Raw genomic sequence first — 57,671 nt, forward strand, 5'->3', positions numbered from 1 at the left:
GCACCATCGTCGTGCCAAGACTGCTCGTCACCCCTTTTGCGTCCTTCCCGTTTGCTGCCGTCACTTGCGGCTAACATCGCGGTAGTCGACCTGCCGATGGAATTCGTAGGTGTAGCCCTCGATCGACGGAGCCATGACCGCGTCCTGGTTCGGTTGCCACAGCGGAATCTGCGGCATCTCGCTGAAGTGGATCGCGTTGAGCTTGCGGCCGTCCTCCTCGTATTTCGCCTTATCCGGCTCGAAGCGGGCTTCCTGCGCGATCGCGGCCAGCTCGGGATTGTTGATCGAGCTGTAGTTCCAGCGCTGATTGCCGGTATAGAAATTGCGATAGAAATAGTCCGTCGAGGGCAGCCAGGCGACGATGCCTTCGGTGAACAAGGGCAGCTTCTTCTCGTTGATCTGCGTCGACATCTGCGCGTCCGGCAGCTTCTGGATGTCGACCTTGATCCCGATCTTGGCAAGCGATTCCTTGACGAGGGCCGCCATCGGCTCCGCGGTCGAGGCCTGACCGACGTTAAAACTGAAGGTGGTCGAGAAGCCCTCAGGCAAGCCCGCGGCCTTGAGGTATTCACGGGCCTTGTCGAGATCGACCTTCACCGGCGCCTGGAACGGATAGATGCCGTTCAGCGGCTTGCCATCTGGCCAATTCGCGCCGAACAGCGGCGCGCCACGGCCGAACAAGGCGGCCTTGAACATATCGTCATAGGGCAGCGCGAAAGCGATGGCGCGGCGGACGTTGACATTGTCGAACGGCGGGATCTGGTTGTTCATGGAGACGAAGGTGATCGCATTGTATTGCGGCGTCGAGACCACCTTGAGCTTGCCCTTGGCCTCGAGCGACTGCACGTCGCTGGCCTGGAGATCGACGACGATATCGGCATCGCCGCGCTCGACCAGATTGGCACGGGTCGCCGGCTCCGGCACCGACTGCACGATCACGCGCTTGAAGAAGGCCGGCTTGTCTGGCGAGCCGCGGTTCCAGGTCTCGTCGCGCTTGAGGATGACCTGCTCACCCGGCTTGAACGTCTCGACCACATAGGCGCCGCTGCCGGCGGTGTGCTCCTTCAGCCAGGCCGTGGCCCAGGGATCGTCCGCCGTCGCATGCTCTTTCGCGACCTTGGAGTTGATGATCAAGGGATAGACGGTGGCGAGATTGGGCAACGCCAGCTTGTCGGGTTTTGGCAGCGTCACCTCGATGGTGAGCGGATCGATCACCTTGAACTGGTCGGCCGACGTCAACGAACCCGTCAGCAATTGCGCCTTGCCGAGGATCGGCGCGGTGACACAGCGGTCGAGCGACCATTTCACATCCTCGGCCGTGACCGGCGAGCCATCCTGGAACTTGGCATCCTTGCGCAGGCGGAAGGTGAGCTTCAACCCGTCTGGACTGACGTCGTAGGATTCGGCGAGCTCGCCCGTGATCTTGTCGAGATCGAACACCCATTTGCCGTTGAGCTGCTTGCGGCCGAACGCCACCAGCCGGTCGTAGGTGCTCATGCTCAGCGCGAAGGACTCGCGGGTCGAGCCAGGGATGTTGGGATCGAGCGTATTGACCGATGCACCGGTGACGTAGCGCAATGTCTCCGCCCTGGTTTGCGCCTGCGAAGGTGCGGTAGCGATGAGCAACAGCGCAGTGGTGGCGAGCACGCAGATCGCAGGCCTGAAAGACACAAAACGCATTCGTTTTCCCCAAGATTTCGACAAGAAACGCCAGCGAGGCAGATTAATAAACAAGCAAGTTGCGCGCCAGTCCTGGAAGGACGCTTCGTCGCGGCGGCGCATGGACAATCATGTGGGGTCTCCCACCTTTTGCGCTGGCCGCGTGACAACGGCCTGCGGCACATCATAGGCGCTGAGTGAAGCCCAGTGGTGAGCGATATCGGCGCGGAACAGGCCGCGCGTCAGGCCATCGACCAGCTTCGGCACCGCAGTCGTCATCGCATTGATCGACGATCCCGACGGACCGAAGCTCATGGTGGAGGCGATGGCGAAAAGATGAATGTCGGAGATCCACGGCGTCTCGCCCGGCACACGCTCGGTGAAGGCATAATCGTCGGCGAGATAGGGAAAGCGGCCAAGCCGCGCGTTGCGTTCGCTCGCAGGCGGTTGGTAGCGATCGGCCCAGGTTGCGATGTTGCCGGCAAATGCGCGCAGCTCGCCGCGCCCGGCAAAGTTCATGTCGATGCCGGTGCCGCAGATGACGAAGTCCGCCGTGATGGCGCCGCGCGGCGTCTGCAATTCAACGCCGCCATCGGTCTGTCGTACACGTTCGACCGGTGCACCTTCGTGCAGTGTGAAATTGGCATGACGCGCACAGCGGTCGTAAGTCGGCTGCGGAAACCCTTCCCGCATTTCCAGGATCTTGCGCATGAAGCGCCAACGCCAGGCATCATCGAGATCGCTGAGATGGCGCAGGAAGCCGCGGAAGGTCAGCCAGCGATAGGGCTGGATCAATTGAATCTGCGCGCGGCGGCACAGCATATGCACTTCGGCAGCACCTGCTTCCAGCGCTGTTGCCGCATTGTCGAAGGCGGACGCGCCTGCACCGATCACGGCAACACGCTTGCCACGAAGGCTTTCGAAATCGATATGGTCGGCGACGGTCGCGATCGAACCTGATGGCAGATCGCGCAGCGGCTCCGGGATCATCCAGCTGCCCATCCCCTCCTGCCCGGTCGCCAGCACGATCTTGCGCGCATAGAGCGTCTCGGTGCCGTCGGCACGTTTCACGTGTGCGGCGAGCAGGCCGTTCGCGGCCCGAGCGATCTCCAGGAGCTCGCAGCCGTTGCGCACCGGCAATCCAACCGTGCGCCGCAGCCACAGCAGATATTCCGCCCAATGCCCGCGCGGGATCAGGTCGAGCGTCTGCCAGTTCTCCTGGCCGAAACGCGCTTCGTGCCATGACTGGTAAGTCAGGCTCGGAATATCGAGGTCCGGACCGGTGTAATCCTTCGGGCTGCGCAGTGTCGGCATCCGGGCATAGGTGAGCCACGGCCCCTCCATCCCTTCCTCGGCCTTGTCGAGCAGCAGGATGTTGCTGACGCGCGAGCGCATCAGGCCAAAGCCGATGGCGATGCCGGATTGGCCGGCGCCGATGACGAGCACGTCAAGCGCCGGCTTGCCGTCCGGTCCCGGCTTTGGAGGGAGCCACGCGGCGCCGGGATGCGCGATCTTCGCAAGATCGGCGCGAACATCGGCTTCGAGGTTGGTCAGTGCCTCACTCATGCGGCCAGCCATCCTCCGTCGACCACCATCACGGTGCCGGTCGTGAAGGACGATGCATCGCTGGCGAGATGCAGCGCGGCTTGCGCGATTTCCTCCGCCTCCCCGAACCGCTTCATGGCGTGGCGGTTGCGGGAGGCTTCGCGCACCTCGTCCGAATTGGCATGACGGGCAAAGCTGCGGCGAAGCATCGGTGTGTCGATCGCGCCCGGCGCGATCGCGTTGACGCGAATGCCGTCGGTTGCGAAATCCACCGCCATCGTCCGTGTCAGGCTGACGATAGCGCCCTTGGCGGCGATATAAGCGCTGTTGGCCTTGCCCCCGGCGATGGCGAGCTGCGACGCCAGTGTGATGATCGAACCGCTCCTCTGTCGCTGCATCTGAGGCACGGCGGCCCGCGCCCACAGCCAGGTGCCGCCGACATTGGCGCGGAACACCGCGTCCCAGTCGTCCGGGCTCGTCGTCAGCACTGTGCCGCCGCAGGAAAAGCCCGCCGCCGTCATCAGGATATCGAGGCGGCCGTGGCGCGCGACGACGTCGCCAACAATGGTCTTCGCGAAACCGGCATCGCCGACGTCTCCGACATGCGTCGTTGCCCCGCTCACCAGGCTGAGCGATTCCTGAAGGCCGGCGGCATCGCGATCGACCAGAGCGAGACGTGCCCCCTCCTCCGCGAACAGCTTTGCGCTGGCCCGGCCAATGCCCGAGCCTGCGCCGGTGATGATAGCCGTGCGCCCCTGCAGCCGCATCTCAGATCCACTCCTTGTGCCGCGCCAACCACGCGCTCATCGCCGCGGCGGACTCGGCGCAGCCGAACCGCGCGCGCCAGCCAAACTCATCCGCCATCCGCGTCACGGATAGCGGCGCGCGATAGGATCCATGCAGCTTGATGGCAGTCTTCTCGCCGGGCGCCGCGAGCCGACACTCCAGGCCGGGATGCAACGCTGCGAAGGCCTCGCCCCATTGCAGCGCCGGCCATAGCCCGCCGCGGGAGATGTTGTAGAGCCGATGGCGCGGCCGCTCAGCTTCGATCAGCAACGCGACGGCTTCCGCGGCATCCGGAGCATAGATCCAGTCCCTCATGCCAGCTTCAGGCATGATGGCCGGCTCGCCGCGGGCGAACGCGGTCAGGATCTGGTACTGAAGGCTCGGCGTATCGCGCACCGAACCGGGCCGCTCCCATGGACCAAACACGGCGCTCAGGCGCACGCTCAGGAAATCGCCGCCAAAGAGCTCAGCGTGGCGCGCCACCGATCGCTCAGAGGTGAACTTGCTGATGGCGTAGAACGAGACCGGATCGCACGGCGAGTCCTCGTCCAGACTCTCGACCCGCGCGCCCGCCGCGCCATAGGCCGATGCCGACGAGAGATTGACGACCCGGCGAACGCCATGACGAATGGCGGAGAGCAGGATGGGGATCTGCGCCATCACGTTGATCTCGAGAACGCGCGCGGTCGACGCCCGCTCGAGATCGTCGCCGGCGGTGACAGCGGCACCAAGCACGATCGCATCAACGCCTTCGGCGATGAGGGCGTCGATGGCTTCTGCGTCCGTAATATCGCCCTGCACGGCTTTGAGCCGTTCGCCATCGTCAGCAAGAGATCGTCGCGCGGATGGCGGCAACTCTGCGCGGTCATACAGCGTCACGTCGTGGCCGCGCGCCAGCAGCACCTCCGCGAGATTGAGGCCGACAAAGCCTGTGCCGCCGAAGATGACGATCCTCATATGCTGGGGTCCATCGTCACAGCAGCTTTGCCCCAAAATTCCGTTCCGGATCCATGTCGGCCACGAGCCGGCCGGTGGGTTTTGCCGCCTCGCCGCCGCTGCGCGCGAGGAACTTGCCGCTGCCGGGGCTCGCCGGGCACTTGTTGCCATCGATGATGACGCGGCCGCGCGACAGCACCGACACCGGCCAGCCCTTCAGCTTGCGGCCCGCAAACGGCGTGTAGCCGGCAAGGTCGTGCATCATCTCATCGGCGATCGTTGTCTCGCGGTTGGGGTCCCAGATTGCGATGTCGGCATCGGCCCCGACCGCGATCGAGCCCTTGCGTGGATGCAGATTGTAGATCTTCGCGGGCGCCGTCGACGTCAGCTCGACGAATTTTTCGAGACCAAGCCGCCCCTTCGAGACCATCGCGTCGAACAGCAGCGGCAGCCGCAGCTCCAGTCCCGGCAGGCCGTTCGCGACCTGCTTGAAGTTGGGATTGGGGCCGGCGCGCAGCTTGCCGGTCTCATCGAAACGATACGGCGCATGATCCGACGAGATGGTCTGGAGATCGCCGAGCGACAGCGCCTGCCACAGCGCCTCCTGGTCCGAATGCGTGCGCGGCGGCGGGCTGCACATCCATTTGGCGCCGTCGGCGCCGGGCTTGTCGAGATCGGCGGCGGTGAGGAACAAATATTGCGGGCAGGTCTCGGCAAAAACCTTGAGTCCCTGCCCACGCGATTCGCGAATGACCTTGGCGCCTTCGGCGGTCGAGACATGGAAGATCATGATCGGCTGGTCGATCAGCGCCGCCATGCCGATCAGCCGGGTGAAGGCTTCGGCCTCCGACACGCGGGCGTGGCTGACGGCGTGGTATTTCGGCAGCGTGTAGCCGCGCGCGAGCAGGCGCTTCACCATCCAGGCGATGATGCCGTGGTTTTCAGCGTGGGCACACAGCATCGCGCCGGATTGCCGCGCGGCGAGGAGGATGTCGAGCAGCGGCTCGTCATCGACCTTGAGCCGGTCGTAGGTCATGAAGATCTTGATCGACGCATGGCCCTGCTTCACCAGCGCGGGAATGTGCTCCTCGACCGTCTCCTTGGTCGCGTCGGCAATGATCATGTGGAAGGCGTAGTCGATCACGGCGCCCTTCTTCGCCAACGCGTGATAGTCCTCCACCACCTGCGGCAGCTTCATGCCGACATGCTGGGCGGCGAACGGGATCACCGTGGTGGTGCCGCCGAAGGCGGCAGAGACGGTCGCGCTCTCGAAAGTGTCGGCGTTCATGATGCCGGCTGCAGACAATTGCTCGATATGGGCGTGGCTGTCGACGCCCCCGGGCAGCACCAGCTTGCCGCGTGCGTCGATCTCGCGCTTGGCCGGCGCAAGTCCGCGGCCGACCGCCACGATCGTTTCGCCGGAGATGGCGACGTCGGCCTCGAAAACGTCGGTCGTGGTGGCGACGCGTCCGCCGCGGATGATCAGGTCGTAGGTGGGTTCAGTCATGAGGCACTCCATGATATGCCTGAAACACGTGATCGCCATTTCAAGGGAAGACCAACATGCCCCGGCCGCGCATTCTCGTCATCAATCCGAACTCCAACCCCGCAGTCACGCAAGGGCTGGAGGACGCGCTGAAGCCGCTTGGCTTCGAAGGCGGGCCGGAACTGGTCTGCCAGACGCTGACCGAGGGCCCGTTCGGCATTGAAAGCCAGGCCGATGTCGATGGCGTCGCGATGCCGCTCCGAAAGCTGGTCGAAGGCGATAACAGTTCGGCCGCCTTCGTCATCGCCTGCTACAGCGATCCCGGGCTTCAGGTCTGCCGTGAGGGCACCGACCGCCCCGTATTTGGCATCGCCGAGTGCGGCGTGCTGACGGCGCTGGCGCGCGCCGAGACATTTGGCGTCATTGCGATTGCCCAGCGCTCGATCCCGCGGCACATGCGTTATCTCAGGCAGATGGGACTGACCGAACGACTCGCCGGCGAGCGGCCGCTCAACATGAGCGTTGCGGAGACGGCTTCCGGCGAAGGCACGCTCGCCAAAATGATCGACATCGGCCGCGCGCTGCGGGACGAGGACGGCGCCCGCGCCATCGTGATGGGCTGCGCTGGCATGGCGCGCCACCGCCGTCCGCTGGAAGACGCGCTCGGTATTGCCGTGATCGACCCGACACAGGCGGCCGTCACCATGGCGCTGGGAACGGTGCAGTTCTCGCGTCACTAGGCGTCCTTCAGCACTTGAGCGTCCCGGCGCGCGAGCCATTGCGCATGGCTCTCGCGCGCCAGCGCGAACGTGTCCCGCTGCGTCGTGTAGAGATTGCCGAACATGCGTCCGATCGGCCGGTAGGCTTCGAGATCGACATACATGTTCGCTTCGTCGACCAGGCCGTCGCGAGCGTGAATCCTGATGACTTCGCCGACCAGAAGCTCGCGATCGGGCGAAAAGTTGAGCACAGTGTGGCGCCGGCATTCGAGCGCGAACGGCGCTGCAGCCAGGCGCGGCACATTCACGTCGATGCAGGCAAGCGTCGCAAGCCCGGTCGCGGCGACCTCGCTGTCGCCGGAGGGAAAATCGACCGCGCAATCGTTCATCGCCGCTGACAGCGCCTCGTCAACCATATGAACCACGAACTCGCCGTCGCGATGGATGTTGCGGGTCGTGTCCTTCGGACTGTGATCGGGCTTGTGCTGGAGCCCGAGCACGATCAGCGCGGGACTCTCGGAGAAGACGTTGAAGAAGCTGAACGGCGCGGCGTTGACCGCACCGTTCTCGTCAAGCGTCGTCACCAGCGCGATCGGCCGCGGCACCACCACGCCGCAGAGCAGCTTGTAGCGATCGCGCGGATCGAGCTCGCGCAGGGAAATGCCTGATGTGCCCTTGTTCACCATCGGCGTCACTTCTCCGGCGGCGGAACCGCGCCGGTTTGGCTGGTGATCAGGCCGTAATGCTCGATGCGGCGATGCTGGGCAAAATTGAAGATCGTGGTCTTGCCGAAGATGGTGGCATCGAGGTCGCAGGGATGCACCAGCAGTTCGTCCTCTTCCGTCTTGGCCTCGGCAACAATCTCGCCATTGGGATCGACGATCAAGCTGCCGCCAAAAAGCGGGTGGCCATCCTCATTGCCGGCCTTGGCGACGGCGACCACCCATGTCGCATTCTGATAGGCGCCGGCCTGCACCGAGAGGCGGTTGTGGAACAGGCGCTTCTCGACGCCCTCCTCGCTATTCTCCGCATTCACGGACGGCGTGTTGTAGCCGATCAGCACCATCTCGACGCCCTGCAAGCCCATGACGCGATAGGTCTCGGGCCAGCGCCGGTCGTTGCAGATGGCCATGCCGATGATGCCGCCCAGCTCGCGCCAGACCATGAAGCCGAGATCGCCCGGCTCGAAATAGCGCTTCTCCAGATGCTGGTGCGAGCGCCTGGTGTCGTACTCCACATGACCCGGCAGATGGACCTTGCGATATTTGCCGACGATCTTGCCGGATTTGTCGGTCAGGATCGCGGTGTTGAAGTGATGACCGTCGGGCGTCAGCTCCGCATAACCAAAGTTCATCGCCATCTGGTGCTGCGCCGCGCGCTCGAACAGCGGCTTCGTCGCAGCGCTCGGCATCTCGCGCTCGAACCAGATGTCGGCCTCGGCACGGTCCTCCATGTACCAGCGCGGAAAGAACGTCGTCAGCGCGAGTTCCGGATAGACGATCAGATCGGCGCCTTTGGCCTTGGCCTCGTCCATCAGCGCGATCATGCGCTTGACCACGGCCTCGCGGCTGTCGGTTTTCTGGATCGGACCCATCTGGGCGGCGGCAACAGTGACGATACGCATCAGCAAGTTCCTGATCTATTGAATTTCTTGGCGAGGCTGGGGATCGCAGCTTCAGGGGCGTGTCGGCGCGCGCAGCATAGCGCGGTCTTGCGCCGGTTTTCCAGCCAAGCAGCTTTCATGCCGTCCGCCCCCATTCGGCGTCCTGCAAAAGCCGCCAGTTGATCTTGTTGCTCGCGGTGCGGGGCAGCTGGTCGACGAAGACGACGGCGCGCGGCGCCTTGTAGCTGGCCATCGCACCGCGCGCCCAGCCGATGATGTCGTCCGGCAAGGTCGTCGCCCGTGCGGCCTCGTCGAGCACGACCAGCGCCTTGACGGTCTCGCCGCGGTAATTGTCTGGTGTCGAGATAATGCAGCATTCCCGGATGGCCCGGTTCTGGTACATCGCGGCCTCAACCTCGGCGGGCCACACCTTGAAGCCACTGACATTGATCATCCGCTTCAGGCGATCGACGGCAAAGAAATAACCGTCAGCATCGCGATAACCGAGATCTCCGGTGCGCAGGAACCGCTTGCCGTCGAGTTCGATGAAGGACTCTGCGTCGGCCTCCGGCCTGTTCCAATAGCCTTGCAGCACCTGCGGCCCGTGCACGACGATCTCGCCGACGACATTGTCGTCGAGTTCAATCAGGCTTTCTGCGTCGATGATTCTTGCATCGGTCTCCTGCACGGCGATTCCGAGACACTCCCGCTTCGGCGCCGCCATCGGATTGAGGTGGCTCGGCGACATCGTCTCGGTCATGCCGTAGCCCTCGACGAAATCGAGGCCGAATCGTCCTTTCAGCCGCTCGGCCACTGCGGTCGGCATCGCCGCACCGCCTCCAGTCAGGACCTTGAGCTTCGCAAAGCACCGGTCGCGGAACCGGGCGCTGGCAAGCACGTCGACGATCATGGTCGGCGCCGCGTTCCAGAACGTCACGCCATAGGTCTCGAACAGATCCGGCAGCAAATCCTTGTCCCAGCGCGCCATCAACAGCAGCGTGGCGCCCGTGACAACAGCGGCATTCATCGAACCCTGCATGCCCGCAACGTGGAACAGCGGCATGAAGCCGGTCATCACGTCATTGCCATCGAGCCCATACCAGCGGGCCTGCAGGACCGCGGTGAACAGCGCGCTGCGATGGGTATGCATGCAGGCCTTGGGCTTGCCCGTCGTGCCCGACGTGTAGGGCAGGATCATGAGATCGTCCGGCCCCGCTCTCATCGCATCAGGCTGCAAGCCTTTCGCGATCGCAGACGACCAGGAATGCCAGCCGGGCGACGGCGGCACTTCCGACGGCCCCTCGGTGACGCACGACGGCAGCGTATAAGGCGTGGCGCTAGGCACCTCGTCGCGATATTGCGCGACGATCGCATGCGCGATGGCCTCGCCCAGCAGCGGCGCAAATATTTCGGTAAGATCGCTGCCGATGAGCGCGACTCTGGCGCCGCTGTCTTCGGCGAGATACGCAATTTCGGCCGTCTTGTTCATGGGGTTGACGGGCACGATCACGGCGTCCGCCCGCATCACCGCGTAGTAAGCGATGACGTATTGCGGCGAGTTCTGAAGCGCGATCATGACGCGGTCGCCGCGCGTCACGCCGCAAACGCATTGCAGGAATCCGGCCATGGCATCGACGCGGTCGCGCAACTCGGCGTAGCTCAGGCTCGAGCCATAAAACACCGTCGCCGGATGCGACGGCCGGTCGTGCGCAGCGCGCACCAGCGCGTCGTAAAGCGTTCCCTCCGGCATCGCGAGATGCCAGGGCTCGTCCGCCGGCCAGGCCGGCGATCGACGGGGCGATGCGGGATCTGCGTTCACCCGTGCTCCTCGTCGGCGATGTCCAGACCGTGGTCGAGCGCATCCAGCAGCAGCGTCGCTTCACGCTCGGATATCACGAGTGGCGGCGCCAGGAACAGCGAGGTCTGCTCACCGCTGGTTCCGATCACTGCGCCGGCCTCCAATGCCCGCTCGGCGACGCGTGAGGCGATCGGGACCTCGGTGGTGTCGGCATGCCAGTTGCGCCAATCCGGGCCGTGCAGCTCCACCGTCCAATGCAGCCCCTGCCCCGCTACACGCTTCACGCTCGGATGCTTTTGCGCGATGGCGAGCAGGCGGCGGGTGAACAGCTTTTCGAGATTTTGCACGCGCTCCAGGATCTTGTCTTCGGTCACGACCTTCAGATAGGCGCTGACGGCAGCCATGCTGATCGGATGGCCGCGCAGGGTGCCGTAATTCTGCCAGCTCGTGCCCTTGAGCCGCTCGACGATGTCCTTCGACACTACGACGGCAGCGACAGCGGCTGCGCCGCCGCCAAGCGACTTACCGAGAGTCACGATGTCTGGGCGGCTTTGAGCACCCTGGAACGCGAACCAGCGTCCGGCGCGTCCTGCGCCGGTGACGACCTCGTCCGCGATCCAGTAAGAGCCTGCCTGCCGCGCGCAGCGTGCGACCTCGTCCTGATACGCGCCTTCGTAATAGATGCCGCCCTGGGTGTAATCGATGATCGTCGCTGCGGTATCCGAAAGCAGGCGTGTCGCATCCGCCAGATATTCGCTCGGAGGCGCATTGTTGGCTGGCGCGCCATAGATCGCGCCATCCGGAGCCGGCAGGATTCGCACCGGCGCCATCGGCGCCGGTAGCTTCGAGCCGCCGGCATGCACCGCGAGACCGCCGTGCCATTGCGGCTGCACCGTCATGCTGCGCGACAGGCCGGTGATGCCGTGATAAGCGCGCTCACGCGTTGCGAGTGCTGAGCGCTGCGTCAGCGCCTGGCACAGCGACAACGCCATGTCGTTGGCCTCGCTGCCGCTGATGCAGAAACGGACGGCGCCGACCCAATCCTCTTCGCCTTGGAACGCGGTGGCCATCAGATCGTCCGCTGCCTGCTCGCGGCCGACCCAGGTCCAGCCTTCGTTCACGACGGGTGTATCGGCCGCGCGGCGGATCGCCTCTACCATCACGGGGTGGCGATGCCCGAGACCGCCGCCGGTGTTGCTGCCGTCGATCAGCTTGCGCCCGTCCGCGAGATGAAAGTAGACGCCCTCGCCGCCGACCACGGCCATGGGCGCGCTCTCGCCAGCATTCAGTCCGGTTCGCAACAATCTGCTCATCGCCGTTCCTTTACTCTGCCGCAGCGGTGCCGTAGCCACCGCCACCGCACATCTCGATCGTGACGCGATCGCCTTGCTGCAACACGAGGTTCGATTTGCCGTCGATCGCGACGTTTGCGCCTTGCCTGATCAGCGAGATGCGACAAGGCTTGCCGGACTCGCCGCCCTGCATACCGTACGGCGCAATCACCATGCGCTCGATGCAGGTGGTCAGATGCATCGAGGGCGCGAGGATGCGATAGGTACGGACGGAGCCGTCACCGCCGCGATGTGCGCCGGCGCCGCCGGAATGCCAGCGAATGGCCTGCTGCTCGACGCGGATCGCGTAGCTTGCCTCGATCACCTCGACCGGCGTGTTCGAGGTGTTGGACAGATGCACGCGCGTCGCCGACATGCCGGCCCGATCGTGGCGCGCGCCTTCGCCGCCGCCGTGAACCTCGTAGAGCATCTTCCACGAACCGTTTTGCCGCGGCTCGGCAAAGAACAGCACGCCAGCGGTGGTCGCCCCGCCGGCCGACAAACGTTCTGGAATGGTGAGCTGCATGGCGCGGAAGATGGCATCGACGATGCGCATCGAGGTCTCGTGGTTGCCGGCGGCGACGGACGCGTTCCAGCCGGGCTCCAGGATAGAGCCCGGGCGCGTGATGATGGTCAGAGGCCGCAGCGCGCCCGCATTCTGGTGCATGTCGCGGCCGCTCATGATGCGCGCGGCATAGGCGACGGCCGAGCGGGCCATGAACGGCGTCGTGTTGCAGAAATTGGAGACGCGGTCGCAGCTGCCGGACAGGTCGAAGATCGCCTCATCCCCAGCGATGGTGATCTTGACGTGGATGCGTGCCGGCGCATTGTTCACGCCGCCGTCGTCGAGATGATCCTCGCCCTCATAGACGCCATCCGGCAGCGCGCGGATCGCTTCCCGCATCTCGATTTCCGAGAGATCGTGCAGGCGCGACTGCGTTGCCGTGAAGACCGACTTGCCGTGTTCGCGGCAAAGCTCAACGATGCGCCGCTCGCCGGCTTTCGTGGCGGCGATCTGGGCGAGCAGATCGCCCTCGCAGGATTCGGGATCGCGGACGTTGGCCTTGAGCAGCTGCACGACCGGCGCGCTGACGCCCGCCGCGGTCGCGATCAGCACCGGCGGAATTCGCATCGCCTCCTGGAACGTGTCGATGGCCTTGGCAAAATAGCTGCCGGGCCAGGTGCCGCCGATGTCAGGCCAGTGCGCGAGGCTGACCGCGAACGCCACGATGTCGCCGTCGACGAAGACGGGCCGCACGACCTTGACGTCGTTGAGGTGATTGCCGCCGAGGGCGCCGACATTGTAGATCAGCACGTCGCCGTCGTTCAGGCTCTCGACCGGCACCACCTTCAGCAGCTCAGGAATCGTGTAGGCCATCGCGCCGAGATGGATCGGGATGTCGCGGCCCTGCCCGACCAGACCCCCGCGGCCGTCCGTGATCGCGGACGACAGGTCACCGGCCTCGCGCAGCAATGGCGAACGCGCCGAGCGCGTCATCACCAGGCTCATCTCCTCGGCGGCGGCGGAAAGCCCGTGCCGGATGACTTCGACGACGAAGGGATCGAGCTTCATGCCGTCCTCCGCGTCAGGAACAGATTGCCTGTTACATCAGGCTTCGCCTGCCAGCCGGGCGGCACTACCACCGTCGACCACGCGTCTTCAATGATGGCCGGGCCGTTGACGACGTCAGTCAACGCGGCGCGGTTGATGATCCCTGTTGCGATCTCATGGAACCCGTCGAACGAGCAGATGCGCGTGCCAGTGGACACCGCCCTCACCGCAGTTGCCGGCCGGCTCACGACGGTCGTCGACGGACGGCGCGCCTGCACCCTTACGGACTCGATGACGCAGGGCTCGCTCGTCGCGTAGCCGAAGAGCTCGTGATGCCGCGCCAGAAAGTCCTTCTTGAGCCTGATAACATCGAGCGGCAGCGTGAAAGACACCGGAATGGCGTCGTTCTGCGCCGCGTAGCGCATCAAGGCCACCAGCTCGACCTGGATCTGTGCTTTCGCGACGTCGTTCGCGATCAGCGGCGCCGAAGCATCGGCAATCAACGTCCCGATCCGTTCCGATACGCGCGCGAGGTCAATGCCGTCGAGCGCCGCGCGCAAGGTCTGTTGCTGGAGGAAGCTGAAGTCCGCGGTGAGACAACCCAGCGCAGAAAACGCGCTCGACGCGCTGGGCACGACAACCTCTGCAATCCCGTAGAGATCGGCGAGACCCGCGGCGTGCATCGGGCCGCCGCCGCCGAAGGCGAGCAGCGTGCAGTCGCGTCCATCGATGCCGCGCTCGACAGTGACGCGGCGAAGCGCACGCGCCATCGTCGCGTTCGCGACCTTGACGATGCCGAGCGCGGTTTCGGTCAGGCTCAGCCCTAAAGCAAGCGCGATCGGCTCGATGACATCAGCAGCGGCCTTGATGTCGATCCCGATCCGGTCGCCGAGTTTTGTTTCGGGATTGAGATAGCCGAGCACGGCATTGGCGTCGGTGATGGTGGGTTCGGTGCCGCCGCGCCCGTAGCAGGCCGGCCCCGGCTCGGAGCCCGCACTCTCCGGCCCAACCGTCAAGCCGCCGGGGCCGTTGCGCACGATCGATCCGCCACCGGCGCCGATCGAATGAACCGCGAGCATCGGCTGGCGCAGCGGCTTGTCGCCGAGCATGCGGCCGTCGGTCATCTCGGCCTGGCCGTCGACGATCAGGCAGACGTCGGTCGTGGTGCCGCCCATATCAAACGTCACCATGCGCGAGGTGCCAAGCTGGCGCGCGATGCCGACGGAGGCCGAGACGCCGGCCGCCGGCCCCGACATCGCCATCACCAGCGGCCGCCGCTTCACTGCGGAGATCGGGATCATGGCGCCGGCGGAATGAAACACCTGCAAGCCCGGCCCGATCGGCAGCCGCTGCTCGAGCTCGCTCAGATATTCAACCGCGATCGGCATCGCGGCCGCGTTGAACACGGTCGCCGACGTCCGTTCATATTCGCGCGCCTCGGGATTGACCTCGTGCGACAGCGAGACATGGGCGACGACGTCCTTGAGACGCTCGCCCAGCATTTTTTCATGGACCGGGTTGGCATAGGCGTGAAGAAGAGCAACCGCGACGCTCTGCACGCCGGTTGCTTTCAGCCATACCACCAGACGCTCGATCTCCGCGTCCTCCAGCGCCTTCAACACCCGGCCCTCGTGATCGAGGCGCTCGGCGAGCCCGAAGCAGCGTTCAGGCGGCACCAACGGAGGCGATTTCGGAGGAATGTCGAGACGATAGAGATCACGGCGGCGATAGCGCGCGATCTCGAGCACATCGGAAAACCCTTCGGTGGCGACCAGCGCTACCTTCGGCAGCCGGCCCTCAACGATGGCGTTGGTCACCCGAGTGGTGCCGTGGACGAAACGCTTGACCTCGCTCTTGCGCAGGCCCACCGCCTCGATCGCCTCGAGCATCGCCTGGACGGGCGCCTGCGGCCGCGACGGCACCTTCGCGATCCGCGCCTCCGCGGAACCGCGCCGGATCGCAATGATGTCGGTGAAGGTGCCACCGATATCGGTGCCGACCTCCCAATGCCCTTCGGAATTGCTCATGTGCAGGATCAGCTACGCATGACGTCCGAACCGGACGCCGGGTTCTGCCCTTCCACCGCGACGTCCAATGCCCAATCGAGACCGCTCATCATGCATCCCTTGTCATGCCACCGTCTGAGAGCGTGCGACAGAGCGACCGGGTCGGGATAGGGCCAGAGTTGTCTCAATCCACTAGACCAGCACGCGACCGGTGCGACGCGCCGCAGCATCGGCTGCACGTTTTGGTGCAGCGGTGCCCGCGCAGACAGCACACGGACGTCGGCTATTCCAGGTGAGCGACGTGCAGCGCACCACGGTATTTTCGGCGCAAATCGGGAAGGTCGCTGCACTGCAATCCGAGCTCCCCAAATCGTCTGTCTAATTTACAGGCGATCGACCGGCGCGGCGGGATGTTGGGGTGCCTGCGAGCTATGCAAGGCGGTCGGCTCAGCCTCCCTTTATTGTACGAACAGTAAGCGACGATATTGCCGGACCGGATGGTGCGCCGCGGGAGCCGCTGCCGATGCGAGCCGCGATTCTCGCGAGCAGCGGAGACGCATCCTCGACGCGCAACCGCCCATAGCCGAACACCAGGCCCTGCCGTGTCGGCTGTTCCAGAAAGTTCTGCGACAATGGCTGCACGTGGATGCCGGCCTGCTTCAGGACTGCCACCGCCTCGCGATCGCTCATCCGAGCCTTCATCGCGTCGGTGAACAGCGCCACCAAATGCAGCCCGGTAACGGCGGAGGACACCGTCAGATCGTCCGGCATCAGCGCTGCGATCGCATCGATCAGCGCCTTGCGCCTGATAGCATAGACCCGCCGCATCCCGCGTAGATGACGCAGCAGGTGCCCCTCGCGCATGAACTCGGCCAGCGCGAGTTGTCCGATGCCCGAGGTATGCACGTCGATCCGCGCGCGGCCCTTCGAGAATCCCTCGATGAAATACCTGTTGGCGACGATGTAGCCGAGCCGCAGGTTCGGCATCATGATCTTCGAGAAGGTACCGAAATAGATCACCCGCCCGTCGCGATCGAGCGAGCGTAGCGAGGCGATCATGCTGTCCTGATGCCTGAACTCCGAATTGTAGTCGTCCTCGATCACCCAGACGTCGTTCCTGTTCGCCCAGTCCAGCAGTTCGAGGCGCCGTTCCAGGCCCATGCTGATCCCGAGCGGATATTGATGTGACGGCGTCACCACGATCAGCCGCGCGCGTGGCGCACGCCGGACTCCCTCGGAGACGACGAGGCCCTTGTCATCGACCGGAATCGGAACGAGCTTTGCGCCGGCAGCCGTGAGCGCCCAGCGGGCCTCGACGAAGCCTGGCTCCTCAATCCACACCTCGTCGCCGGGATCGAGGATCATCCGGCTGCAGACATCCAGCGCGCCCGATGTGCCGGAGGTGACCACAACCTCCTCGGGCGCGCAAACGAGCCCGCGCACCGCGCCAAGGAAGTTCGCGATCTCGCTGCGCAGCGGTGGATGGCCCTCAGGCGGAAGATCGAGGCACTCCTGCTCTTTCGGATTTTGCCAGGTCTGGCGCAGCAGGCGCGACCATTCCTTGAATGGGAATGTTGAGATGTCCGGCGCGCCGGGACTGAACTCGGACGGCCAGTTGGTTTCGTAGCTGGAGGCAAGCAGCGATCGCCAGCGCTCTGACATGTGGGCGGCCGTGCCGGCCGGCGACGAAGCCGAAGGCGGCGCCGCATGCGGTGTTGCGACGGACGCCACCATGACGCTGCCGCGTGGAGTCGATACAAGATAGCCCTCGGCGTAGAGCAGGTCCCACGCGGTCAGCACCACCGTGCGCGAACAGCCCAGTTCCCGCGCGATCTCGCGCGAGCCCAGAAATTGCGTTCCGGCCGGAAAGATGCCGCGCAGAATGCCGTCCCGGATGTGCGCCGCAATCTGCAAATGCAGCGGCACGGCCGACGTCCGGTCGATGTGAATCCCGGCAAGGGATACACGCTTGCTTGATTGGCGGTCTCTGTCCATCGTGGGGAAGCGGGTTTTGGGAGGTTTGTTCGGCCACCGGATTTGCATCAGATTGAAGCAAGAAGCGATCGAGGTATAGCCTTGTCATACCTGGATTTGCGCTCGCCGGGGTCACGATCTTGGTGTTGAGGCCGCTCTCGATCGAGCCGATGTAACGGTCACACCAGGCTCGACTTGCCGCGGCTCAGCACCTCGCCCGCGCCCTTGTCGCCGACGATCTTGCCCTGCTCGTACACCACGCGGCCGCGCGCGACCGTCGTGACGGGCCAGCCGGTGACGTCGAACCCCTCCCAGGGCGTATAATCGGCGCCGTGATGCAGATCGGCCTGCTGAATCTTCTTCTTCAGCTTGGGGTCCCACAGCACGATATCCGCATCGAAGCCGACGCCGATCGAACCCTTGCGCGGATACAGGCCGTAGATGCGGGCATGATTGGTCGCGGTCAGCTCAACGAATTTTTGCAAGCTGATGCGCCCCTTCGACACCCCCTCGGAGAACAGGATCGGCAGCCGCGTCTCGACGCCGGGAATGCCATTCGGCACCCAGCGAAACGAGGTGCGTGCATTCGGCGTCAGCTTGCCCTTGGGATCATCGTAGCGGAACGGGCAGTGGTCCGACGAGAAGGTCTGGAACACGCCGGTGGTGATGCCCTCCCAGATCGCCTGCTGGCTTTCGGCATCGCGCGGCGGCGGCGAGCAGACGTACTTCGCGCCCGTGATGTCCATGTTCAGGCCCTTCATGTCGTCGGCCGTGAGCGTGATGTATTGCGGGCAGGTTTCCGCATGCACGGGCAATCCGCGTTGCTGGGCCCAGCGCACCTGCTCCATAGCCTCGCGCCCGGAGACGTGGACGATCATGATGGGGACGCCGATCACCTCGGCATGGCTGATGGCGCGATGCGTGGCCTCGCGCTCGACGGCCTGGGGACGCGACGTGCCGTGATAATAAGGCGCGATGTGGCCCTCGCGTTCGAGTTTGGTGGTGAGGAAGCGGATGGCGTCGTAGCCCTCGCAATGGACCATTACCAGCGCCTCCTCGCGGCGCGCCACCTCGAACACTTCGAGCAACTGCTTGTCGCTCAAGACAAGGTCGTCATAGGTCATGAACACCTTGAACGAGGTGTAGCCATCCTTGACCAGCGCGGGCAGCTCCTGACCCAGCACGACCGCGGTCGGATCGGAGATGATGAGGTGGAACGCGGTGTCGATGTAGCACTCGCCCTCGGCGAGCTTGCGGTAGTTCTCGACACAGGTTCGGAGCGACGTGCCCTTCTCCTGAAGCGCAAAGGGTAGCACCATGGTGTTGCCGCCGGCCGCCGCGGCACGCGTCGCCGAGGCAAAGTCGTCGGCCATGACAATTTCGGGGCCTTGGGGTTGAGAGATGTGAACGTGGCTGTCGATTCCGCCCGGCAACGCCAGTAGCCCCGTCGCATCGATTTCGCGGGCCGCGCCCTCGATGCTGTCAGCGATGCTGACGATACGGCCGTCGCGAATGCCGATGTCGGCACGAAACTCGTCGCTGGCCGTCACGATGGTGCCGCCGCGGATGGCGAGATCGAGCTGCGTCACAGGAGTCTCCGTCACTTGACCACTGACACTGTCTGGAAGATCCGGCCCCACTCCGCAAGAGCCGTAATGTCGCCGCCGGCAAGATCGAGGGTTCGCCACAGCGTGACCGCGACCGAGTCGAGTACGGCGATATCCAATTCCCGTTCGAGCGACGCCGCCAGTGCGGCACCGTCGAGATTGGTGCAGAGGATGACGATAGCGTCGGCGCCTTCCGCTGCCACGGCGCGGATCATGTCCGCGATTGTCGCAGGCGCGACCTCGCCGAAGGAGAAATTGTCGCGCAGGCCGAGATGGCGCTCGGCATGCGGTGCTATCCCCTCCTCGGCCCAGACGTCCGCGATCCGCCGCTGGACATCGTCCGTATAGGGCGAGACCAGACCGACGCGCCTCGCGCCGAGCGCGCGGGCGGCATCGATGCAGGCCAGCGTCGACGTCGTCGCGGGCACGTTCGTGCGCGCCATGATCGCCTCGCACAGGCTCCTGTCGCGGCTGATGCCGAGCCAGCTCGCCGAGGTACCGTTCCAGGCGATGGCGTCGACTTTTGCATCGGCCAGCAGATCCGCCGCCGGCAGCATCACCGATGCGTCGAACTGGTTCAGCGCGGCGGCATCGAGCGCGATTTCAGTGACGCGGAAGCGTGAGAAATGCGCGGTGACATCGGTCACACCATGCAGCATGGCACTGGTGACGGGCTCGAGCACCGAATTCGAGGACGGCGTGATCATGCCGAGACGCTTGCGCAGAATTGACATCGATCGCGTTCGCTCCATTGCGGCGAAGCGCATTTGCGCTCCTCGCTAAGGATCATCCGCATCCCTCACGTGCGCGCAACCCGCAATCTGCACACTGCATACAATTTGTTCGATATGCTTTTGTTTTGAGCCACATACGTTACCTCCCGTCTGGCCGGCGGGCGTCACGGAGGACGCCATCATGCCGCTTCAGCACGCGGCCTCGCGGCGCTCTATGGCGAGACCTTTCGCAAGGACCCAACCGTCTTCGACCCTGATATCGCCAGGCAGATCGAACGTGGGCTTGCCTGGTCGGGCGTGGACGTCGCCGGTGCGCTGGTCGCAAGCACCGCGATTGCCAATGCGTTCGCGGCCTTCTTTGCCGAAGTCGACTTGCTGCTGACCCCGACAGTCCCCTGCGTCGCCTGGCCATTCACTCAACTTGGGCCCGACATGATCGGCGGCAACGCGGCGAGCCCACGTGCGCACGCCGTGTTCACGCCCTTCGTCAATCACGCCCGGCTGCCGGCGATCTCGCTCCCCTGCGGGACCGATGCGGCCGGACTCCCCTTCGGCCTCCAGCTGATCGCCCGGCGCGGACAGGACCGCACGCTGCTGCGTGCCGCGCGGCAGATCGAGACGCTCCTACGGGCGTAACTCAGACTGCAAAAGTAGAGCGCAACCGGCGCCAGCCGATGACGGTTCCGGTGATGGAGAACACCAGCCCGAGCGCGCAGAGCCCGACGATCAGGACATCGCGGACACGCGGATGCGCCATGAGGACCGGAAAATCGAGCGTGTGCACGGCGCTGTAGGCCCAGCGATAGGCCCGCCGCGACGGATCGAGCCTCTGCAACACGTTTCCATCGGCGCCGTCGATATCGAACCAGAGGTCGCCGCATTTCGAGCGGTAGACCGGTGCACCGGGGACGGCGGACTGGGATGGGTAATCGTCGTTATCGGCAAGAACGACCGGCGCGTCGCATCGAGGGGCAAGCCGCGCGATCAAGCTCCGAACCTCCGGCGCACGCAGGAACCGGGCTTGGCCGTCTCGGCGCATCTCTCCCGCTCCTGTCAAGACCTGGCTGCCGAGGCCGACCCGATCACGGCGATAGATATTGCCGTTGAACGCGAACCATTCGATCTCGCGAGCCGGAGACAGAGCCGACTCCCGATCGAGCGATGAAACCGTCCTCCAATTCGGCGCAGCATTGATCTCGCCAACTTCACCCGTGGTCAACTGCCCCCGCGAGAACAGCAATCCGTGATCCATCGAGAGCCAGCCGCTGAAGATCCAGGTCAGCAGGAAAAATGTCACCACAAGGCCGATCAGGTGATGCAGGGCGTGCCAGCCTCGGTAAGGCGAGCCCAAGATCCCTCCTCGACGTTTGATCCGCGCGACCCCCAGCACCGCACCGAGCAAGGCTGCGATCGAGGCCGCCAGCGACAATGTCCAGACAACGAGATCCCACAGTGCCCAATCGCGTCTCAGGACCGTCGGATAGATCCAGTGCAGAACGCTCCCGGCGAGATTCCATCCACGCTCGCTGCGTGTCGTATCTAGGACGACTTCGCCAGTGAGCGACGAGACATAGACCTCCGTGCCGGCGGCATCGCCAAGCGCCACGCGGAACAGAGGCCGATGGCGATCGAAGCCGTTCGGCACGCTCCATTGATCATAGTTCCTGCGCCCAACGATCTTGGCCTGTGCAGCATCGATCCCGCGGCCGCGGGCATGATCCCGCGCGATGTCGAGCGCCACATCGGCAGAAATGACCGTCGCGTCCCGTCCATCGGAGGCGCGAACCGCGCGCACGAGTAGGATTCCGGACACGACGTAGACCGGCCCGTCGCTCCGCTGGACCAGGCGAACACGCGTTGCCTCGGTAATGCCGCTGGCAGCCACCGCATCGGCGACTCCGATGACCACCTGAGCACGATCAACCGGGATGAGGCCGGCGAAGCGCTCCGCTTCCGTCAGCGACGGAAACGGAACGAAGTGCATCACGATCCCGGTCGCGAACCACATTGCGAACAGCAGGCAGAACGCGACCCCGAGCCAGCGGTGCAGCAAGACGATCGCGCCCATCATGCGTTCAGTGCCTTACCATTTGAACGCCGCCGAGATCTCGTAGGTGCGCGGCGCGCCCAGCAATATCTGGTCAGGATAGAACGGATCGCCCCAGATCGCATAGCGCTTGTCGGTGAAGTTGCGCACCCGGAAGGTCAGGCGGGCCTTGTCCACCGCAGCGAAGACTGTCCTGGGGATGTCGACGAAGGCGTAGACGTCTCCCACCGTGTAGGCCTTCAGCGTCACGGTGTTGGCATCGGTGTTGTAGCGGTCACCGACATGGCGGCCGACGATGCCGAGCTCCACGGGCCACGACGTCAAGAAGCGGTATGACGCGCCAACGTTCGCAACGATACGCGGAACGTTCGGCGGCGTATTGCCGGAGAATGAGCCGCCGACGAAATTGTAATCGGCATAGCGCGCATCGACATAGGCGATATTGCCCCATAGCCGCAGCGGCTCGATCGGACGCACCGATGCGGCGAGCTCGACGCCCTTCGATTCCTGCCGCCCCGCAATGTTGAGCGCCATCCCGCCGGCGGCCGCATAAACGTTCTTGCGCAGGATATCGTAGGCCGAGAACCACCACTCCGCCCTGTTGTCCCATAGCACGTGCTTGACGCCAGTCTCGTAGGTGCGTGCGGTCGTGAGATCCAGCGGCTGCGTCGGCCCAAGCAGAAAGATGTTATTGGCCGAGATATCGGCACCAGTGGCGTACTGGCTGAAGAAGGTCAGGCCGGGAACGGCATCCCAGGTGTAGCCGATACGCCCCGTCACCGGTGCCCAGTCTTTTGTGAATGGGAAACTCGCGTTCTCCAGGCCGTTGACGTCGGTCGAATTGCGGTCGAGCCCAATATGTTCGACGCGCAGGCCGGCGACCAGCGCGAAGGTGCGCGTGAGCTTCAGCCGGTCCTCGAACGACAGCGCCTCGTTGTCGATGCGCGCGGTCTGCTGCTTGGTCGTGAGGAGGCCGTAGAAGCCGCGGTCGGGATCGACCGGCGGGACTTCATCATTCGGAAAGTTTGCAGCGCCCGGCCTGACGAAGTCGAGGTAGCTCGACGACAGCGTCGTGACCAAGCGATTGTCAAAACCTGCGACATTAGCATCCCAAACCAGGTACGGTGATGTTTCCGACAAGGCGCTGGCTATGCGCGACATAGAAGCGCTCGCGATACACCTTGTTCGTGGTAGAATCGAACGCCTCGATCTCGTTGTTGAACCACGTGCGCTCCGCGCCATAACCATAGGCCTGGCTTTTCAGCGTCAGGTCAGGCGCGAGCTTCAACTCGAAACCGCCGCGGAGCCACACCTCTTGCGCCACGTTTCGGTTATCGAGGACGTTGTAGTTGGTGTTGAAGGTGCGGTCGTCGATCGTGACGGCCCCGAGGTCTGTCCTGTTGAAGTAGGTACCCGAGACGATACCCGCCGTGGCATGTGAGCCACTGAAGGCAACCGGCACCAGCGGTGCGCCCCAATAAGCCTTTCCGCGGTCTTCGCGGTACTCGATCGCGCCCCAGACCTTGAGACTGTCCGAGATGCGATAATTGAACTGCCCGGAGACATCGAGCGTCTTGGTGTTGGTGTCGTCGGCAAAGCCGTTGAGCGAGGAACGGCTGACGTCGAAGCGGTAGTCCAGCCCCTGGACGTTGGTGCTGCCGCCGGAGCCGTAATGCGCGCGGAACGAGTTCAGGGAGTCATAGGAAAAGTCAGCCTCGTTTCGGATCGCCCCGGTGTGCGGCTGTTTGGTGACGAGATTGATCGCACCACCTGCGGCTCCTTCACCCGACATCAGCGAGGCCGGACCTTTCAGAATCTCCACAGCCTCCAGATTGGCCGTGTCCATGATGCGCGAAGTCATGTTCTGCGGGCCGATCTTGATGCCGTTGTAGAGCGTGTTGATCTCGCTGTTGGTGAAGCCGCGCATCGAGAACGCCGACGGCTCGGCCGGATTGTCGCCGGCGGTGACGCCGACCGCGCCTTGGGCCACATCGGAGACGGTGCGATAGCCCTGCTCGCGCATCGTTTCGGCGGAGATCACCTCGACGGTCGCGGGCGTCTCACGCACAGTCAGGCCGAGACCCGAGGCGCTTGTCGCCACCACGTTGGTGTTCAGCGGCGTCTGCGCCGTTGCGGTCGGCACGACCGGCTTTGGCGCGGCCAGCGCGGTAGCAGCCCTATGCGCCGCGGCGCGGCGCGCGCCTTGCCCCGCACGTGCCGCTGGTTTGGCCGGCTTGCGCGACTGTTCGGGCGCCGTCACTTCGACCGGCGGCAGCGGGTTGCGGGCCTGCTGCGCCAGCGTGGCGGGCATATCGACAACGGCAAATGATATGAGGGCGGCGGACGCGAGCAAAAAGCAGCGCGGTCGCGCAATACGGACGGAAGACACGGTCTTGGACCTCGGTATGACGTCTGTGGCACGTCACAGCGAACCAAGGTCCCATCTTCGGCCTTTCAGCGCTCCGATGAAGCCAAATGTCTGTACTCCCCGACCGACATCTTCGCGTGTGACCACGGCTGACGGCAGGTCTCCTGGCTCGCGGGTCGTTACCACTTCGTCGCCTTCCCGGGACCGAGGACCCAGTGGCTCATGACGAAGGATTCACCGCTTACAGTTGCGGGGGCAGCTACGGCATTGGGGACAACTTCCCCGCACCGCATTCCCTTTTCATCCCCTCTCGGGGAAACCGTCATCGCCATCTAGGATTACGATGAAGACGGAGTCAATGTGCCGGGTGCGGCGTTGTTGCCGCAGCGGCCAACTGTCCCTGGAGATTTTCGCATGGAAGGTGAGACCTTCCTCTGGCTGATACGTCACGCGCCCGTCGACGGTGTCGTCGGAACGATCCATGCGCCGGACGTGCCGGCTGATCTCAGCGAACGGACGCAGCTGGAGACGCTACAGAAGTGCCTACCGCGGGAGGCAGCGAGCTATGCGAGCCCGGCACGGCGAACAGTCGAGACGGCGCGCGCGCTGGGGCTCGATCCGGCTTTGGTGGGCGAATTCAGCGAGCAGGATTTTGGCGCCTGGACCGGCCTGCGGCATGACGAAATCGCTGCGGCCAGCGGCGATGTCTCTGCGCAATTCTGGAGCGATCCTGCGCGCGCAAGACCACCGGGCGGTGAAAGCTTCGAGGATCAGGTCGCGCGCGTCCGGATCGGCCTCGCACGGATCGGAGCCGGGCCGGCAACGCTCGTCGTGCATTCCGGCACGATCCGCGCCGCGCTCTGCATAGCGCTCGATCTGACGCCGCAAGTGGCGTTGCGCTTCGTCATCGATCCGTTGTCGCTGACCCGGATCGATCGGCTGGCGACCGGCTGGCGCGTCGTCGGCGTCAATCAGCGCGTGGCGTGAGCCGGATCAAGCCGGGCGATCCGGGACATTGGCCTGCGCGAATGTCGCCATGCCGTTGTGAAGGCTGCAGGCGAGCCGCACCAATGGCAGCGCGATGGCAGCGCCCGATCCCTCGCCGAGCCTGAGATCGAGACTGATCAGCGGCTGCACGTTCAGCGCGCGAAGCACCAGCCGGTGCCCCTGCTCCGCCGACTGATGCGAGGCTAGCTGGAACGGCTTGCACGACGGGTTGAGACGTGCCGCCGCCAGCGCCGCAACCGATACGATAAACCCGTCGATCAGCACCGGGATGCGGGCTTGCGCAGCCGCGATGATCGCGCCGCAGATCGCCGCGATCTCGAGACCTCCGACCGCACACAGGATCTTTTCGGGCGTGGCACCGGCAACGCCGTGACGCGCAATCGCCGCGTCAATCACGCGCGCCTTGTGCGCCCGGCCGGCCGCATCGACACCGGTGCCGCTGCCGGCGATCTCTTCGGCGCTTACGCCAAGCAGGCTGGCCGCAATCGCCGCCGACGTCGTGGTGTTGCCGATGCCCATCTCGCCGAAGATCAGGAGATCGGGTTTGCTCGCTTGCGCGCGCGCGACCGCGCGTTGGCCGACCTCGAAGGCAACCGCCAGCTCGGCGGCTGCAAGCGCCGGCTCAACGCTGAAGTCGCGGGTCCCGTTGCGCGGCTTGTCGATGACGATACCCGCCATCGCCTCCTGCGCCAGCGTGCCGGCATCGACCACCTCAAGACTGGAGCCGAGTTCGCGCGCCAGCACTGAGATCGCGGCACCACCTGACGCAAAATTCGCCATCATCGCGATGGTCACAGCTTGCGGATAGGCCGACACGCCTTGGGCAACGATGCCGTGATCGCCCGCGAAGATGATGATCGGCACGCGTGTCGCGCGCGGCTGCTCAGTCGCTTGCAGGCCCGCGAGCTCGATCGCGAGCTGCTCGAGCCGGCCGAGCGCGCCGGTCGGTTTTGTCAGTTGCGCCTGCCGCGCGATCGCCGCGTCGCGATGGGCGACTGAGATATCAGGGCACTTTTGATAGACCCATTTGGGAAGCATGCTGCCTCGCTTGGCTCACGGCCTGCGCTTGAGAATGTAGCTGTCCATGATCCAGCCGTGCCGTTCGCGCGCTTCTTGGCGTGCGGCGACGATGCGCGGACCGATTTCAGCCAGCGTGCCGGACATGATGAGCTGATCAGGCATGCCGAGATAGGCGCCCCACCAGATGTGTAAGCTGCTCGGATCGAGCGACTGGAACGCGGTGCCGCCGTCGAGCATCACGACGACTGTATCGACACCCACCGGCCAGCCGCCCTCGCGCAAGCGACGTCCCGTCGTGACCAGGAACGGCTCGCCGATATCGTTGAGCGGCAGCGCATGCGCCGCGCACAGCGCCTGGATCGAGGTAATGCCGGGCACGACCGCGATCTTCGGCAAGGGATTGAGCCGGCGCGCAATGCGCAGCGAGGAATCGTAGAGCGAGGGATCGCCCCAGATCAGCAGCGCGACCTTCCCGTCGCCGCCGAGATGGCTCGCGATCGTCTGTGACCAGCTCGCCGCCACTGCATCGTGCCAATCGTCGACGCCCTTGCGGTAGTCGGCATCGGCCGCATCGCGCACGGGAAGATCGAACTCGGCGATGCCTGTCTTGTCGCTGGTGAGCACGTCAGCGCAGATCGTCCGCCGCAAATCGGCGAGATCGGATTTCGCGGTCCCCTTGCGCGGGATCAGGACGAGGTCGGCCGCGTTGATGGCACGAACGGCGGCGCGCGTGAGCTGCTCGGGATCGCCGCAACCGATGCCTATCAGGGAGAGCGTCAGCATCACCTAGCGCCCTCTGCCAGCGCGCCAAACAGGATCACGGCCGCGGTCGAGGCGGACCCGCCACGCGCAAGCTGCTCGGCAAGCTCGGCAATGGTGGTGCGGACCAGCCGCTCGTCGGGGCGGCCGAGGGATTCGGCGAACAGCGCCGGGGTGTTTGGGGCGAGGCCGTGCGCGATCAATTTTGCGGCGAGCGCCGGAAAGGTGCGGCGACCCATATAGACGACGGTGGTCGCCTCCGGATCGGCCAGCGCCGCCCAGTTGAGGTTTTGCGGCAGCTCGCCGCTGACATCGGCTCCGGTCACGAACTGCACCCGGCGCGAGGTGTGGCGACGGGTCAGGGGAATGCCGGCTTGCGCAGCCGCGACGCAGGCCGAGGTGACGCCGGGGATGATCTCGTAGCCGATGCCGGCCTCGCGCAGCGTCTCGAGCTCCTCTTCCAGCCGGCCGAAAATGCCGGCATCGCCGGACTTCAGCCGCACCACGCGCACACCGGTTGCGGCATAGTCGACCAGGAGGCGGTTGACATGATGCTGCTTGGTCGAGGGCCGCCCTGCCCGCTTGCCCACCGCGACGAGATTGGCACCGGGCCGGGCGAGATCGAGGATCGCGCCGGAGGCGAGATCGTCATAGAGCACGACATCGGCGTTGCGCAGCCGCGCCGCGCCCTTCAGCGTGAGCAGCTCGGGATCGCCGGGGCCTGCGGAGATGAAGGAGACAAAGCCGCTCACCGGTCCTCCGCGATCAGATGAAAGAACGTCCCCGTGGCGTGGCCGCGCCGCGAGCCGGTCTCGGCAATGACCGCGCCGGTCGCGTCATGCACGACTGCGAGCGGCGTGTCCGGCTGGGCGAGAATGGTCGAATAGTGGAACTCATGACCGCGCAGACGCGCGCCGGCCTGATGCCCCGGCATCGGCGCAGCGAGGGTAGCGAGACGATAGCCCAGATGCATGCGCCGCCTGGCAAAGCTCGTCTCCAGGCCGAGCAGGCCCGTCATCTCGTGGCGGACGCCCTCCGCATCGGTGAGGCCTGCGCCCAGCACCATATAGCCTCCGCATTCGCCATGCACCGGCCCCGTTTCGGCGAAGGCAAGCAAGCCGCTGCGGAAGCGCGCATTGGCGGCGAGTTGCCCAGCGTGAAGCTCGGGATACCCGCCCGGCAGCCAGCACACGTCGGCGCTTGCATCGGGCGCTTCGTCGGCAAGCGGCGAGAATGTCGAGATCTCTGCACCCGCCGCGCGCCAGGCTTCCAGCATGTGCGGATAGACAAAGGAGAACGCCGCATCGCGGGCGAGCGCGATGCGCTGGCCCGGCGGTGTCACGTTCAGGCCGTTCGCTGCCGGTTGCGGCGACCAGTCGGCAGCTGCTCGCAGCACGGCATCGACATCGACATGCTCGCTGACAAAACGTGCGGCTTCGTCGATCAGGCTGCCGATCTCCGCCTGCTCCTCGGCCTGCACCAGGCCGAGATGCCGTTTCGGCAGGCTGATCTCGGCATGGCGCGGCAGCGCGCCGAACACAGCGATGTCAGCTTCCAGCAGCGCACGCCGCACGAGGTCTTCATGGCGCGAGCTGGCGACACGGTTGAGCACGACGCCCGCAAGGCGCACGCCGGCGCGGTAATCGCGCAGGCCTGCGGCGATCGCCGCCGCCGTCTGTGCCTGCCCGGACGGATCGATCACCAGAACCACCGGCCAGCCCAGCATCTCCGCAATATCGGCCGTCGCCCCAGTGCCGGAGGCGCCGCGCGCGGCGACGCCATCGAACAGTCCCATCGAGCCTTCGGCGAGCACGACATCGGCGTCGGTACCACGGCTGACGAGATGGGCAATGGTGGTGCGGTCCATCGCCCAGCTATCGACGTTGACGGAGGCGCGTCCCGTCGCGACGGCGTGGAAGGCAGGATCGATGTAATCGGGACCGCTCTTGAAGCACTGCACGTTGAGGCCGCGATTGCGCCAGGCGCGGGCGAGCGCCAGCGTCAGCGTCGTCTTGCCGACACCTGAGGCCGGCGCGGAGATGACGAGACCCGCAGTCATCACGACGCCTCCGGAAAGCGCGGCTCGGCGCCGATCGGCCGATAGCGGCGGTCATAGTCCGCGGCATAGAGCCGGCTCTCGGCAAAATCCGCCGCGCCGAGCGTCTTGCCGACCAGGATGAGCGCGGTGCGTTCGAGCTCGACACCTACGGCCGCATCGAGCGTTGCGAGCGTGGCGCGAACGATGCGCTGGTCCGGCCAGCTCGCACGCCAGACGATGGCGACCGGGCAGTCCGGGCCGTAATGCGGCGTGAGCTCAGCGATGACCATGTCGAGCAGATGGATCGACAGATGGATCGCGAGCACCGCGCCGGTTGCGGCGAAGGCAGCGAGCTTCTCGCCCTCGGGCATCGCGCTGGCGCGGCCCGGCGTGCGCGTCAACACGACAGTCTGCGCCAGTCCCGGCAATGTCAGCTCGGCTTCAAGTGCCGCGGCGGCGGCGGAGAACGACGGCACGCCCGGCGTCACCGTGTAGGGAATGCCAAGTGCACGCAGCCGGCGGAGCTGCTCGCCCATCGCCGACCAGATCGAGAGATCGCCGGAATGCAGCCGCGCGACGTTCTTGCCGTCTGTGTGAGCGGCGGCGATCTCCGCGATGATCTCGTCGAGCGACATGGGTGCGGAGTTGACGATCCGCGCACCGGGCGGGCAATGCGCCAGGACGCCCTCGGGCACCAGCGAGCCGGCGTAGAGGCAAACCGGACAGGCGGCGATCAAGTCGCGGCCGCGCAACGTCAGCAAATCAGGCGCGCCTGGCCCCGCGCCGATGAAATGCACGGTCATGCGCCGTCTCCTTCCGCGATAGCCGCGGTTGCGGTGCGATCCCGCGACACCACGCGCGTCGCGATAAGCCGCGCGCGAGGGCCAGCGGCAGCGAGCGCCGCCGCCTCGGCAACTGAGCCTGTTCCAAATTTTTCGGTGACGAGCTTCGACTGCGTTGGCGTATCGATGCGAGCCAACATTTCAGCAGGAACGGCCCTAATCGGTACGCCACATTCGCGTGCGAGCAATTTCAGCGCCTCGGCGTCGGCCTTGTCACTGATCGTCGCTAGCGCCGCAAGACCATCAGGGCCGCCAGCCGCGACGAGCGCTTCTCGAAGCGAAGCGAGCGTCACGTTGCCCTTGAATCCGAGCCCGGCGACTTTCATCGGACCGTACTCCACTGCACCACCGGCCGCGCCGCCTCCCAGGAACGGTAACGGCCGAGCGGGCCGGCATACGCGATCTCGATCCGCATCAACTCGCCGCCGTGCCGCTGATGCAGTTCGCCGAGCAGCGCTTCCGTCTCAAGCGTCACCCCATGCACGACGAGCCGCGTACCGGGCGTGATGCGCGACCAGACAGCCTCAAACACTGCATGATCGAGGCCTCCCCCGATGAAGACGGCGTGCGGCGCTTGCAGCGCCGCGAGCGCTTCGGGCACCCTTCCCGCAACCACACTGATCCGGTGCGCCAATCCGAACGCCGCCGCGTTGCGATGGATGTTTGCGACGCGATCTTCTCGCGCTTCGATCGCCATCGCGGTCCCGCCGCATAGCGCCCACTCCACCGAGATCGAGCCGGAGCCGGCGCCGATGTCCCACAGAAGCTCGCCGGAACGCGGCGCCAGCGCCGAGAGCGCCAGCGCGCGTACCGGCCGCTTGGTGATTTGGCCGTCATGGACGAAAAGATCATCCGCAAGGCCCGAGCTGCGGGGAATACCCGGCGCTCCCCTCGCCTCCAACGCCACCGCAACCAGGTTTCCAGCGAGATCGCCGGTAAAGCTGTCGGCTCGATGCTCTGCGATGGCTTCGCGCGGTCCGCCGAGCGCGGTGAGAGTCCGGAACGCCGAGGCGCCCCATCCGTGATCGCTCAGCCACTTTGCAAGATCGCCGGCGGCCTTGCCGTCGCGCACGAGACAAATGATCCGCGCGCCCTGCGCGAGATGCGGCACCAGGCGTTCGAATGGCGCGGCGTGAAGGCCGAGACAGACGACGGATTCGACGCGCCAGCCCAGTCGCGCGGCGGCGAGCGAAAACGTTGACGGCGCCGAGTGCGCAATCCACTCGCCTGCGTCCAGCTTCTCGGCAAGACCCGCGCCTGCGCCGTGCCAGAACGGATCGCCTGAGGCGAGCACCGCCGTGGGCCGGCCGCGGCAGCTCAGCACGACGTTTGCATCGAACGGCGCCGGCCACGGGCGGCCGCGGCCACCGACGTCTGCAAGCGTAAGATGACGCTCACCGCCGAAGACGGTTTCAGCCTTGGCAAGCGCCTTTCGGCTTGCTTCCGACAGCCCGGCAAGGCCATCTTCGCCGATACCGATGATGGTCAGCCAGGGATCAGACATGATTCGCGCCCTCATTCTGGGCGGAACAGCCAATGCGAGCCTGCTCGCAGCGGAGATCGCGCGCGCGGGCATCGAAGCTGTCTACTCCTATGGCGGCCGCACCCGCGCCCCCGCCGACCAGCCGCTGCCGACCCGCATCGGCGGCTTTGGCGGAGTGGCCGGACTTGCCGACTACATCCGTCACGCAGGCATCACGCATCTGATCGACGCGACGCACCCCTTTGCTGCCGAGATGAGCCGTCATGCGGTCGAAGCGTGCACGCAAACGGGCACGCCATTGATTGCGCTGGAGCGCGCGCCCTGGACCAAGACGCCCGGCGACAGCTGGGTCGAGGTCGCCGACGTCAACGCTATCGTCGTGGTTCTTCCGGAAAGCCCGGCAAAAATATTCCTCGCCATCGGCCGCCAGCACATCGCGCCATTTGCGACGAAGCCGCATCACGTCTACACGCTGCGTTTCGTCGATCCACCCGAAGCGCCCCTGCCCTTTGCCGCGGATGTGATCGTGTCGCGCGGACCGTTCACGCTTGATGGCGAGTTGGAGATGTTGCGCACGCGCGGCATCGCCTGGATCGTCGCCCGCAATTCCGGCGGCGCTGGCGCGCGCGCCAAGATCGACGCGGCCCGCATGCTGGGGATTCCCGTGATCATGATCTCGCGGCCGCGGCTGCCCGACCGCCTGCGGGTTGAGAGCGTGGCCGAAGTGATGCATTGGCTCGGTCATCGCACCTGCCTCGGCGCATAGACCCAGCGGCCGACGCGGCGCGTCTGCGAATTGCCGACGATCACCAGCGTCCGCATGTCGGCCATCTCAGGCCGGGCCTCGTTCAGCGTGACGGTCTCGATCTTTTCATCGGGCGCGCTGACCGCGCGCGCGAAGATCACGAGGCGCTCACCGCAGCCAGCCTCCTTCAGCGCCGCGAGCGCGCGGCCAAATCCGTCCGGTCGGCTCGCCGAGCGCGGATTGTACAGTGCGATGGCAAAATCGGCTTCCGCCGCCAGCCGCAGGCGCTTCTCGATCACCGCCCACGGCTTGAGATTGTCGGAAAGATTGATCGCGCAGAAATCATGGCCGAGCGGTGCGCCGGCCCGCGCAGCCGCGGCCAGCATCGCGGTGATGCCCGGCAGCACGCGGATCGGCAGCTCCCGATATTGCGGCGCCTGCTCGAGCGCCTCGAACACGGCGGAGGCCATAGCGAAGACGCCGGGGTCGCCGGAGGAGACGACAACGACGTGGCCGCCTTCGGCGGCAAGCTGCAGGGCTTCGCCCGCACGCTGCAACTCTACGCGATTATCCGATGGATGCAGGGTGAGCCCGGGCCGCGGCGGCACGCGCGCGACATAGGGCGCGTACCCCAAGATGTCGGTCGCACAGGCAAGTGCAGCGGAGACCTCCGGCGTCACCATCGCCTCGCTGCCCGGGCCAAGGCCGGCGATGGTCAGCGTCCCCGTCATTCGGCGGCGTCCGGATGCCGGCCCTTGCCGTGCACGAGCACGATCGCGAAATAGGGGCACTCGGCGGCGTCGATCTCCGCGAGCCGCACCACACGCTCGCCCGGCATGGTACCGCGCTCGACCAGCCAGGCGTCATCCAGCCGGCCCGCGGAGGCGAGCGCACGACGCACCTTCGCGAGATTGCGGCCGGTCTTCATGATGACCAGCGCATCGGAATCGCGCATGCGGCGTTCGAGCTCGTCTTCGGCGAGCGTGCCCATCAGCACTGTCGTCACATCGTCGCCAAGCGCGATCGGTTGGCCGACACCATTCCAGCAGCCCACCATCCCGGGAATACCGGCGATCACCTCGATCGCGACACGGCCTTGCAGGCGCGTGTGCAGATGCATGAAGGAGCCGTAGAAGTAAGGATCGCCTTCGCAGAGCACGACGACGTCGACGGCGCGCGAAAGCCGCGCCAGGCGCTCGGCCCATTCGTCGTAGAAGCCGGCTAGCAGATGGACATAGTCAGCGCTGTCGAAGGCGATCTCGGTCGTCACCGGATATTCCATCGGATATTCGGTGACGTCGGCAGCTAACATGCCCTCGACGATGCGGCGCGCCTGGCCCGGCCGGCCCTTCTTGCGGAAATAGGCGACGTGCTTTGCCGCGCGCACCGTCCGGTCCGCGCGCACGCTCATCATATCAGGGTCGCCGGGGCCGAGACCGCAGCAGATGATGCGTCCCATCGCTATTCGCTCCGGCTCGCCAGCGCATTCACGGCAGCGACCGTGATCGCGGAGCCGCCGAGGCGGCCTTCGACGGTCAGCGCCGGCACCGGCGGATCAGCCATCAGCGCGGCCTTGGATTCGGCCGCACCGACGAATCCGACGGGACAGCCGATGATCGCCGCGGGCCGCGGGCAGTCGCGGTCCTCCAGCATATTGAGCAGATGAAACAACGCGGTCGGCGCATTGCCGATCGCGACGACCGCGCCATCGAGATGTGGGCGCCAAAGTTCGAGCGCTGCGGCCGAGCGCGTGTTGCGCATGGATTGTGCCAGCGCCGGAACGGAAGCGTCGCCGAGTGTACAGATGACAGCGTTCGCCGCGGGAAGTCTCGCGCGCGTGATCCCTTCCGAGACCATGCGCGCATCACACAGGATCGGCGCGCCGCTCTGCAACGCGGCGCGCGCGGCGGTCGCCATACCCGGCGTGAAGCGGACATGCGCCTCCAGGCCCACCATGCCGGCGGCATGGATCATCCGTACCACCACCTGCTCCTCGTCGGGCGAGAACCGCGCAAGATCGGCCTCGGCCCGGATGGTTGCAAAGGATTGGCGGTAGATCGCTGCGCCGTCGGTCTCATAGAGATGCGGCATCAGTGCCCTCCGACCAGGATGGAGGGATCGCTGACGATGTCGGCCCCGTTCAGGCCACGCAAGACCGGCTCGTCGCGCGTCGAGCCGTCGCGGACAAGATCAAAACCGGTGCTGGTCGCAACCAGCGTCACCGCAGACGCGCCGGAACGGGCGCAGCCCTTGGCGCAGCCGGAGACATGGAGCCGTGTATCGAGAGCGATACGCGGTGCAAGGGCGGCCGCAAGCGCGCGCGTGTCGGCATGCGCCTCGCGGCAGCGCGGCGCGCCGCTGCAGGCAATGACGCGCAACGCGGGATCGTACGGCTCCGTGATGAGGCCTGCTCCACTTGGCATCGCCCGCTTGCCTTCGCTGAGCACCATCCGCCATGGCGTCATGCGCAGCGCATGTCCGCAACCCGCGAATTGTAGGAGCGTCGTATGCAACATTTGCCCAAAGGCGACGCCGACCATTGCGCCTTGCGGGTAGTGCCCGGGCCGTGACGCGGCCATCACGGGCGCGGGCTCGGTCTCGCCGCTCAACGTTTCAGGCAATGCGGCGCCGGCCGCGATATGGGCCGCCATGCGCCCTCGCCCGCCTTTGACGCCGCCGGATGCGATGAACCAGTTTGCGAGCGCGAGCGCGGTGCTCACGGCCTCTCCACGCCCGACGGTGCGGCCGAGCCTCAAGCCATCGGCCCGCACCAGGAGATGGCCCGCACGATCGCGTTCGATCCGCACGTCGGCCGAATCGCCGGCGAGCACGCGCGATTTCCCATCGTCGATGGAGAAACCGAACTTTGTAGGGAGTTCGAGCGCGCTCTCTGCGAGCGCCTCTTCGAGCTCGGCGGCGAGCGCCTGCGTCTCGTCATCGGGGTTCCAGAACGGCGTCACCAGGATGTTGCGCCGGGCTTCGATGTCGGCATCGGGGTCAAGCAGTGCCAGTTGCGCAAGTCCGTCGAGCAGCGGTTGATGGCCCTGTTCGCTCACACCCCTGATCTGGAGGTTCGCGCGGCTCGTCACATCGACGAGACCGTTGCCGAATCGTTCGGCAAGCTCGGCAAGCCCGGTCACCTGCGTCGCATCGAGCCGCCCACCGAACGGGCGCACGCGAATCACGAGCCCATCGCCCGATTGCATCGGCCGCAGCGCGCCGGGACACCAGCCTTTGATCGCAGAAGCGCTCATGACGCCTCCTTGAGCGCAGCCGCGATCGAATTGCGGCGCGTTCGCCAGAGTGAAGCCTCGTGCAGGCGGGTGAAGCAAGTTTCCATCGCGGCGAGCGCCGCCGGATTTTCCTGGGCCATGAAGGCCCGGACGCCGTCATTGGCAAGCGTCGCGTCATAGTAGAGGTCGAACAGATGCGGCGGCACGGCGCCGGCCAGATGGGCGAAGGCGGCCATGTGCTCCAGCGTCGCAGTGATCTCGGCGGCGCCGCGAAAGCCGTGGCGCATCATGCCGGCGATCCAGGCCGGATTGGCCGCGCGCGCGCGGACGACGCGGGAGATTTCCTCAGTCAGCGTCCGCGCCTGCGGTTGCTCCGGCCGCGTCGCGTCGAGATGATAGAGCGATGGCGTTGCAGCGCCGAGATGTGCTGCAGCGGCCGCGATGCCAGCCTCATGGGCCGCGTAATCGGCGGCGAGTAGCAGATCCGTTTCCGGCAGGTCCTGAATGTGGACGAAGGCGTCCGCAGACGCGAGCCGCTGTTCCATGCCGGCGCGATCGGGCTTGATCTCGCCATCAGCGGAGAACGCCCAGGATGACGCCGACAGCCAGGCCTCGCCTGCAGCCTCCCGCGTCTCCGGCGTGAAGGCATCCGGGATCGCCGACAGGCCGACGCCGTATTGTCCGGGGCGCGGCGCGAACACGCGCGCGGTGCGGTGCCGATAGGGATTCTCGTCGCCCTCGTCCTCGCGCCCCGCGAGCGCCTCGGCGGCGGCTTCGAACAATTGCGCAAGGCTGGAGAAGACATCGCGGAACAGGCCCGACACGCGCAACGTCACGTCGATGCGGGGACGGCCAAGCTCGGCCGGCGCGATGATGTCGTAGCCGGTCACGCGGCCGGAGGCGTGATCCCAGTGCGGCGCAAGACCGGCGAGATGCAGTGCCATCGCGAACTCCTCGCCGGCCGTGCGCATGGTGGCGGAGCCCCAGAGATCGACCACGAGCCCTTTCGGCCAATCGCCATGATCCTGCAAATGACGGCGCAACAACTCTTCCGCAAGCTTGATGCCTTGCGCATGCGCCGACGGCGTCGGCACCGCACGCGGATCGACGGCAAAGAGATTGCGCCCCGTCGGCAGCACGTCCTGGCGCCCGCGATAGGGCGAGCCCGAAGGCCCTGGCGCGACACGCTGACCAGCGATCGCGGCATATAGCGCGTCTCGCTCCGCTTCGCCGCAGGCGCCGCGGCCGAACACGTGCAGGCCATCGCCGAACTGGCTTTCCTTGAGATCGCAGACGAAGCGATCGATCCGCGGAATCGCTTCGGCCGGCGCTGCCGATGCATCGAGACCGAGATCGTCCTCCAGTCCTGCGGCGCGCGCCTCCTCCCGGATCGCGGCGATCAGGCGCTGGCGGCGGGCGGGATCGAGCCCGTCGGCGGTCGAATATTCGTCGAGGAGCTGTTCGAGCCGGCGCAGGCCTTCCGGCACGCTGGACGCAGCAAGCGGCGGCGGCAGATGACCGATCGTGACAGCGCCGATGCGCCGCTTGGCCTGCGCGGCCTCGCCGGGATCGTTGACGATGAAGGGATAGATGACGGGCAGATCGCCGATCAGAGCTTCAGGCCAGCAGGCTTGCGACAGCGCGGCGGATTTTCCGGGCAGCCATTCCAGCGTGCCATGCGCACCCATGTGCACGACGGCGTCCATCCCCTGCTGGCGGAGCCAGAGATAGAACGCGACATAGGCATGGCGCGGCGTGCGGGCGAGATCGTGATAATCGCCGTCGCGCGTGGCCGTGTCGCCACGCTCCGGCTGAACCGCGATGATCGACCGGCCGCATTGGATCGCGGCAAAGTGTAACCCGCCATCGCGGCAGCCCGGATCGTTCTCCGGCGCGCCCCAGGCTTGCGCCAGATCATCCTGCAATGATTGCGGAAGGCGCGAGAGCGCGGCGTGGTACTCAGCAACGCTCCAGGTCAAATTCCGCTGACGCAGCGTCTCGCCAAGTGCATGGACCGGCGCGACGTCGAAGCCGACGTCGCGGAGGTCGGTCAGCAAGGCTTCGACCGACGCAAGCGCATCAAGACCGACCGCATGCGCGATCTGGTGCGGGCGTCCCGGGTAATTCGAGAGCACTATCGCCATTCGCTTCTCAGCCGCCGGCATCTCCGCGAGCCGCCGCCAGGCCGCGACGCGCGCGGCGACGGCCTTGACGCGCTCTTCATCCGCGCGATGGGCAAGATGCGAGAATTGCAGGTCGGGGTCGCGCATCGCTGCCGATTTGAAGCTCACCACGCCGGTGAACAGACGACCGTCGACATCCGGCAGCACCACATGCATCGCGAGGTCGCCGGGCGACAGGCCGCGCAGCGAGTCGACCCAGTCCTCACGCCGCGCTGTGGAGAGCGCGACCTGGAACACCGGGCAACCGGCAACGTCGAACGGCGTCGAGCCGTCGTCGCCGGCCGCCGAAAACGCCGTCGCGTTCACGATCGCAGCCGGAGGATTTTGCGCAAGATGTGTTCGCAGCCAATCCGCGACGCCCGCCGCCTTCAGCGAGGTGACGAACACGCCATACGCATCAAAACCCTTTTCGCGCAGCGCCGCGATCAGCGCATCGACAGGGCCGGTGTCCGCGGCGGTGAGATAGGAGCGGTAGAACGTCACCAGCGCGCGCGGCTTCCCCTCATCGGCCGCCGACGCTGCGATGACGCCGCGTGCAGGATCGTAAAAACCCATCTCCGGAACGGTCGTCTCGCCGACGATGGGACCGGCATAGAGGCCCGAGGCCAGCGCAAGTTGCGCGATCGCGGCTTGGGCTGCGACCGGGCCGCCGGTGTCGCAAAGGACCTTGAGCCGGCGCAGTGTCGAGACCGGCAAGGTCGAGTACGCGTCCAGCCGCTCATCGTCGCGGCCATCAGCCGGCAGCACGGCCAGCACGATGTTTCGGGCCTTCGCGAGTTGCTGCAAAGCCGCCAGCCCGTACGACCAATATGACTCGCCGCCGATCAGGCGGACCAGAATGCCGCGCGCCTGCGACAGCGTGCGCTCGATGTAAGTGTCGACCGAGAGCGGATGACGGAGTTCCGCGAGGTTCGCCAGCCGCAGCGACGGCAGGCTGTCGCGGCCACGCCGCCAGCCGGCCGCGAACGCGGCGAGATCGGAGTCCGAGTACGAGAGCACCACGAGATCGGCCGGGTCCTGGCCGATGTCCCTTGGCGTCGCAGTCTCCTCGAGACCGCGGCTCTCGCGGAAGACGACGTGCATCAGATACCAAGTCCTGACCTGATCGCGGCCTCGTCGATGTCGCCGTGCTCGCCGATGACAACGAGTTTCGATTGTCGCGCGCCCGCGCCCCAGGGCTTGTCGAACTGGTGCCGCACGCGCTCGCCGACGGCCTGCAGCAACAGGCGCATCGGCTTGCCCGCCACCGCGATATAACCCTTGACGCGCAACACATTCTGATCGCGCGCCAGGCGCTGGACTGATGCGACCAGCGCATCCACGTCAGAAACCTCCGGAAGATCGATCACGACGGAAGCAAAGTCGTCATGCTCGTGGTCTTCCTCGCCGTCATGATGCGAGGGACGCGCGGCGAGATCGTTCTCGGCGGCAGCGCCGAGACCGAGAATCAAGCGCGCATCGATCGCACCGTCGGTGATCGGCAGCATTGGCACGCGGCGCGTCATCTCTGCCGTGATCACAGCCTTGGCGGCTTCAATGCCCGCGGCGCCGGCAAGATCGGCCTTCGTCAAGAGCACGATGTCGGCACACGCGATCTGGTCCTCGAACACTTCCGATAACGGCGTCTCGTGATCGAGATTTTCATCCGCCGCGCGCTGTGCTTCCACGGCGGCCGGGTTCGGCGCGAAACGACCGGCAGCGACAGCCTCGGCGTCCGCGAGCGCGATCACGCCGTCGACTGTGATGCGCGAGCGAATCTCAGGCCAGTCGAACGCCTTGAGCAGCGGCTTTGGCAGCGCGAGGCCCGAGGTCTCGATCAGGATGTGATCGGGCCTCACCGGCCGCGCCAGCAGCTTCTCCATGGTCGGAATGAAATCGTCCGCAACGGTGCAGCAGATGCAGCCATTGGCGAGCTCGACGATGTTCTCTTCCGGACAATTGGCATCGGCGCAGGACTTCAGGATCTCGCCATCGACACCCTCGCTGCCGAACTCGTTGACGAGCACCGCGAGCTTCTTGCCATTGGGGTTCGCGAGCAGATGCTGAATCAGCGTGGTCTTGCCGGAACCAAGAAAACCTGTGACCACTGTGACCGGGACTTTTGCAAGCGAGTTCATTCAGCGGCCTCTGGCACAACGGCAATGGGGGGAATGCGGGCAAGCGATTGCTTGCGGAAGATCTCAGGGCGGCTGCGCCAGGGCACGATGCCGTCGGGCGCGCCGGCATAGGCCGCAGCGCCCGCAATCACGTCGCCCGCATGGGCCTCCGACAGGCGCCCATAGACATAGGACCACCGCCCGGGTGCGCTCAGCGCGACAGAGCAGCCCTGGCTACAGGCCGACAGGCATTCGACGGGAACCACAGTGACGCCGTCGGGCACGCCGGCATCGAGGATCGCGCCATGCAAGCGCTTGCCCGGCGCAGTTTCGCCTTCGCCAAGCGTCTCGCCGGCGCGGCAGGTGATACAGACGTGAAGTGTGACGGTCATCGCCTCTTCCAGGATAAAACGCGGGAGGCGATGAGGCACACGGACCGTTCTTGCGAAGGCCCGTTTCCCCGTCGCGGAACACCCCGTCCGCCGGTCCAAAATGTCCGCGCTGGCAGGTCTCCCGGCTTGCGGAGCAGGGCTTTCGCCCTTCGATCCCCGCCTTCCCGATCCCTTTGGGGGGCCAGTGGCTTCGGGCATCTCTCCGGTCACGGTCGCGGGGGCGGCTGCATTTTGGACCCAAATCTTGCCGATTCGGACCCTATCGCATTCCCTCTTCGCCTGTCATAGGACAGGAACCAACGTCGGCCCACCATTTGCCGCCGGCCGCCTCTTGTCAAGCCGAAGGACCCCGTCCGATGACGCCTGAACCGGATACCCAAACGGCAGAGGAAACTGACGCCCGCCATGCTGCGAAAATGGCGAAAATCAAGGTCGCCCGCGACAAGATCATGGCGACCAAGAGCGGCGAAAAGGGCCTGATCATCGTCCACACCGGCGCCGGCAAGGGCAAGTCCTCCTCCGCGTTCGGCATGATCGTCCGCTGCGTCGCCCATGGCTTCCCCTGCGCCGTCGTGCAGTTCATCAAGGGCGCCTGGGATACCGGCGAGCGGCGCCTGCTCACCGGCCATTTCGGCGAGCTCTGCCAGTTCCACGCGATGGGCGAAGGCTTTACCTGGGAGACGCAGGACCGCGCCCGCGACATCGCCGCCGCTCGCGCCGGCTGGGAGAAAGCCAAGGAGCTGATTCTCGATTCCAGCCTGCGCATGGTCCTGCTGGACGAGATCAACATCGCGCTGCGCTACGATTATCTCGATATCGCCGAGGTCGTCGACTTCCTGACGACGCACAAGCCGCCGATGACGCATGTCGTGCTCACCGGGCGCAATGCCAAGGACGAGTTGATCGAAATCGCCGACCTCGTCACCGAGATGACGCTGGTCAAGCATCCGTTCCGTTCCGGCATCAAGGCGCAAGCCGGCGTCGAGTTCTGATCGGGCTCAGGGATGGCGCGCGCATTGATGATCCAGGGAGCCGGCTCGGACGTGGGCAAGTCGCTCATCGTCGCCGGCCTTGCGCGCGCGTTTACGCGTCGCGGCCTGCGCGTGCTCCCCTTCAAGCCACAGAACATGTCCAACAATGCCGCCGTGACCGTCGACGGCGGCGAGATCGGCCGCGCCCAGGCGCTTCAGGCGCTCGCTGCCGGCGTCGAGCCGCATACCGACATGAACCCGGTGCTGCTGAAACCCGAAACCGATGTCGGCGCACAGGTGATCGTGCAGGGCAAACGCATCGCGACCGCGCGTGCGCGCGAATATGCGGCGATGAAGCCGTCGCTGATGGGCGCCGTGCTGGAGAGTTTCGAGCGGCTGAAGGCGCGCGCCGACCTCGTGCTGGTCGAAGGCGCCGGCAGCCCGGCCGAGGTCAATCTGCGCAAGGCCGACATCGCCAATATGGGCTTTGCGCGCAAGGCCGACGTGCCGGTCGTGCTGATCGGCGACATCGACCGCGGCGGCGTCATCGCGCAACTGGTCGGCATCAAGACGGTGATCGATCCGGACGATGCCGCGATGATCCAGGGTTTTGTGATCAACAAATTCCGCGGTGATCCCACCCTGTTCGATGATGGCTATAGACTGATCGAGGAGAAGACGTCGTGGCGCGGCTTTGGCGTGCTGCCTTGGTTTCCACGCGCTGGTGAGCTACCGGCCGAGGATGCGCTGGGCCTGAGCGATGCGCGAAAGCCGGGGCAGTGCAAGATCGCCTGCCTCGCATTGTCGCGGATCGCCAATTTCGACGATCTCGATCCGCTCAAGCTCGAACCGGGCGTCGATCTCGTGATGGTCCGTTCGGGCGAAGCCATCCCCGGCGACGTGCGGCTCGTGATCATCCCCGGCTCCAAATCGACCCGCGGTGATCTCGCCTTCCTGCGCACGCAGGGCTGGGACATCGATCTTACTGCGCATCACCGCCGGGGCGGCCATGTCCTCGGCCTCTGCGGCGGCTACCAGATGCTTGGGCGTAGCGTTTCCGACCCCGACGGCATCGAGGGCCCCGCGGGCGACACGCCGGGTCTCGGACTTCTCGATGTGACGACAGAGATGAGTGCGCAAAAAACGCTGACGCGTGTTGAGGCCATCCACGCGGCGACGGATCAGCCGATCCAGGCCTACGAAATTCACATCGGCCGCACCGACGGGCCGGATCGTGCCCGCCCGTTTGCGAAACTCAACGGCGAGCCGGAAGGTGCCATCTCGCGTGATGGACGCGTGCAGGGCAGCTATTTGCACGGGTTGTTCACGTCGGATGACTTTCGCAGGGCGTATCTCGCAAGGCTCGACATTCCCGCAGGCGACGAGCCCTATCACGCCAGGGTGGAGAGCGCGCTCGATGCGCTTGCCGATCACATCGAAACGCATCTTGATGTCGAAGGCCTGCTCGCGCTCGCGCGCTGAGCACTCAACGAGAAAGCACCTCGGACAGACGCGTCCATTCGCTTTCGACGCCTGGAAGGCCCAAGCGCAACCATGTCGGCTTTTGCGCGAAGACCCGGGACCATATCTGGCCGCGCGCAAGTCTTTCCTGCGCGGCAGGCGCGTCGGGCGTGTCGTAAAGGCGAAACAGCGGCGTGCCGCCCACCAGCGTCCAGCCTTGTGATTGCACCATCGCATCCAGCCGCACGCTGTCCCTGGCGAGCCGCGCCGATGTCGCCGTGGCCCAGTCGTCATCGCGCAAGCCGCGACGGCCGATTGCGATTGCTGCCCCCGACACCGGCCATGGGCCCGACATCGCTGCAAGGCTCGCGATGTCGGTCGCGTTGCCGAGCGCGAAGCCAAGTCGCAGGCCCGCGAGCCCGTAGAATTTTCCGAACGAGCGCAGGATCAGGAGCCCGGGCCGCTCGGCTTGCGAAGCGAGCGACAGGTGCGGAACGACGTCGGCAAAACTCTCATCGATCACGAGGCGGCCGACGCGCGGCAGCAGTGCCAGCAGATCCTTCGGCGAATAACAGCGCCCGTCTGGATTGTTGGGATTGACGACGATGGCGAAGTCCGCGCCTGCCAGCGCGTCGAGCTCGCTCACCTCCTCGACATCCCAGCCCGCGGTGGACAGAACTGGAGCATACTCGTTGTAGGTCGGCACCAGAACGCGCGCCCGGCCGCGCGGCGCGAGCCGCGGCAACAGTTGAATCGCGGCCTGCGCACCGCCCAGCGCGACGACCGGCGCGCTTGTGCGATAGGCGTGCTGAGCAGCCTTACGCAGGGCGTCGATCTCGGATCGCGACGGCAGCGCACTCCAATAGCGCGCGTCGATCTCGCCGACGGGATAAGGCAGCCGGTTGATCCCCGTCGAGAGATCGATCCAGTCCTCCGCGCGTCCACCAAAACGCTGCTGGGCCAGATCGAGATTTCCACCGTGCTCGCGCATGCCCTGTTCTTTCACGCGAAGCTAAGGATCGCAAGGAGGCCCGCGAGCAGCAGCATGGCGCGGCGGTATATGGTCAACCCTTCGCTGATATCAGCGGCGCCCGGATCGCGCGAGCCTTCGTTCAACCAGGGTTCGTTGCTGACGCTGTCCTGATAGATGCGCGGACCACTGAGCCGCACACGAAGCGCGCCGGCCATCGCAGCTTCCGGCCAGCCGGCATTGGGCGAGCGATGCCGGCGCGCATCCCGTGTCATGCACGACAGCGCCTCCGATCTCCGCGAGGCCAGCAGTACGAACAAAAATCCAGTCAGGCGCGCCGGAATGAAATTGGCGACGTCGTCGATACGCGCGGCCGCCCAGCCAAAGGCTTCGTGGCGTTCGGTGCGATGGCCAATCATGGAATCCAGCGTGTTGATGGCCTTGTAGCCGAAGATGCCGGGCAGCCCGAACAGCGCGCCCCAGAACACCGGCGCCACGATGCCGTCCGAGGCGTTTTCGGCAAGGCTCTCGATTGCGGCGCGCGCGATACCGGTTTCATCGAGTGCTGTAGGATCGCGGCCGACGATACGCGAGACTGCTTCGCGCGCGGCGGCGATGTCACCGGCCAGCAAGGGTCTTGCCACCGCTGCGACATGATCGTGCAACGAGCGCAAAGCGACCAGCGGCCAGGCCAGGATGCCAACCAGCACCATTTGAATCCACCCCGGCGCGAGCGCCGATTGAAGCACCCAGCCGAGCGCGACGGAAAGTGCAATCACCACGAGCGCTCCGGCAAGGCCCGCAGCGCGGCGAAAAGCCGGCGGATCGGTCGGCCGATTCCAGGCGGTGTCGACCGCCGCGATCAGCCGGCCGAGCCAGGTCACGGGATGGCCGATCCGCGCGAACAGCCAGGACGGCCAGCCCACAAGGGCATCCACCGCCATCGCCACCGCCATCGCACCCGCAAAACCCACATGCGCCTCCTGTCCGGCCCCTGTTGCGCAAAGCGCTGGCCGAGCGCAAGCCCCCCGCCTGCGGATTTCGGCTTTGTCTTTGCCCGCGTTTGGTGATTAGTGCTGGCCGGCAGGAGACCTTGATGGCCGTCATTTTGATCACGGGCGGAGCGCGATCGGGCAAAAGCAAGCGTGCGGAAAGCCGCGCGCGCGCCTTTCCCGGGCGGCCCGTCTATGTCGCGACAGCCGAGGCGCTCGATGCCGAAATGGAGGCGCGCATCGCAACCCATCGCGTACGCCGCGGAACAGACTGGACCGAGCGCGAGGTGCCGCTCGATCTCGTCGCGGCGCTGGTCGCGACCGATGGCGGCGGCGCAAGGCTGGTCGATTGCCTGACGCTGTGGCTCTCCAACCTGATGCATGCGGAGCGCGACTGCTCGCACGCGGTGGCGGAGCTCGCCGATGCCCTGCCTCACCTCAAGAGTCCCGTCATCCTCGTCTCCAACGAAGTCGGCCTCGGCATCGTGCCCGACAACGCGCTGGCGCGCGCCTTTCGTGACGCCGCCGGGATCATGAACCAAACCATTGCGGCTGTTGCCGACGAAGTCGAGTTCATCGTCGCAGGCCTCCCGATGAAGCTGAAATGAAGCCGCGCGCCGACATGATCTGGGACATCATCGCCGATCTCAGGATCGCGACGTCGTTCGTTACGATTTTTCCGGTCGGATCGTCAAAGCCCGCTGGTGATGGCGCGATCGCGCGCGCGACCTGGGCACTGCCCGTCGCGGGTTTGTTGGTCGCGTTGGCTGGCGCTGCTGCCTACGCAATCGCGCGAAAGCTGGGATTGACACCCGGCCCGGCCGCCCTGCTCGCGCTGGCCGCGACAACCCTCATCACCGGCGCGCTGCATGAGGACGGGCTTGCAGACGCCGCCGACGGGCTTGGCGGCGGACGAACACGCGAACGCAAGCTCGAGATCATGCACGACAGCCGGATCGGCAGCTATGGCGTCTGCGCGCTGATCCTGTCGTTCGGCCTGCGCTGGAGCGCGCTTGCGGCAATCGCCAATCCGTGGGCCGTGACGCTGGCACTCGCGTCCGCGCATGTCGCGGCCCGCGCCGGCGTGCCGGCCTTCATGTCGCTGGTACCGCCGGCGCGGCCCGACGGGCTCTCCGCGAGCGCCGGAGCGCCGCCTGGCCGCAGCGTCGCCATTGCTTTCGGGCTCGGCACGCTCTGTCTTGCGCTTGCGCTCGGGCCGGGCAAGGCGTTAGTTGGCCTCGTCCTGCTGTCGCTCGCCGGGCTGATCCTGGCGCGGCTTGCCATCCGTCAGATTGGCGGGCAGACCGGCGACGTCCTCGGCGCCTTCGAGCAAATCAGCGAGATCCTGATCCTGCTGGTGTCGGCAGCCTTCCTTCAGGCAGGGGGATGACCTGATGGTGGAGTTCGACGACACCTTCCGCCGACACTTGCGCGAACTGTTCGTGTGGCGCCGCGACGTGCGCCGCTTTCGCACCGATCCGTTGCCCGACGGCGCCGTGGAACGGCTGATCGAGACAGCCTGTCTGTCGCCCTCGGTCGGCCTCAGCCAGCCCTGGCGCTTCGTGATCGTCGGCGATGCCGCACGGCGCCGCGCCGTGATCGACGATTTCAGGGAATGCAACGCCGACGCGCTGAATTGCTACTCCGGCGAACGCGCTGCGCGCTATGCCGCGCTCAAGCTCTCGGGCCTGGAACAAGCACCTGGCCACCTCGCCGTGTTCGCGGACAAGGCCAGCGATATCGGCCACGGCCTCGGCCGCACGACGATGCCCGAGACGACGGAATATTCCGTGGTCGCGGCAATTACCGCGATGTGGCTCGCGGCACGCGCCGAAGGTATCGGCATCGGCTGGGTCTCAATTCTGAGCCCGGATCGCATCCACAGCGTGCTCGACGTCCCGCAGTCCTGGAAATTCATCGCCTATCTCTGCATCGGATACCCCGAATCAGAATGCGATCAGCCCGAGCTCGAGCAGGTGAAGTGGGAACACCGGCGCGGTGCGGACGAATTCACGCTGCGACGCTAATCAAGCCGCCCTAGATCCATTCTCCGTCATTGCGAGCGCAGCGAAGCAATCCAGAATCTTGCCGCGGAGCTAGTCTGGATTGCTTCGTCGCAAGAGCTCCTCGCAATGACGACGGAGAGAGAGGCAGCCTGCCGCTACGATTTGCCCTTGTCGGCGACCTGAGCCGGCGCAGCGCTTTGCTGTTTCTCGAACATCAAGAGCGGGCGGACGATGATGCGGCCATAGGCTTCGTAGTGGTGCTGGGTCGAGACCGCCATCTTCAACGGCGTGGCATAATTGGCCTCGAACGTCATGAACTGCGCATAAGTCCAGGAGAAGCCGACGCCGACCGAACTCAATTCAGTGATGCCGGGGAATGTCGAATACACCGCGCCCCAATCGGTGAAGACGTAGGTGTCAAAACCCTTCAGCCATTGCGACCAGTTGTAGTGCAGCTCGGCGTTGAAATAATAGCCGCTGTCGCCGGATGCCGCGTTGGTCGGATAACCGCGCACAGTGGTGGGACCGCCGATCGTGAAGATCTGGTCGCCCGGCAGCAGCTTCTCCTGCGTGTACTGCCAGCTCGCCAGCACGTTGGCGGTGAAGTTGGCCGGGCCCGCGGCGCTGGTTGCGATCATCGAACCGGTATAGGTGTTGAACGTGCGGTTGTTGCCGAGCACGTGGTCTTGCCATTCGATGTAGTTCACGGCGGGCGAGACCGTGATCGAATAGGTGTTGCCGGAATTGGTCACCGAGACGCCGGCGGTGGCCTTGTCGTAGTGATCGTCGGTCACGGCGACCGAAGTGAAGCGGCTCACCGTCTTGCCTTCGGTCTCGGCGGCGTTGAGCAGCACCAGCCAGTTCTGCGTCACCCAGACCGGCTGGCTGAAATTGACCGCGGCCTGGCTCGATCGTCCGGTGACGTCGAGCGCGACGAACGGGCCTTCGATGATCTTGATCTTGCCTTCGGTATAGCTGACGCCGGCGCGCCCGCCCCAGGGATTGACCGGGATGCTGTAGGCGACGTTGCCGTTGAGATTGCCGTCGGAGCGAACGCCATAGAAGGTCAGGCGGTCGTCGACGCCGAACAGGCCGTGGCGCTTGTAGAAGGCGCCGCCTTCCCAGCGGCCGGTGTTCTCCGCGGCCTGATTGTCGACAAAGAGCTGCAAGGTGTCGACCGGCGGCTCGATCACCGCGAACTGAAGATCAGTTAGGCCGAAGCTCGTGCCGGGCTGCAGCAGCGCCTTGATCTGCACGTCGTTGGTCCGGTTGAACCAGATCACGTCGCGATTGAGCTTGGGAACGTCGAGGACCTCGCCTTCAGGCTCCCTCACGCGCTGGAGGATGTAATCGGTGCGCGTCTGCTTGTTACCCTCGATGGTCGCCTTCTGGAGCCGGCCCTCGGTCAGCTTGATCTTGACCACCCCGTCCCTGGGATCCTGATCCGGCAGCGTCGCGATTCCCGTGACGATGCCGCGCTGGGTGTAGATGGCATTGATGTCGGCGACGATCTGCAACAGCGTCGCGATGTCGACATTCTTGCCGACATATCTCTTCGCAATCTCGTCAAGCTCCGCCGGCGTGATGAACTTGGATGAGTCGAACTCGAGCTTGCGCAGGCGGAATTTCGGGCCGCCCGGCTTCATGAGCGGCGATTTCTCCCGGGGGCCGCCGATCACGGCCGGGCCGTTCAGCTTGGGCGGCTCGGCCTGCTGTTCGAACTGGCGGCGTTGCCGGTCGATGTCGTTCTGGATCGCGCCGGGATTGATCGACGGCACCTGCGCACGCGCCTGCACGATGCAGGACGCTGCAAGACCCACCCCCAGTACTGCCCCCAGAACCCGCATCTCGACTACCACACCTCCGCGAGACGGCTCACCGCCGGCTTCGTCATCCCGCCCGCCGCTGCATCCTTCCAGCCCGGGCGGCCCGTGCGCTGCCCCTGGCGCCGCAGCTTGCGCATGTCGCTGAGCCCCTCGACATTCACGGCCGGTCCGGACCCGATGGTCTCGACCGGCCGCGGCGACAGCAATGCGTCGAGCCGAGCATGGCCGGATAGACCGAGCTGATAGAACGTGCCCCCGCTCTTCTGCGCCAGCCAGGTATCGATGCTTTCATAGCCCTCGCCGTCGACGGCGATGTTGCGGGCCATGCTGGCGCCTGTGTAGTCGTTGCAGCAGGCGTGGCTCGACCCGTAATTGGTGACGGTCGCCGAGATATCGCCGCTGTAGAACACCACATAGGCGTTGGTGACGTTGGCGTTGCCGACCTGGCTCATCGTGAACACGCCGTCCGGCTGGTAGAGCTGGAGCGTCGGCCCATTGCTCGGCGCCGGCGTGCGGTTGTTCAGGAACACCTGCTCCGTCGCCGTGGTGAGAACCAGCTGGCCCGGGACGTATCCGTTCAGGATCGTCACGGAGCGCGCGTCGGTCAGGAAGTTCGCGTCCACCACCCTGAAATTGTTCACGATGATGCTGTCAGGGTCGATCGTGATGTCGGCGTATTTCGCGACGCCGCCATTGTAGCCAGTGATGTTCAGGATCAGCGGAATCTGCGGGTTCGAGCGGACCTGCTCGCCCTTGACGTGGATGGTATCGGCGGCGAGGTCGAGCTCCCTGACCACGCTGACCCAGTTGATGGTCAGGTCACCCGACGAGGTCATCTTGACGACGTCGCCGGTGATCCGATCGAACGTCACCGACCCCGCCACATCGAAATGCGTATCGCCGTGAGCGGTGATCGCTCCGCCGTGGAGCGAGCCGGTGTCGGACTTGACGTCGAGATCGCCGGCATCGCCCAGGATACCGAGCGTCGTGATCTGGCTGAACGTGATGTCGTCATGGGCATGCAGGGTCTGCGTGCCGCCGCTGGTGGACGTTCCGACGGTGATCCCTCCGGTCGTCGCGGTGACGCTGAGCGTGCCGCCTGCCGTGAGGTTGTCCCAATGAACGACCGTGCCGCTCAACACCGCGTTGCCGGTGGTCGCGGTCAGATTGTGGCCGGTGTTCGACAAGGCCGCGAGCAGCGTCGCCGAGCCGTTGGCTGCAACCGAGCCCTGGGTTACGACACCGCCCACCATCGTGGTCTGGCCCAGGATGAAGCCGTTATCGGCGGTGACGCTGATGTTGCCGACGTCGCCGGTGGTGCCGGTCGCGGTCAGCGCCTTGAACGTCACGTCCTGGCTGGCATGGATCGTCTGCGAGCCGCTGCTGCTGGCGATGCCGATCACGATGCTGCCGTTGGCGGTGACGGCGCTGAAGCTGCCGCTCGCGCCCGTCGCCGTGCCGGCCACGACCTGGTCGAGCCTCAAGCCGCCGGTGCCGAGGATGTCGACGTTGCCGTTGACCGCCGAGAGCAGGCTCGCCTCGGTGTCGGTAAGCGCCTTCAGGTAAATGCCGCCGGCGCTCGCGCTCGCGGTCAGCAGCGCGGCGTTGAAGCCGAGCCGGCTCGTTGCGCTGCCGATGCCGTTCGAAGCGCTCAGCGACAGCGCGGCACCGGTGCCAGAGGTCACGAAAGTGGTCTGGCCATCGCCATTGCCAATGATCGCGCCCAGCGAGGCCACACCGCCGGCGGTGACCACGATCGACGGCGCATTGCCGGCCGCGGCATAGGACAGCGACGTGTTGAGCTGGCCGAGGATCGCATCGCTCGTCGTGGTGACCGAAATCACCTTGGCCGCGTCGATCGCGGAATAGGCGCCCATCGACAGTGTCGCTGCCACCAGAGTCACGCCGTCAGAGCTGCTGGTCGCAACCACCGGTGCCGTGCTGGTGCCGGCTGCGAAGGTCATGCCGCGGTTGGCGAGCAGTTGCATCAGACCGTCGCTGGTGAGGCTGGCATTGATCGTGAGCGCACCATTCGGCACGTTCAACGTCATCGCGCCGCCGGCGGTCAGCGTCCCATAGGTGCCGCTTGTGCCAACCGAGAGGTCGCCGGTAACGGCGAGAAGGCCGAAATCGCCGCCAGCGGAGCCGGTGACGGTGCCGGAGATGTTCACCTGCAAGGGCTGGAACGTCGAGCCGTTGAAGCCGATGCTGCCGCCGGCGCGCAGATCGAGGTCGGTGCCCAGAATGTGGATCGCCGTACGGTCCGAGAAGCCGCCTTCGGCATAGATGCTTCCGGTCGCCGCGAGCTGGATCTCATTGCCGGCGGAGATGTTGCCGAGGACGAGATCGCCGGTGGTCTGCTTCACATAGATGCCCTGCCCGGACGAGACCTGGTCGAGCTGGTCGTTGGCTGGGTCGGCGAAAGCGATCTGGATCGCATTCGCGTTGGTCGCGGGATTGCTTCCGGCGGCCCCGGGCGCACCGATATTACCGTGCTCGGCGATCAGGGTCAGGTTGCCGATATCCCCGGAGATCGCGGGCAAACCGGTCACGCCGGCGGCGGTGATGCCGGTCACGGCGTCGAGCTTGACGTCGCCGCGGCCGGTCACCTGGATGCCGTTGGCCTGCGCCGCCGCGATCGGGCCGTAGCTCGCGGTGATGCCGCCGAGCGTGAGGCTGTTCTTGCTGCCGAGATAGACATTGGTCAGCGCGTTGGCCGAGATCGCGATCGGGTTGTCGAGGACGACGAGGTTCTGCTGCGACAGGCCGACCGTATAGGTCACGACATGGGTCGTCGGGTCCGTGACCGCGCTGACGGTGAGCTGGCCGGGACCGGCCGAGGAGAGCAATCCCCTCTGCACGGTCGACAGCGACGAAGAATCGACGCTGGTAAAGGTGAACGTCTGGGGCGCCGCCGAATTGCCGACCGAGCCGTGCGGCGCGTAGAGCATGATCTGGCTCGCGCTGATATTGGCCGCGACGTTCGGGTCGATCGGCGGCGGGGCCGCGCCGACGGCCGACGACGAAACCGTGTAGGCAAGCTGGCTCTGCGTCCACTGCGCGCCCGCGGTGATGATGCTGTAGACCTGCTCGGTCGACGCGAGCGTGTAGCTGTAATTCGCATTGTAGGTCGTGAGCGCCGTTTGCAGCGCCGTGTTGCTCGGCAGGCGCTGATTGGCGGTCGTCACGCCGTCGAACAGCTTCGCGAACAGGGTCGTCGACAGCGAGCTGCCGAACACGGTCGCCAGCGCATCCGTGGGTGCGCTTCCGAGCAACGTCGTCAGCGAGCTCTTGAGCTGGTCAGTCGAGATCTTGCCGAGCAGGAACTGATCCCTCAGGAACCGCGTCGTGGCTTCGACTTGCATGTCCGTGGTCGAGACCCTGGAAGGATCGATGCCGAGCTTGGCCGCCACCTGCGCCCGCAGCACCGTCAGGCCCACCGAGGTCGGGTTGTAGGTGCTGCCGTTCGTGAAGGCGATGTTCTTGAGCTGGAAGTAGTCGTTGTAGGCCGACGTGACCATGGACTGGTAGCTGTTGACGGCGTTGGTGGCGGGGTTGCCGTTGAGCAGGTCGAGATTGGCCCAGACGGCCTGGAGATGCGCGCTCTCCGCCGCGGTGATACCGGCGGCCGCCTGGCCGTTCAGGATGCTGGCCTGGTTGCCGTCAGAGCCGGCGGCCTCCAGGAAGACCGGGCCTCCGGTCGACTGGATCGTGCCGAGGTGCAAATCGCCCTTGGACTGGACGATGTAGGTACCTGTGGCAGAGGTGGTGTTGAGAACGCCGCCCGTTGCCTGGATGACCAGCGGATTGATGTTGGTCAGGGTGGACGCGTTATTGACGACGCTGCTCGTCGCGCCGATCGCACCAGCAGCGGAGTCGATCTCGATGTTCTTGCCGATCACGACGGGGTTGGTGACGTCGTAAGGGGACGCCGAGTTGACGTCGCCGATGGCCGAGAGGAAGACGCTGCCTTGCGGCGCCTGGCCGGCGACGGCCGGGGCCACCACCACCTGGTTGATCGACAGCGCGCCGATCGCGGCGATCGAGATGTCGTGGTCGATCGAATTGGCGGTCAGGCTGCCGCCAATCAGCTGCACCTGGATCGGAACACCGTTCGCGCCGAGCGTGCCGATGCCGCCTGGCGCCGACAGGTTGATACTGGTGCCAGAGATCACCGGGTTGTTCGCATGCGCGCCGACCGTGATCGACGAGTTGGCGCCGGTGGCCGTGAGCGAGGTCGTGCCTTGCGCGTTGTTGATCGACCCGTTGAGGACGATGCTGGAGTTCGACGTGACCGCAACCGTGCTGGTGCTGCCGCCGTTGAACTGGATGTTGATCGCGTTCGACGCCTTGACCGTGTTGGTCAGCGTCAGGGTCAGGTGATCGAATATCTCCTGATACCAATTGTACTGGTTGTCCGAGCCGCAGCATCTATCGGGGTGCGTGTTGCCGCCAGCACCGTGAGACGAGCCGGTCGCAGTGACGACTTCCTGGAAATTGCTGGTCTGTAACTGGCCGGTGGTGCCGCCGCCAGTGGCCTGCTGCACATTCGAAACCAGGCTGACCGTACGGGTCCAGTTCTGCCCGGCGTTGGGCGTATAAGTCCAGCCATAGTCGAACTGCGTGCTGGTCACCGGACGATCCAGCGTCGCCGTGTCGACCCACTGATAGTACATGTTGGCCTGCGGCGCGTACTGGACGCCTGCCGTGCCAGTCGTGCCTGCAAGCATCGTGGCGTCGAACTGGTTCGCATTGACGCTGTTGATCTCATACTTCGACACCTGCTGGCTGCTCGCAGCCGTGGGATCGAAGACGTACCACGTCGTCTTCGCCTTGAGCTGATCGACGATCTCGATCACGCTCGGGGTGGTGACGCCGGTGTTGATGGTGTTGGTGACGAGCTGCAGGCCGGTGTTGTTGTTGACGGTGACCGTACCGGAGCCGCCGTTGATCACGAGCTTGCCCTGTGAGACGCCGTCCTGGGTCGAGGTCGAGATGATCTTGCCGTTCAGATAGATGTAGCCGCCCGAGCCCTGCACCACGCTGTTCAGGACGATCTGGTCGGTGAGCGCGTTGTACTTCGCCCCGATCGTGGCGTCGCCGGTGCCCGACGTCGTTAGATCGCCAGCCGGGATATCCCAATAGACGCCATGCTGCGCATTGGCCTGGGCCTGGGCAAGGCCCGTGCCGCTCTTGAGAGCGTTGATGTCCCTCAGCGCGTCGGCGCCGATATTGACCGAGTAGTTGCTGCTCGAGCCGCTCTGCAGGGTGCCGTTGATGTTGATGACCGACGCCGAGATGATGATCGCCTTGCCGATGATCTGGGGGTCGTTTGCCGGCGGGTTGCTCGCCGAACTCGCGGTCTTCGGCGTGATCACATCCGGCTGGATGTTGATGACCTGGAAGTAGGCCGCGCAGCGCGCGCAGTTGAACGGGGTGGAATATGTGCTCGAACCGTTGGTCGTGCCGCTGTAGACACCCTGGCCGTCATAATCGTGCTGCTGCCACGGAGCGGTCGTGATGGTTTGCGTCGTCTGCCCCTCCATGGCCGCGAGCGTGGCGGCGGTCCCCACACTGCCCGCGTTCTCATTTCCGCTACCGGGCGCCCCCTGGCCCATCGGCAAGAAGATCGCCGAATAGAGCGACAAGCCGTCGTAATACAGATTCAGCATGCGCGCGGTGAAGATCGTGCTGTTGCTCGCCGTTCCCGCAACTCCGTTATTGCCGTCGGTGCAGCAGTAATAGAAGTACGGGTGATTGGCACCGCCGGCGATGTGCACGCCGCTGTTATAGTCGCCATAGGCGCCGAGGTAGGTCGCCGCAGCCATCACCGCCGTCAGCGTGTCGTTGTCACCCGGCTTGAATTCGGTATTGGCCCATTGATCGGCGACGGTGCCGTTGGTGTCCTTGAAGCTCCCGAGACCGCCGAGGAAGGTGAACGAGCCTTTGGGCACCACCATCTGGATGGTCGCGGCATTCATTGCCTGCGACGCGACGACGCTGCCTGAATTGTTGGTGATCTTGAGCAGGCCGTTGTTGTTGGTGATGACGCCGTCCAGATAGATGTCGGGCGTGCTGGTGAGCGCGTTGCCGTTCTGGTCGACGGCCTGGCCGGTGACGGCATCCAGACGGTTGTAGGTGGCTGAGATGTCGATCCTCGGCGACGCGCTCGGCGTGGCGGTGAAGGTCACGTTGGAGTGCGAATCCGGATCAACATGATCGATCTGGCGGTAGGTGATGTTTCCTCCGCTCACATCCGTGACCGTGAGATTGTTCAGGTCCATGAAGTCGAGACCCTTGTTCTCGACCTTGATCAACGGCGAGCTCTGCGCGATGACCGCTGGCGCCGCGGGATTCGTGCCGCTGTTCCCGGTCAGCTTCTGCGCGAGGATCGAGACGTTTCCGGCGGACACCAGCATGTCGCCGATTGCAAAGGCGTTACCTCCGGCATCGGTCGTAAAGGGCGCCTGCTGGATCAACGTGTTGATCTGGCGCTGGATGTCGCCGGTCGCATCGGTGCCGGAGGGCGACATCGTCGTCGGGTTCGCCGTCGTTGACGTCGAGAGCCTGGAGCGGATCACAGCCTCGGTCAGGCCGGTCAGCGTCACCAGCTGGTTCACGATCAGCTGGTAGGGATTAAAGCTGGAGACGACGGTGTACTGGACCGTCTGGTGGTTCCAGCTCATCACCGGATCGAAGTGACTGACGTCGGAGACGGATTCGAGGGGAGATGCGCCGCCGTTGGTCAGCGACGAGTAGGAACTGGTCGTGGTCAGGGTCGGCGTGCTCGCGCCCAGCTCGATCGTGATCTCCACATCATTGTTGATGCCCGCCACCACCAGGCCGTTGAGAGCGACGTCGCCGGTTCCGCTTGTGTGGCTGTGGTTGTCGCTGTTCTTGGCGCTGAAGATGTCCAGATAGGGATTGTAATTGCTGCCGTTGCCGGACGCCGCGACCTGCCCCTGGTTCGCGCCCAGGTAAATGTTCTGGACGCCGAGCACGCTCGACGTGTTGGCGAGCGTCAGGCTCGTGGTGTCGTCGGCATTGGCCGTGCCGCGGTACAGGGCGGAGATCGGAACGGCGGTGTTGTTGTAGACGACCGTCGTCGCCGTCGCCTGCACGCTGCTGGCGATGCTGCCGTCGCCGGCGAGACCCGCATAGATGGTGATGTCGCCCCAGGCCTCGACTTTCGCGTTGCTGCCGACATTCACGGCCTGGTTGGCGTGCACCCAGCTGTTGGTGCTGGCGCCGACGCCGGCAATCGCGCCGTACAGACTGGCGTTGGCATTGTTGGCCGCCGCCATTTTCGCGGTCGTGCCGACGTAGATCTTGCCTGCGCTGAAGAGCTCGCGGGCATTGATGTTGACCTGGAGCGTGGCGTTCGCCGTCATGTCGGATTCGGCGCCGCCGCCGGCGAAGAAGCTCGCCGTGGCCAGGCTCGCCGTGTCGTTCGTGCTCAGCGTGTTGTAGGCCTCGATGTTGATCACCGCGCCGGACGTCCGCGGATCGTCGTTGAGGCTCAGGACCGTCCCGGCACCGACGTTGGTATAGACGTACTGGTTCACGGTCGAGCTGCTGAGCGCCGCCGCGCCCGAGAACATGCCGCCCGAGCCGGAACGCGCACCGCCGCCGGCCTGGTTGACGATGTCGTTGGAGATGAGATCCATGTCGCCGCCGGCCGAGTTGATGATCAGGTGCGTGCCGATCTCGGCGGTCGTGGTCGTGGTCACGTCGTTCTGCGCGCTGCCGCCGGAGACGCCGGCGGTCGAGGCCTGGTAGGCATCGCCGCTGGCTGCATAATTCGTGGTGTGCTTGGCGCGAATGTTGAGACCGCCGAAATACAGCGTGTCGTCCGTCGTGCCGCCGTCGAACCGCGCGTTGGTCACGGCCGTCGTGCTGGTCGTGGCGACCGCCGCCGCGCCGGCATAGGTGCCGCCCGCGCCGACCGTTGCGTTGGAGACGTTGGCATCCGTGCCGGTGGCCGCAATCTGGAGGATGCCGATGTAGCCGGTGTCGTTCAGATGGGTCGCGTCCATGTTCGCGGGCGCGCCCAGATAGGCGTAGGTGTGCGCGCTCGACGAGGTCTGGGCGACGGTCGCGCCCACGGCCAGGAAGCCGGTCGAAAGGCCGGTCGCCTCGGCGTATTGGGCGCTGTCGTTTTCAGCCGCGATGGTCACGTTGGCATTGGGAAGCGTAATTCCGGTCCCGCCGTAGGCGCTGACCGTCGCGTTCTCCGACGCCTTGGCGTAGCTGCCCTGGGCACCGATCAGCGAACCGCCGCCGCCCGCGAGCGCCCAGGCGTAGGTCGTCGTGCCGCCCGTCGGGACCAGCTCCATGGCGGCCACGGAGATCGCGCCGCCGGAGAAGATGGTGTTGTCGCCGACGTCGGCCGTGACCTGAGCTCCGACCGTCGACTGGGCGACGGCGACGCCAATCGCACCGCCGCCGACCGCGACGCCGATTGCGCTGCTCGACAGATTGGGCGTGATCGACGCCGATACCAGCGTACCGACTCCGGTCGCGGACGTGGTGATCGAGGAGCCCGAGCCGATCTCCGCAAGCACGGTCGAATTTTCGTGGGCCTCCGCATCCGCACCGACCCCGGCGACGATGCCACCGCCGAGCGCTGTTGACGTCGAGGACAACGTACCGGCCCCCTGCGCACCAACCGCGAGCGTCGAGACATCGATGACGGCGTCCGGCAAAACCTTGGCCGCGACCGAGCTCGATCGTCCCGCCGTCGCGATCGAAGCGCCGACGGCCGCGAAACCGGCGGTGACGCCGCCCGTGAAGACGACCTGCGTCGAGGAGTCCTGCGCCATCACGGCGACGCCGGTGCCGCCCGTGCCGGTGATCTGGCCGCCGACCTGGGCTGTCACGGAATTGGCCACGTTGCCGACCGCCACGGCCGCGTCCGCGCCGAAGTAAAGCCCCGCGCCGCCGGCGATCGCCTCGCTGTCGATGGTCTTGCCGGAATAGAGTCCGGTGGTGGCGTCCTTGACCTGTGCTGCGACGGTGACGGAGGGCGCGGAGACGACCGCGCTCAGATTGGCGAGCACGCTGCTGTCGACGCTGGTGTAGCCGATGCCCGCGCCGATGCCGACGTTCTTGCCGAAGCCGGCGCCGAACAGAAACATCTTGGTCGCGTTGGCGCTGACCGCTGCGACGTTCACCTGCGTACCCGTGACATTGCCGCCCGCGATCTGCGCGGTGACGCCGTCATTGCCGCCGGTCAGCACGCTGCCGACATCGTAGGTCGAGCTGACATGGGCATTGTTCGGATTGCCGGCCGTGCCGCTCGCCACCGCATCGCTGCCGTGCGTGGAGTTGGTGCTGTTGTTGACCGAGGTGATGGTGCCGTTGTTGCCCTGGTTGAGCTGACCGGTCTCCTGGCCCTGCGTGTCTGCATCGGCGGTGTTGGTGCCGATGATGATGACACCGACCGTCGCGCCGATGCCGACGCTGCCGCCGACGCCGGCGGTGACCGCGTAGGAC

General features: G+C 65.6%; 42 protein-coding genes, 2 pseudogenes and 2 riboswitches (2 of these 46 cut by a window edge). Of the genes and pseudogenes, 9 read left to right on the top strand and 35 right to left on the bottom strand.

Going from position 1 to position 57,671, the window contains the following annotated elements:
• The 6 genes from ACPPVR_RS28495 to hydA (ACPPVR_RS28520) all read right to left on the bottom strand — a co-directional run.
• On the bottom strand, positions 1-7 hold the start of the coding sequence (locus tag ACPPVR_RS28495; RefSeq protein ID WP_426616202.1) for an ABC transporter permease. Its footprint begins 1,004 nt before the window's first position; the window shows 7 of its 1,011 coding nt (coding positions 1-7); it begins with the start codon at positions 5-7; the stop codon falls past the left edge of the window.
• Positions 8-60: 53 nt separating this feature from the next.
• Complete coding sequence (locus ACPPVR_RS28500) at positions 61-1,680, bottom strand: ABC transporter substrate-binding protein (RefSeq protein WP_426609884.1); 1,620 nt, start codon at positions 1,678-1,680, stop codon at positions 61-63.
• Between the two features lie 108 nt (positions 1,681-1,788).
• Positions 1,789-3,225, bottom strand: coding sequence for an NAD(P)-binding domain-containing protein (locus tag ACPPVR_RS28505; RefSeq protein ID WP_426609885.1), 1,437 nt, complete (start codon positions 3,223-3,225; stop codon positions 1,789-1,791).
• Entirely contained in the window at positions 3,222-3,971 is a 750-nt protein-coding gene (locus ACPPVR_RS28510) for an SDR family oxidoreductase (protein ID WP_426609886.1), read from the bottom strand. Before ACPPVR_RS28510 ends, ACPPVR_RS28505 begins: the two co-directional genes overlap by 4 nt.
• 1 nt (position 3,972) lies before the next feature.
• Positions 3,973-4,947 carry an NAD-dependent epimerase/dehydratase family protein gene (locus ACPPVR_RS28515; protein WP_426609887.1) on the bottom strand — a complete coding sequence of 325 codons (975 nt, stop codon included), beginning with the start codon at positions 4,945-4,947 and terminating at the stop codon, positions 3,973-3,975.
• A gap of 16 nt (positions 4,948-4,963) precedes the next feature.
• On the bottom strand, positions 4,964-6,433 hold the full coding sequence (gene hydA / locus ACPPVR_RS28520) for a dihydropyrimidinase (protein ID WP_426609888.1): 1,470 nt from the start codon (positions 6,431-6,433) through the stop codon (positions 4,964-4,966).
• Positions 6,434-6,489: 56 nt separating this feature from the next.
• Between hydA (ACPPVR_RS28520) and ACPPVR_RS28525 the strand changes: the two genes are divergently transcribed.
• Complete coding sequence (locus ACPPVR_RS28525) at positions 6,490-7,152, top strand: aspartate/glutamate racemase family protein (protein ID WP_426609889.1); 663 nt, start codon at positions 6,490-6,492, stop codon at positions 7,150-7,152.
• Here the strand turns inward: ACPPVR_RS28525 and ACPPVR_RS28530 are convergent.
• The 9 genes from ACPPVR_RS28530 to ACPPVR_RS28570 form a co-directional block, all read right to left on the bottom strand.
• Positions 7,149-7,817, bottom strand: a complete 669-nt coding sequence (locus ACPPVR_RS28530; protein WP_426609890.1) for a flavin reductase family protein — start codon at positions 7,815-7,817, stop codon at positions 7,149-7,151. The genes ACPPVR_RS28525 and ACPPVR_RS28530 overlap by 4 nt on opposite strands.
• A 5-nt stretch (positions 7,818-7,822) precedes the next feature.
• Positions 7,823-8,755: an N-carbamoyl-D-amino-acid hydrolase gene (locus tag ACPPVR_RS28535; RefSeq protein ID WP_426609891.1), complete on the bottom strand. Its 933-nt coding sequence runs from the start codon at positions 8,753-8,755 to the stop codon at positions 7,823-7,825.
• A 115-nt stretch (positions 8,756-8,870) separates the two neighbouring features.
• Complete coding sequence (locus tag ACPPVR_RS28540; RefSeq protein ID WP_426609892.1) at positions 8,871-10,553, bottom strand: long-chain-fatty-acid--CoA ligase; 1,683 nt, start codon at positions 10,551-10,553, stop codon at positions 8,871-8,873.
• Positions 10,550-11,845, bottom strand: a complete 1,296-nt coding sequence (locus ACPPVR_RS28545; protein WP_426609893.1) for an aminotransferase class III-fold pyridoxal phosphate-dependent enzyme — start codon at positions 11,843-11,845, stop codon at positions 10,550-10,552. The genes ACPPVR_RS28540 and ACPPVR_RS28545 overlap by 4 nt, the downstream gene beginning before the upstream one ends.
• Positions 11,846-11,855: 10 nt before the next feature.
• Positions 11,856-13,436, bottom strand: a complete 1,581-nt coding sequence (locus ACPPVR_RS28550) for a hydantoinase B/oxoprolinase family protein (RefSeq protein ID WP_426609894.1) — start codon at positions 13,434-13,436, stop codon at positions 11,856-11,858.
• Positions 13,433-15,442: a hydantoinase/oxoprolinase family protein gene (locus tag ACPPVR_RS28555; RefSeq protein WP_426609895.1), complete on the bottom strand. Its 2,010-nt coding sequence runs from the start codon at positions 15,440-15,442 to the stop codon at positions 13,433-13,435. The genes ACPPVR_RS28550 and ACPPVR_RS28555 overlap by 4 nt, the downstream gene beginning before the upstream one ends.
• A 426-nt stretch (positions 15,443-15,868) precedes the next feature.
• Positions 15,869-17,347 carry a PLP-dependent aminotransferase family protein gene (locus tag ACPPVR_RS28560; protein ID WP_426609896.1) on the bottom strand — a complete coding sequence of 493 codons (1,479 nt, stop codon included), beginning with the start codon at positions 17,345-17,347 and terminating at the stop codon, positions 15,869-15,871.
• Positions 17,348-17,574: 227 nt separating this feature from the next.
• Positions 17,575-18,984: a dihydropyrimidinase gene (hydA, locus tag ACPPVR_RS28565; RefSeq protein WP_426609897.1), complete on the bottom strand. Its 1,410-nt coding sequence runs from the start codon at positions 18,982-18,984 to the stop codon at positions 17,575-17,577.
• 11 nt (positions 18,985-18,995) lie between these two features.
• Positions 18,996-19,736 carry a maleate cis-trans isomerase family protein gene (locus ACPPVR_RS28570; RefSeq protein WP_426609898.1) on the bottom strand — a complete coding sequence of 247 codons (741 nt, stop codon included), beginning with the start codon at positions 19,734-19,736 and terminating at the stop codon, positions 18,996-18,998.
• Positions 19,737-19,881: 145 nt separating this feature from the next.
• On the opposite strand from ACPPVR_RS28570, the pseudogene ACPPVR_RS28575 reads away from it, so the two are divergent.
• Positions 19,882-20,372, top strand: a pseudogene (locus tag ACPPVR_RS28575) (amidase family protein); the annotation flags it as partial.
• Between the two features lies 1 nt (position 20,373).
• On the opposite strand, the gene ACPPVR_RS28580 reads toward ACPPVR_RS28575, so the two are convergent.
• Both ACPPVR_RS28580 and ACPPVR_RS28585 read right to left on the bottom strand, forming a co-directional pair.
• Positions 20,374-21,807 carry a PepSY domain-containing protein gene (locus ACPPVR_RS28580; protein WP_426609899.1) on the bottom strand — a complete coding sequence of 478 codons (1,434 nt, stop codon included), beginning with the start codon at positions 21,805-21,807 and terminating at the stop codon, positions 20,374-20,376.
• A 12-nt stretch (positions 21,808-21,819) separates the two neighbouring features.
• Positions 21,820-24,172, bottom strand: a pseudogene (locus ACPPVR_RS28585) (TonB-dependent receptor).
• A 116-nt stretch (positions 24,173-24,288) separates the two neighbouring features.
• A riboswitch (cobalamin riboswitch) is annotated at positions 24,289-24,490 on the bottom strand.
• Between the two features lie 75 nt (positions 24,491-24,565).
• On the opposite strand from ACPPVR_RS28585, the gene ACPPVR_RS28590 reads away from it, so the two are divergent.
• Positions 24,566-25,138 (top strand): histidine phosphatase family protein, encoded by a 573-nt coding sequence (locus ACPPVR_RS28590; RefSeq protein WP_426609900.1) that lies wholly within the window; start codon positions 24,566-24,568, stop codon positions 25,136-25,138.
• A 6-nt stretch (positions 25,139-25,144) separates the two neighbouring features.
• On the opposite strand, the gene cobT is transcribed toward ACPPVR_RS28590, so the two are convergent.
• Genes cobT through cbiT form a run of 7 tightly spaced genes read right to left on the bottom strand, consistent with a single transcriptional unit; the run spans position 25,145 to position 31,322 of the window.
• Positions 25,145-26,197 (bottom strand): nicotinate-nucleotide--dimethylbenzimidazole phosphoribosyltransferase, encoded by a 1,053-nt coding sequence (cobT, locus tag ACPPVR_RS28595; RefSeq protein WP_426609901.1) that lies wholly within the window; start codon positions 26,195-26,197, stop codon positions 25,145-25,147.
• 15 nt (positions 26,198-26,212) lie between these two features.
• The gene (cobF, locus tag ACPPVR_RS28600; RefSeq protein WP_426609902.1) at positions 26,213-26,962 is read right to left on the bottom strand and encodes a precorrin-6A synthase (deacetylating); all 750 of its coding nucleotides are present in this window, start codon (positions 26,960-26,962) and stop codon (positions 26,213-26,215) included.
• Positions 26,962-27,690 (bottom strand): uroporphyrinogen-III C-methyltransferase, encoded by a 729-nt coding sequence (gene cobA, locus ACPPVR_RS28605; RefSeq protein ID WP_426609903.1) that lies wholly within the window; start codon positions 27,688-27,690, stop codon positions 26,962-26,964. Before cobA ends, cobF begins: the two co-directional genes overlap by 1 nt.
• Positions 27,687-28,997 (bottom strand): cobyrinate a,c-diamide synthase, encoded by a 1,311-nt coding sequence (locus tag ACPPVR_RS28610; RefSeq protein ID WP_426609904.1) that lies wholly within the window; start codon positions 28,995-28,997, stop codon positions 27,687-27,689. Before ACPPVR_RS28610 ends, cobA begins: the two co-directional genes overlap by 4 nt.
• Positions 28,997-29,779, bottom strand: coding sequence for a precorrin-4 C(11)-methyltransferase (gene cobM, locus ACPPVR_RS28615; protein WP_426609905.1), 783 nt, complete (start codon positions 29,777-29,779; stop codon positions 28,997-28,999). The genes ACPPVR_RS28610 and cobM overlap by 1 nt, the downstream gene beginning before the upstream one ends.
• Positions 29,776-30,144, bottom strand: a complete 369-nt coding sequence (locus ACPPVR_RS28620; RefSeq protein WP_426609906.1) for a cobalamin biosynthesis protein — start codon at positions 30,142-30,144, stop codon at positions 29,776-29,778. The genes cobM and ACPPVR_RS28620 overlap by 4 nt, the downstream gene beginning before the upstream one ends.
• Complete coding sequence (gene cbiT, locus ACPPVR_RS28625) at positions 30,141-31,322, bottom strand: precorrin-6Y C5,15-methyltransferase (decarboxylating) subunit CbiT (RefSeq protein ID WP_426609907.1); 1,182 nt, start codon at positions 31,320-31,322, stop codon at positions 30,141-30,143. Before cbiT ends, ACPPVR_RS28620 begins: the two co-directional genes overlap by 4 nt.
• Here cbiT and ACPPVR_RS28630 point away from each other — a divergent pair.
• Positions 31,321-32,067 (top strand): cobalt-precorrin-6A reductase, encoded by a 747-nt coding sequence (locus tag ACPPVR_RS28630; RefSeq protein WP_426609908.1) that lies wholly within the window; start codon positions 31,321-31,323, stop codon positions 32,065-32,067. The genes cbiT and ACPPVR_RS28630 overlap by 2 nt on opposite strands.
• Here the strand turns inward: ACPPVR_RS28630 and cobJ are convergent.
• From cobJ to ACPPVR_RS28665, 7 genes are read right to left on the bottom strand one after another with little or no spacing between them, the layout of a single operon-like run.
• Entirely contained in the window at positions 32,043-32,777 is a 735-nt protein-coding gene (gene cobJ / locus ACPPVR_RS28635) for a precorrin-3B C(17)-methyltransferase (protein WP_426609909.1), read from the bottom strand. The genes ACPPVR_RS28630 and cobJ overlap by 25 nt on opposite strands.
• Positions 32,774-33,505 carry a precorrin-2 C(20)-methyltransferase gene (locus tag ACPPVR_RS28640; RefSeq protein WP_426609910.1) on the bottom strand — a complete coding sequence of 244 codons (732 nt, stop codon included), beginning with the start codon at positions 33,503-33,505 and terminating at the stop codon, positions 32,774-32,776. Before ACPPVR_RS28640 ends, cobJ begins: the two co-directional genes overlap by 4 nt.
• Positions 33,506-33,507: 2 nt before the next feature.
• Positions 33,508-34,137, bottom strand: coding sequence for a precorrin-8X methylmutase (locus tag ACPPVR_RS28645; RefSeq protein WP_426609911.1), 630 nt, complete (start codon positions 34,135-34,137; stop codon positions 33,508-33,510).
• Positions 34,137-35,300 (bottom strand): precorrin-3B synthase, encoded by a 1,164-nt coding sequence (gene cobG, locus ACPPVR_RS28650; RefSeq protein ID WP_426609912.1) that lies wholly within the window; start codon positions 35,298-35,300, stop codon positions 34,137-34,139. Before cobG ends, ACPPVR_RS28645 begins: the two co-directional genes overlap by 1 nt.
• Complete coding sequence (gene cobN / locus ACPPVR_RS28655; protein WP_426609913.1) at positions 35,297-38,545, bottom strand: cobaltochelatase subunit CobN; 3,249 nt, start codon at positions 38,543-38,545, stop codon at positions 35,297-35,299. The genes cobG and cobN overlap by 4 nt, the downstream gene beginning before the upstream one ends.
• Complete coding sequence (cobW, locus tag ACPPVR_RS28660; RefSeq protein WP_426609914.1) at positions 38,545-39,579, bottom strand: cobalamin biosynthesis protein CobW; 1,035 nt, start codon at positions 39,577-39,579, stop codon at positions 38,545-38,547. The genes cobN and cobW overlap by 1 nt, the downstream gene beginning before the upstream one ends.
• Positions 39,576-39,950 (bottom strand): DUF1636 family protein, encoded by a 375-nt coding sequence (locus ACPPVR_RS28665; RefSeq protein ID WP_426609915.1) that lies wholly within the window; start codon positions 39,948-39,950, stop codon positions 39,576-39,578. The genes cobW and ACPPVR_RS28665 overlap by 4 nt, the downstream gene beginning before the upstream one ends.
• Positions 39,951-40,044: 94 nt before the next feature.
• Positions 40,045-40,266, bottom strand: a riboswitch (cobalamin riboswitch).
• Between the two features lie 40 nt (positions 40,267-40,306).
• Between ACPPVR_RS28665 and cobO the strand changes: the two genes are divergently transcribed.
• Entirely contained in the window at positions 40,307-40,942 is a 636-nt protein-coding gene (gene cobO / locus ACPPVR_RS28670) for a cob(I)yrinic acid a,c-diamide adenosyltransferase (RefSeq protein ID WP_426609916.1), read from the top strand.
• Positions 40,943-40,954: 12 nt separating this feature from the next.
• Positions 40,955-42,403, top strand: a complete 1,449-nt coding sequence (locus tag ACPPVR_RS28675; RefSeq protein ID WP_426609917.1) for a cobyric acid synthase — start codon at positions 40,955-40,957, stop codon at positions 42,401-42,403.
• A gap of 4 nt (positions 42,404-42,407) precedes the next feature.
• Here ACPPVR_RS28675 and cobD read toward each other — a convergent pair whose 3' ends face one another.
• Together cobD and cbiB are read right to left on the bottom strand one after the other, a co-directional pair.
• Positions 42,408-43,373, bottom strand: a complete 966-nt coding sequence (gene cobD / locus ACPPVR_RS28680; protein WP_426609918.1) for a threonine-phosphate decarboxylase CobD — start codon at positions 43,371-43,373, stop codon at positions 42,408-42,410.
• Between the two features lie 11 nt (positions 43,374-43,384).
• On the bottom strand, positions 43,385-44,326 hold the full coding sequence (gene cbiB, locus ACPPVR_RS28685; protein WP_426609919.1) for an adenosylcobinamide-phosphate synthase CbiB: 942 nt from the start codon (positions 44,324-44,326) through the stop codon (positions 43,385-43,387).
• A 122-nt stretch (positions 44,327-44,448) separates the two neighbouring features.
• Here cbiB and cobU point away from each other — a divergent pair, with 122 nt between their 5' ends.
• From cobU to bluB, 3 genes are read left to right on the top strand one after another with little or no spacing between them, the layout of a single operon-like run.
• Positions 44,449-44,952: a bifunctional adenosylcobinamide kinase/adenosylcobinamide-phosphate guanylyltransferase gene (cobU, locus tag ACPPVR_RS28690; RefSeq protein ID WP_426609920.1), complete on the top strand. Its 504-nt coding sequence runs from the start codon at positions 44,449-44,451 to the stop codon at positions 44,950-44,952.
• Complete coding sequence (gene cobS / locus ACPPVR_RS28695) at positions 44,949-45,734, top strand: adenosylcobinamide-GDP ribazoletransferase (protein ID WP_426609921.1); 786 nt, start codon at positions 44,949-44,951, stop codon at positions 45,732-45,734. The genes cobU and cobS overlap by 4 nt, the downstream gene beginning before the upstream one ends.
• A gap of 4 nt (positions 45,735-45,738) precedes the next feature.
• Positions 45,739-46,371, top strand: coding sequence for a 5,6-dimethylbenzimidazole synthase (bluB, locus tag ACPPVR_RS28700; protein WP_426609922.1), 633 nt, complete (start codon positions 45,739-45,741; stop codon positions 46,369-46,371).
• A gap of 134 nt (positions 46,372-46,505) precedes the next feature.
• Here bluB and ACPPVR_RS28705 read toward each other — a convergent pair whose 3' ends face one another.
• Complete coding sequence (locus tag ACPPVR_RS28705) at positions 46,506-48,197, bottom strand: ShlB/FhaC/HecB family hemolysin secretion/activation protein (protein WP_426609923.1); 1,692 nt, start codon at positions 48,195-48,197, stop codon at positions 46,506-46,508.
• A 5-nt stretch (positions 48,198-48,202) separates the two neighbouring features.
• Positions 48,203-57,671: the 3' portion of a leukotoxin LktA family filamentous adhesin gene (locus tag ACPPVR_RS28710; RefSeq protein ID WP_426609924.1), read on the bottom strand. It continues 6,758 nt past the right edge of the window; 9,469 of the gene's 16,227 nt are visible here — the last part of the coding sequence; its start codon lies beyond the right edge, outside the window — the gene reads right to left on this strand; it ends in the stop codon at positions 48,203-48,205.

This window comes from Bradyrhizobium sp. McL0616, assembly GCF_049993385.1.
Lineage (GTDB): Bacteria > Pseudomonadota > Alphaproteobacteria > Rhizobiales > Xanthobacteraceae > Bradyrhizobium.

Excerpts from the sequence above, each read along its gene's own strand:
- ACPPVR_RS28500 (WP_426609884.1), bottom strand. The coding sequence starts at position 1,680 with ATGCGTTTTGTGTCTTTCAGGCCTGCGATCTGCGTGCTCGCCACCACT.
- ACPPVR_RS28505 (WP_426609885.1), bottom strand. The coding sequence starts at position 3,225 with ATGAGTGAGGCACTGACCAACCTCGAAGCCGATGTTCGCGCCGATCTT.
- ACPPVR_RS28510 (WP_426609886.1), bottom strand. The coding sequence starts at position 3,971 with ATGCGGCTGCAGGGGCGCACGGCTATCATCACCGGCGCAGGCTCGGGC.
- ACPPVR_RS28515 (WP_426609887.1), bottom strand. The coding sequence starts at position 4,947 with ATGAGGATCGTCATCTTCGGCGGCACAGGCTTTGTCGGCCTCAATCTC.
- hydA (WP_426609888.1), bottom strand. The coding sequence starts at position 6,433 with ATGACTGAACCCACCTACGACCTGATCATCCGCGGCGGACGCGTCGCC.
- ACPPVR_RS28525 (WP_426609889.1), top strand. The coding sequence starts at position 6,490 with ATGCCCCGGCCGCGCATTCTCGTCATCAATCCGAACTCCAACCCCGCA.
- ACPPVR_RS28530 (WP_426609890.1), bottom strand. The coding sequence starts at position 7,817 with ATGGTGAACAAGGGCACATCAGGCATTTCCCTGCGCGAGCTCGATCCG.
- ACPPVR_RS28535 (WP_426609891.1), bottom strand. The coding sequence starts at position 8,755 with ATGCGTATCGTCACTGTTGCCGCCGCCCAGATGGGTCCGATCCAGAAA.
- ACPPVR_RS28545 (WP_426609893.1), bottom strand. The coding sequence starts at position 11,845 with ATGAGCAGATTGTTGCGAACCGGACTGAATGCTGGCGAGAGCGCGCCC.
- ACPPVR_RS28550 (WP_426609894.1), bottom strand. The coding sequence starts at position 13,436 with ATGAAGCTCGATCCCTTCGTCGTCGAAGTCATCCGGCACGGGCTTTCC.
- ACPPVR_RS28555 (WP_426609895.1), bottom strand. The coding sequence starts at position 15,442 with ATGAGCAATTCCGAAGGGCATTGGGAGGTCGGCACCGATATCGGTGGC.
- ACPPVR_RS28570 (WP_426609898.1), bottom strand. The coding sequence starts at position 19,736 with ATGTCAATTCTGCGCAAGCGTCTCGGCATGATCACGCCGTCCTCGAAT.
- ACPPVR_RS28580 (WP_426609899.1), bottom strand. The coding sequence starts at position 21,807 with ATGATGGGCGCGATCGTCTTGCTGCACCGCTGGCTCGGGGTCGCGTTC.
- ACPPVR_RS28590 (WP_426609900.1), top strand. The coding sequence starts at position 24,566 with ATGGAAGGTGAGACCTTCCTCTGGCTGATACGTCACGCGCCCGTCGAC.
- cobT (WP_426609901.1), bottom strand. The coding sequence starts at position 26,197 with ATGCTTCCCAAATGGGTCTATCAAAAGTGCCCTGATATCTCAGTCGCC.
- cobF (WP_426609902.1), bottom strand. The coding sequence starts at position 26,962 with ATGCTGACGCTCTCCCTGATAGGCATCGGTTGCGGCGATCCCGAGCAG.
- ACPPVR_RS28610 (WP_426609904.1), bottom strand. The coding sequence starts at position 28,997 with ATGACTGCGGGTCTCGTCATCTCCGCGCCGGCCTCAGGTGTCGGCAAG.
- cobM (WP_426609905.1), bottom strand. The coding sequence starts at position 29,779 with ATGACCGTGCATTTCATCGGCGCGGGGCCAGGCGCGCCTGATTTGCTG.
- ACPPVR_RS28620 (WP_426609906.1), bottom strand. The coding sequence starts at position 30,144 with ATGAAAGTCGCCGGGCTCGGATTCAAGGGCAACGTGACGCTCGCTTCG.
- ACPPVR_RS28630 (WP_426609908.1), top strand. The coding sequence starts at position 31,321 with ATGATTCGCGCCCTCATTCTGGGCGGAACAGCCAATGCGAGCCTGCTC.
- cbiT (WP_426609907.1), bottom strand. The coding sequence starts at position 31,322 with ATGTCTGATCCCTGGCTGACCATCATCGGTATCGGCGAAGATGGCCTT.
- cobJ (WP_426609909.1), bottom strand. The coding sequence starts at position 32,777 with ATGACGGGGACGCTGACCATCGCCGGCCTTGGCCCGGGCAGCGAGGCG.
- ACPPVR_RS28640 (WP_426609910.1), bottom strand. The coding sequence starts at position 33,505 with ATGGGACGCATCATCTGCTGCGGTCTCGGCCCCGGCGACCCTGATATG.
- ACPPVR_RS28645 (WP_426609911.1), bottom strand. The coding sequence starts at position 34,137 with ATGCCGCATCTCTATGAGACCGACGGCGCAGCGATCTACCGCCAATCC.
- cobG (WP_426609912.1), bottom strand. The coding sequence starts at position 35,300 with ATGAGCGCTTCTGCGATCAAAGGCTGGTGTCCCGGCGCGCTGCGGCCG.
- cobN (WP_426609913.1), bottom strand. The coding sequence starts at position 38,545 with ATGCACGTCGTCTTCCGCGAGAGCCGCGGTCTCGAGGAGACTGCGACG.
- cobW (WP_426609914.1), bottom strand. The coding sequence starts at position 39,579 with ATGAACTCGCTTGCAAAAGTCCCGGTCACAGTGGTCACAGGTTTTCTT.
- ACPPVR_RS28665 (WP_426609915.1), bottom strand. The coding sequence starts at position 39,950 with ATGACCGTCACACTTCACGTCTGTATCACCTGCCGCGCCGGCGAGACG.
- cobO (WP_426609916.1), top strand. The coding sequence starts at position 40,307 with ATGACGCCTGAACCGGATACCCAAACGGCAGAGGAAACTGACGCCCGC.
- ACPPVR_RS28675 (WP_426609917.1), top strand. The coding sequence starts at position 40,955 with ATGGCGCGCGCATTGATGATCCAGGGAGCCGGCTCGGACGTGGGCAAG.
- cobD (WP_426609918.1), bottom strand. The coding sequence starts at position 43,373 with ATGCGCGAGCACGGTGGAAATCTCGATCTGGCCCAGCAGCGTTTTGGT.
- cobU (WP_426609920.1), top strand. The coding sequence starts at position 44,449 with ATGGCCGTCATTTTGATCACGGGCGGAGCGCGATCGGGCAAAAGCAAG.
- cobS (WP_426609921.1), top strand. The coding sequence starts at position 44,949 with ATGAAGCCGCGCGCCGACATGATCTGGGACATCATCGCCGATCTCAGG.
- bluB (WP_426609922.1), top strand. The coding sequence starts at position 45,739 with ATGGTGGAGTTCGACGACACCTTCCGCCGACACTTGCGCGAACTGTTC.
- ACPPVR_RS28705 (WP_426609923.1), bottom strand. The coding sequence starts at position 48,197 with ATGCGGGTTCTGGGGGCAGTACTGGGGGTGGGTCTTGCAGCGTCCTGC.